Raw genomic sequence first — 52,967 nt, 5'->3', positions numbered from 1 at the left:
GAACCGCAACATCCTGCGGAACTCCGAAGGCGTTCTCATCGCCATGGGCCGTAACATGTCCGTTACGATCCTTGATGAGCGCGGCGCGGAACGTTCCTCGCAGCGTGTCGCTTACGGTTCGAAGATCTTCGTGGATGATGGCGACAAGGTTAAGCGTGGTCAGCGTCTTGCAGAGTGGGACCCCTACACCCGTCCGATGATGACGGAAGTGGAAGGTACCGTTCACTTCGAAGACCTCGTCGACGGTCTTTCCGTTCTGGAAGCGACCGACGAATCCACCGGCATCACCAAGCGTCAGGTCATTGACTGGCGTTCGACGCCGCGCGGTTCGGACTTGAAGCCCGCGATCGTCATCAAGGACGCTTCCGGCGCGGTCGCGAAGCTTGCCCGTGGTGGCGAAGCCCGCTTCCAGCTCTCCGTCGACGCCATTCTGTCGGTCGAGCCGGGTTCGAAGGTCTCCCAGGGTGACGTGCTTGCACGTTCGCCGCTGGAAAGCGCCAAGACGAAGGACATCACCGGTGGTCTGCCGCGCGTTGCCGAACTGTTCGAAGCCCGTCGTCCGAAGGATCACGCCATCATCGCCGAGATCGATGGTACGATCCGCCTCGGCCGCGACTACAAGAACAAGCGTCGCGTGATGATCGAGCCTGCGGAAGATGGCGTCGAGCCGGTCGAATACCTGATCCCGAAGGGCAAGCCCTTCCATCTTCAGGAAGGCGACTACATCGAGAAGGGCGAGTACATTCTCGACGGCAACCCGGCACCGCACGACATTCTGGCGATCAAGGGCGTGGAGGCTCTGGCTTCCTACCTCGTGAACGAAATTCAGGAAGTCTACCGTCTGCAGGGCGTTGTGATCAACGACAAGCACATCGAAGTGATCGTTCGCCAGATGCTGCAGAAGGTTGAAATCACCGATGCCGGCGATAGCCAGTACATCGTTGGTGACAACGTCGATCGCATCGAGCTCGACGACAACAACGACCGCCTGATCGAAGAAGGCAAGAAGCCTGCCTATGGCGAGCCGGTTCTGCTCGGCATCACCAAGGCTTCGCTGCAGACGCCGTCCTTCATCTCGGCCGCATCGTTCCAGGAAACCACCAAGGTTCTCACGGAAGCTGCGATTGCTGGCAAGACGGACACGCTGCAGGGCCTCAAGGAAAACGTCATCGTCGGCCGCCTCATCCCGGCTGGTACTGGCGGCACCATGACGCAGATCCGCCGCATCGCCACCTCGCGCGACGACCTCATCCTCGAGGAACGCCGCAAGGGTACGGGTGCAGGTTCTGCGAACCAGATGCTGCAGGACATGACGGATCAGGTTCCGGCTGCGGAATAAGGTCAGGGCAGGGGCTTTACGAAGCCCCGCCGAAGTTCAGTAACGAAAACGCCCGGAGTGATCCGGGCGTTTTTTTGTTTGGCGGGTGGGAGAGCTGATCTGATCTTTCAGATCATCAGTGCCGGCGTGTTCTCAGCCCTGTCCGCCGATGGTGTAGCGCGTCAGAACGGAAAGGCGGCGGACGAGATCGGTCTGGCCGGTACTGCCGGTTTTGGCATAGATCGACTTGGCGTTGCTGCGCACCGTTTCATGAGAGATGCGCAATTGCTTTGCCACGGCGGGAAGGGAAAGCCCCTTCATGATTTCCAGCGCAACACGGGCTTCGCCCTTGGTGAGGTCATAAAGCCCCTTCAGCAGCGGCGTGGCGTCGAAGACCGTGTCTGAGGGCTGGGATATCAATACGATGGCCGAGCCGTTCGGGGAAAGGTCCAGCGCGTCCTTTCGTAGCGGTATGACGTGCAGTATGCATGCCCTGTCTTCGGTCGGCAGGGGGAAGGAACCGACGCTATGTCCTGCAAGTGCACTGTAAAGCAGCCGGTTGACCCTTTCATCGGAAATCAGAATCCTGTCACGGGCGCGTGTGGAGATACATTTCTGAAGTGAAAGAAACAGGTCATTGGCGGAGAGAATGCGTCCGCTTGCCTGAAGCACCGCCGCCGGCGCGCCGACGGCGTTGAGGCCAAGCGTCATCGCATCGGCTTTCTGACGCTGCAGCCGGGTCGCCAGCGTGAGACTGCGAGCGATATGCGGTCTCAGTCCGCCGAGCGCCGCCATCGTCTCCGGTCCGATGATACCGCTGTCGAGCTTGCGTTCAAAAATCACCGTCATTTCTGGATGATCGGGTGGAGCGACCTGGGTCGCCACACCATATCCGAGTCCGCGCGGCATCAGGAAGTCACGCACGATCGGCAGCCCGGCCCATTCATCGTGGGTGAAAACATCGAAATCATGCACAAAGGAAAACTGTCCCTCGCGGACGGCGCGGGTGAGCCGGTCATTGCGATGATTCCAGCCGCCCTCCATGAAGGCCTGCATCAGTTCCTGGAAATTCGGCGTGAAGAGCCAGGCCTCTTCCTCGCCCTTGCCCCAGGTGAGCGCCCCGCCCCAGAAATCCAGCCGGTGGCCGATTGCGGCTATGACCTTTGCCCAACGGTTGGGGAAGAGTGCCGCTTCATAGATGTCATCAAGGATGTCTGCCGACGATATATTATTCAACCCGCCACCGAAATATTGCGCCGGGACCACTTTAAGCTGATGTTTTCGTGTTGTTCAATAGATGATGTAATTAATACTATTGTATGTAAAGTATATATTCTATGAGTGACTTAATATATTGACAAGTCTTCCATAGGGATCGCGCAGAAACAGGCGGCGGACGCCCCAGGGCTCGGAGACGGGGCCGTATTCGATCGGCAGTTCCGCCTTCAGGATTTTGGCGTGAACCTCGTCGAAATTGTCGATCTCGATGGAGAGATCCGGAACGGCTGTGCCGGAGCCTCCTTCGCTGGCGAAGCTGATCTGCACCATGGCTTCCAGAGGACTTGCATAGGTGACGATCCAGCCGTGGTCCATGGCGACGCTCATGCCAAGAATATCGCGGTAAAAGACACCCGCTTTTGTCAGGTCGGGTGTCGCTATATTGGCGACGATGCGTATGACCGTCATCTGGCCGGCTCTCAGGCGAAGCGGATGATGGCGACTTCGCCTTCCAATGCGCCCTGATAGGCGGAAGCATGCGGCTCCTCATCCGGCACTTCGGTCAGCATGCCGATCTGGTCGAGATCGGCTTCGATGAAACCTTCCTCGGAAAGCGCGTTCAGCGTTTCACGGACGGCGGTGTCATCATCCGGCGCGCGCAGGATGACGTGGATGTCGATGCCCTCGGAATTGTCGTTCTCGTAAGCCTTGCCGATGACGATGAAGACCATCGGCTCGTCGCGTCCATTGTCGTTGTCGGGGAGGGTGCTCATGACGCGGTTCCTTGATGTGTCGTTGTGAGTACGCGGGTCGGCCGGATTCGGTCTTGCGCGCGGCGGGTGAAGTCTTTGGTCCGCCTGAGGGAATCAATAGACGGATTTTATGAAAAGCCAAAGGCCGGAGGTCAAAATCGCTGTTGGCGACGATGACTTATGTTAGAAGCGGGGAGAAATGGCCCGTGCGCGGGCTTTGTGGCCGCGGGTGCCCCCGCAAAATGTGGATTCACCCTTGACGAAAGCTGGCTAAAACAGTAGTACGCCCGCCATCGGAGCCTCTGTGGGTGCTGGCCGTTCGGTAACCTTTTTCCCGAACATCATCTCAAACGGGTCTCCATTGCACGTAGAAGACACGAATGTTGCACGCAAGACGCCTCATCCGGTGTCCTCTGCTCTTGGTGGTCCATCCGTGAAAACGGATCGGGCCACGTTTTGCGCATGAGGATATATGCGTGCATCGTCGCCGGCAACGGCATAGCCGCCACCCGTGAGGGTGGCTAAAGTAGTTTTTGCAAGGGATGGTTATATGCCTACCGTAAACCAGCTGATCCGCAAGCCTCGCCAGGCACAGGTAAAGCGCAACAAGGTTCCTGCTCTTCAGGAAAACCCGCAGAAGCGTGGCGTTTGCACCCGCGTTTACACGACGACCCCGAAGAAGCCGAACTCGGCTCTGCGTAAGGTTGCCAAGATCCGCCTCACCAACGGCTTCGAAGTCATCGGCTACATTCCGGGCGAAGGTCACAACCTTCAGGAACACTCCGTGGTCATGATCCGCGGCGGCCGCGTAAAGGACTTGCCGGGCGTGCGTTACCACATCATCCGCGGTGTTCTCGATACCCAGGGCGTCAAGAACCGCAAGCAGCGCCGCTCCAAGTACGGTGCGAAGCGTCCGAAGTAATTCGGGTTTAACAAATTCCGGCGCTGCGCGAGGTTCTCCGCGTGGTTTAGCGTCAATAACATTGAGAGACAAAGAATATGTCCCGTCGCCATAGTGCAGAAAAGCGTGAGATCAACCCGGACCCGAAGTTCGGCGATCTGGTCGTCACCAAGTTCATGAACGCCATCATGCTTCACGGCAAGAAGTCGGTCGCAGAAAGCATCGTTTACGGCGCATTCGACGTCGTTCAGGGCAAGACGAAGCAGGAGCCGCTCGGCGTGTTCCACTCCGCCCTCGACAACGTTGCTCCGCACGTTGAAGTGCGTTCGCGCCGCGTCGGTGGTGCCACGTATCAGGTTCCCGTCGACGTTCGCCCCGAGCGCCGTCAGGCCCTCGCCATCCGCTGGCTGATCACGGCTGCCCGCAAGCGCAACGAAACGACCATGGTCGATCGCCTTTCCGGCGAACTCATGGACGCTGCGAACAACCGCGGTTCCGCTGTCAAGAAGCGCGAAGACACGCACAAGATGGCTGACGCCAACCGCGCATTCTCGCATTACCGCTGGTAATCTTAACCGGTCGCATATCGAAAGGCAGTCCATTATGGCTCGCGAATATAAAATCGAAGACTACCGCAATTTCGGTATCATGGCGCATATCGACGCCGGCAAGACGACGACCACCGAGCGTATCCTTTATTACACCGGTAAGTCGCACAAGATCGGCGAAGTTCACGATGGCGCTGCCACCATGGACTGGATGGAGCAGGAGCAGGAGCGTGGTATCACCATCACCTCCGCAGCCACCACGACCTTCTGGAAGGGTCGCGACGGCAAGATGCGCCGCTTCAACATCATCGACACCCCCGGCCACGTCGACTTCACCATTGAAGTCGAGCGTTCGCTGCGCGTTCTCGACGGCGCCATCGCGCTGCTCGACGCCAACGCCGGTGTTGAGCCGCAGACGGAAACCGTCTGGCGCCAGGCCGAGAAGTATCATGTTCCGCGCATGATCTTCTGCAACAAGATGGACAAGACCGGTGCTGACTTCTACCGCTCGGTAGAAATGATCAAGACCCGTCTCGGCGCCATCGCCGTTGTCATGCAGCTGCCGATCGGCGCTGAGACCGAGTTCAAGGGCGTTATCGACCTGATCGAGATGAACGCACTCATCTGGCGCGACGAATCGCTCGGCGCTCAGTGGGACGTCGTCGAAATCCCTGATGATATGAAGGCCAAGGCTGACGAATATCGCGAAAAGCTGATCGAGACCGTTGTCGAGATCGACGAAGAAGCGATGGAAGACTACCTGAACGGCATCATGCCCGACAACGACAAGATCCGTGCGCTCGTTCGCCGCGGCACCATCGACGTGAAGTTCCACCCGATGTTCTGCGGTACCGCGTTCAAGAACAAGGGCGTTCAGCCGCTTCTCGACGCCGTCGTCGACTACCTGCCTTCTCCGCTGGACATTCCGGCGATCAAGGGTATCGACTTCAAGACCGAAGCCGAAATCGAACGTCATGCCGACGACAGCGAGCCGCTTTCCATGCTCGCGTTCAAGATCATGAACGACCCCTTCGTCGGTTCGCTGACCTTCGCACGTATCTACTCGGGCAAGCTCGAAAAGGGTACGTCTGTCATCAACACGGTCAAGGACAAGCGCGAGCGCGTCGGCCGTATGCTGCAGATGCACTCCAACAGCCGTGAAGACATCGAAGAAGCCTTTGCAGGCGACATCGTTGCTCTGGCTGGCCTCAAGGAAACCACCACTGGCGATACGCTCTGCGATCCGCTGAAGCCGGTTATCCTCGAGCGCATGGAATTCCCCGAGCCGGTCATCCAGATCGCGATCGAGCCGAAGACCAAGGGCGACCAGGAAAAGATGGGCCTCGCGCTCAACCGTCTGGCTGCTGAAGATCCTTCGTTCCGCGTCAAGACGGATGAAGAATCCGGTCAGACGATCATCGCGGGCATGGGCGAACTTCACCTCGACATTCTCGTTGACCGTATGCGTCGCGAGTTCAAGGTTGAAGCCACCGTCGGCGCTCCGCAGGTTGCCTATCGCGAAACCATCACGCGTCAGCACGAAGAAGACTACACGCACAAGAAGCAGTCCGGTGGTACCGGTCAGTTCGCTCGCGTGAAGATCATCTTCGAACCGAACCCCGAAGGCGAAGACTTCAAGTTCGAATCCAAGATCGTCGGCGGTGCTGTTCCGAAGGAATACATCCCGGGCGTTCAGAAGGGTATCGAAAGCGTCCTGTCTTCCGGTCCGCTCGCTGGCTTCCCGATGCTCGGCGTCAAGGCGACCCTGATCGACGGTGCATTCCACGACGTTGACTCGTCGGTTCTCGCCTTCGAAATCGCATCGCGTGCCTGCTTCCGTGAAGCAGCGAAGAAGGCTGGTGCACAGCTTCTCGAGCCGATGATGAAGGTCGAAGTCGTTACGCCGGAAGATTACGTCGGTGACGTTATCGGTGACCTCAATTCCCGCCGTGGTCAGATCCAGGGTCAGGAAAGCCGTGGTATCGCCGTTGTCATCAACGCGCATGTTCCGCTCGCGAACATGTTCAAGTACGTCGACAACCTGCGCTCCATGTCGCAGGGCCGCGCTCAGTACTCGATGACGTTCGATCACTATTCGCCGGTTCCGTCGAACGTGGCGCAGGAAATCCAGGCTAAGTACTCCGGTCAGAAGTGATCGGGGTACGCCCCACCGAATTTTGAAGATTATTCCCGTCAAGGGACAAGAATGGAGAGCCACTAATGGCAAAGAGCAAGTTTGAGCGCAATAAGCCGCACGTCAACATTGGCACGATCGGTCACGTTGACCATGGCAAGACGTCGCTGACCGCCGCGATCACGAAGTTCTTCGGCGAGTTCAAGGCGTATGACCAGATCGACGCCGCGCCTGAAGAAAAGGCACGTGGTATCACGATTTCGACGGCCCACGTTGAGTATGAGACGCCTGCCCGTCACTACGCGCACGTTGACTGCCCCGGCCACGCCGACTACGTGAAGAACATGATCACCGGTGCTGCCCAGATGGACGGCGCGATCCTGGTTTGCTCGGCTGCTGACGGCCCGATGCCGCAGACCCGCGAGCACATCCTGCTTGCCCGTCAGGTTGGCGTTCCGGCAATCGTCGTGTTCCTCAACAAGGTCGACCAGGTTGACGACGCCGAGCTTCTCGAGCTCGTCGAGCTGGAAGTTCGCGAACTTCTGTCGTCCTACGACTTCCCGGGCGACGATATCCCGATCATCAAGGGTTCGGCTCTTGCCGCTCTTGAAGATTCTGACAAGAAGATCGGTGAAGACGCGATCCGCGAGCTGATGGCCGCTGTTGACGCCTACATCCCGACGCCTGAGCGTCCGATCGACCAGCCGTTCCTGATGCCGATCGAAGACGTGTTCTCGATCTCTGGCCGTGGTACGGTTGTGACGGGTCGCGTTGAGCGCGGTATCGTCAAGGTTGGTGAAGAAGTCGAAATCGTCGGCATTCGTCCGACCTCGAAGACGACGGTTACCGGCGTTGAAATGTTCCGCAAGCTGCTCGACCAGGGCCAGGCCGGCGACAACATCGGTGCGCTGGTTCGCGGCGTTACCCGTGACGGCGTTGAGCGTGGTCAGATCCTGTGCAAGCCGGGTTCGGTCAAGCCGCACAAGAAGTTCATGGCAGAAGCCTACATCCTGACGAAGGAAGAAGGCGGCCGTCATACGCCGTTCTTCACGAACTACCGTCCGCAGTTCTACTTCCGCACGACGGACGTGACGGGTATCGTTTCGCTGCCGGAAGGCACGGAAATGGTTATGCCTGGCGACAACGTCACGGTTGAAGTCGAGCTGATCGTTCCGATCGCGATGGAAGAAAAGCTGCGCTTCGCTATCCGCGAAGGCGGCCGTACCGTCGGCGCCGGCATCGTGGCTTCGATCGTCGAGTAATTTCGACTGTTGAAATTCTGACTGTCGGCGGTGTGAATAACACCGCCGCCGGACTTTTCATAAAAAGCCTGGCGGCGTTGCATTTTTAGTGCTTGAAAAATTCGGTGAAAGCGCGTAAACGCGCACTCACAATCACCGCTGGATTCGCAAGCGATTGCGAAGCGCGGTGTTTTTTAGCAATACAGACTACCGAAATGATTGGGGTGCGACGCGCATCTCTCTCGATTTTTGAAAATCTGCGGCGCCACGATCAATAGAAGTTCATGTGTTTCCGCGTGCGGAAACGAATAACAAAGAACAAGGACAAGACGAATGAACGGCCAGAATATCCGTATCCGCCTCAAGGCGTTCGATCACCGGATCCTCGATGCCTCTACCCGTGAAATCGTGTCGACCGCAAAGCGCACCGGCGCCAGCGTTCGCGGCCCGGTTCCGCTCCCCACCCGCATCGAAAAGTTTACCGTCAACCGCTCTCCCCACGTTGATAAGAAGAGCCGTGAACAGTTCGAAATGCGGACGCACAAGCGTCTTCTCGATATCGTTGACCCCACCCCGCAGACTGTCGATGCTCTGATGAAGCTCGACCTCGCTGCTGGCGTTGACGTGGAAATCAAGCTCTAAGACCCGGCCCGATCCATCCAAGGTGAGGGCTGAAATAACAAGGAAGGTACGTGGAGCAATCCAACGACTTCCAAACCGGAGACCGGAAACATCGTGAGATGTCGAAGGGCACTCCTTAACAAAGGCCAGAGAGGGTTTTCCCTTCAAGGCTCGCAAGAGGATGAACCAATGCGTTCAGGTGTGATTGCACAGAAAGTGGGTATGACACGCGTCTATAATGACGCAGGTGAACATATCCCTGTAACAGTATTGCGACTGGATAACGTACAAGTCGTTGCCCAGCGCACGGAAGACAAGAATGGCTATACCGCAGTTCAGCTCGGTGCCGGCCAGTCCAAGGTCAAGAACACGACGAAGGCGCTTCGCGGTCATTTTGCCGCTGCCAATGTCGAACCGAAAGCTAAGCTCGTCGAGTTCCGGGTTTCCCCCGAGAACCTGATCGACATCGGTGCAACACTGACCGCAAATCATTTTCAGTCCGGCCAGCTGGTCGACGTCACTGGAACCACGATCGGTAAGGGCTTTGCCGGTGCTATGAAGCGTCACAACTTCGGTGGTGGCCGCGCTTCGCACGGTAACTCCGTATCGCACCGTGCACACGGTTCGACCGGTAACAACCAGGATCCGGGCCGCGTCTGGAAGGGCAAGCGCATGGCTGGTCATATGGGCCAGACGCGCGTTACGACCCAGAACCTCGAAGTCGTTTCGACCGATGAAGACCGTGGCCTCATCCTCGTGAAGGGTGCAGTTCCCGGCTCGAAGGGTTCCTGGATCATCGTCCGCGACGCCGTCAAGTCGGCTGCGAAGTAAGGGAGCCTTATCATGGAATTGAACGTCAAGACCCTCGAGGGAAAAGACGCCGGCAAGGTTTCTCTGTCGGATGAGATCTTCGGCCTCGACCCCCGCCAGGACATCCTGGCCCGCATGGTTCGCTGGCAGCTTGCAAAGAAGCAGCAGGGAACCCACAAGTCCAAGAACCGGTCGGAAGTTTCCCGCACCGGCGCGAAGATGTACAAGCAGAAGGGTACGGGCCGCGCTCGTCACCATTCGGCTCGCGCACCGCAGTTCCGCGGCGGCGGCAAGGCCCACGGCCCGGTCGTTCGCAGCCACGCCCACGACCTTCCCAAGAAGGTTCGCGCGCTTGCTCTGCGTCACGCTTTGTCTGCAAAGCTGAAGGCTGAAGAACTGATCATCGTCGATCAGCTCGTTGCGTCCGAAGCAAAGACCAAGGCTCTGCTGGGCAGCTTCGCTTCGCTTGGCCTGACCAACGCTCTCGTTATCGGTGGCGCTGAACTTGATGGCAACTTCAAGCTCGCAGCCCAGAACATCCCGAATGTGGACGTTCTGCCGGTACAGGGCATCAATGTTTACGACATCCTGCGCCGTGGCAAGCTGGTGCTTTCCAAGGCTGCTGTAGAGGCTCTGGAGGAGCGGTTCAAATGACGGATCTTCGCCACTACGATGTGATCGTATCTCCTTCGATCACGGAAAAGTCGACGCTGGTATCCGAACAGAACCAGGTCGTATTCAACGTCGCCAAGAGCGCTTCCAAGCCTGAAATCAAGGCTGCCGTGGAAGCTCTCTTCGGTGTCAAAGTCACGGCTGTGAACACGCTTATCCGCAAGGGTAAGACCCGTCGTTTCCGTGGGTTCGCCGGTAAGCTTAAGGACGTCAAGAAAGCCGTCGTTACGCTCGCCGAAGGTCAATCCATCGACGTGTCCACCGGACTCTAAAGGTTAGGCCCAAGCGGGCAAAGACCCAAAAGGGAACAAGAATATGGCATTGAAAAGTTTCAATCCGACCACGCCGAGCCAGCGCCAGCTGGTTATCGTGGACCGCGCTTCGCTCTACAAGGGCAAGCCGGTAAAGGCTCTCACCCAGGGCCTCAGCTCCAAGGGTGGCCGCAACAACCAGGGCCGGATCACCGTCCGTTTCCAGGGTGGCGGTCACAAGCGGACCTATCGTCTGGTGGATTTCAAGCGTCGCAAGTTCGACGTTGAAGGCACCGTTGAGCGTCTGGAATACGACCCCAACCGCACCGCGTTCATCGCGCTGGTTACGTATACCGACGGCGAACAGGCTTACATTCTCGCGCCACAGCGTCTCGCTGCCGGTGACAAGGTGATCGCCTCCGACAAGGCAGTGGACGTGAAGCCCGGCAACACCATGCCGCTTCAGTACATTCCGGTCGGTTCGATCATCCACAACGTCGAGATGAAGCCGGGCAAGGGCGGTCAGATCGCTCGCTCCGCCGGTACGTATGTCCAGCTCGTCGGCCGCGATGCCGGTATGGCCATCCTGCGTCTCAACTCGGGCGAACAGCGTCTGGTGCATGGCTCGTGCCTCGCATCGATCGGCGCTGTTTCGAACTCGGATCACGGCAACATCAACGATGGCAAGGCTGGTCGTTCGCGTTGGCGTGGCAAGCGTCCGCACGTTCGCGGCGTCGTCATGAACCCGGTCGACCACCCGCACGGTGGTGGTGAAGGTCGCACGTCGGGTGGTCGCCACCCGGTTACTCCGTGGGGCAAGCCCACGAAGGGCAAGCGCACCCGTTCGAACAAGTCGACCGACAAGTTCATCATGCGCTCGCGCCATCAGCGTAAGAAGTAAGAGAGGTAGTCACTAATGGCTCGTTCAGTATGGAAAGGTCCGTTTGTTGACGGCTATCTTCTCACCAAGGCTGAGAAGGTGCGCGAGAGCGGACGTAACGAAGTAATCAAGATCTGGAGCCGTCGCTCCACGATCCTGCCGCAGTTCGTCGGTCTGACCTTCGGCGTTTATAACGGCAGCAAGCATGTGCCCGTCTCCGTCAACGAAGACATGGTCGGACACAAGTTCGGTGAATTCTCTCCGACCCGTACCTATTACGGTCACGGCGCGGACAAGAAGGCAAAGAGGAAGTAATCATGGCGAAGGCTAAGACCGAACGCCGGCTGAAGGACAATGAGGCTCAGGCCATTGCCCGTACGCTCCGCGTCAGCCCCCAGAAACTGAACCTGGTTGCCGCTCTTATCCGTGGCAAGAAGGTTGATCGCGCTCTCGCCGAGCTCGAATTCTCCCGCAAGCGCATCGCAGGCACCGTCAAGAAGACGCTCGAATCTGCGATTGCCAATGCGGAAAACAACCATGACCTCGACGTCGACGCTCTCGTCGTCGCCGAGGCCTATGTTGGCAAGTCCATCACCATGAAGCGTTTCCACGCCCGTGGCCGTGGTCGTGCATCTCGCATTGAAAAGCCGTTCTCTCACCTCACGATCGTTGTTCGTGAAGTTGAGGAAAAAGGGGAGGCCGCATAATGGGTCAGAAAATCAATCCGATCGGCTTCCGCCTCGGCATCAACCGTACCTGGGATAGCCGTTGGTACGCTGACACTGCCGAATACGGCAAGCTTCTGCATGAAGACCTGAAGATCCGGGCTTACCTGATCAAGGAACTCAAGCAGGCCGGTATCGCCAAGGTGGTCATCGAGCGTCCGCACAAGAAGTGCCGCGTCACGATCCACTCGGCTCGTCCGGGTCTGATCATCGGCAAGAAGGGCGCGGACATCGAGAAGCTTCGCAAGAAGCTTTCCGAGATGACCGACTCCGAAACGCACCTCAACATCGTTGAAGTGCGCAAGCCGGAAATCGACGCGACGCTGGTTGCCCAGTCGATCGCTCAGCAGCTCGAGCGCCGCGTGGCTTTCCGCCGTGCGATGAAGCGTGCTGTTCAGTCCGCAATGCGTCTTGGCGCCGAAGGCATCAAGATCACCTGCGGCGGCCGTCTCGGCGGTGCTGAAATCGCTCGTACCGAATGGTACCGCGAAGGCCGCGTTCCGCTGCACACGCTGCGTGCGGACATCGATTACGGCACGGCAGAAGCTGAAACCGCATTCGGCATCTGCGGCATCAAGGTCTGGATCTTCAAGGGCGAAATCCTTGAGCACGATCCGATGGCTTCTGAGCGTCGCGGTCTCGAAGGCGACGCACAGGGCCCTGCAAGCCGTGAGCGTGGCGATCGTCCCGATCGTCGTCGCGAAAACGCTTGATTGACGCTGGCGAAAGATAAGCTCGGAGAAGTAAGAAAATGTTGCAGCCAAAGCGTACTAAGTACCGTAAGCAGTTCAAGGGACGCATCAAGGGCGTCGCCAAGGGCGGCTTTGACCTGGCATTCGGTGAATTCGGCTTGAAGTCGCAGGAACCGAACCGCGTGAACGCACGCGAGATCGAAGCGGCCCGCCGCGCGATCACGCGTTACATGAAGCGCGCAGGTCGTGTGTGGATCCGCGTATTCCCTGACGTTCCGGTTACGGCAAAGCCGACCGAAGTTCGTATGGGTAAGGGCAAGGGTTCGGTCGATTACTGGGCATGCAAGGTCAAGCCCGGTCGTATGATGTTCGAGATCGACGGTGTGTCCGAGGAGATCGCCCGTGAGGCGCTTCGTCTCGGCGCTGCCAAGCTCTCGGTCAAGACGCGCTTCGTACAGCGCATCGCAGAGTAAGGAGCAAGGCACATGAAAGCCGATGAAGTTCGCGGCCTCAGCGCCGACCAGCTCAAGGACAAGCTCGCCGATCTGAAGAAGGAGCAGTTCAACCTGCGCTTCCAGAAGGCAACTGGTCAGCTGGAGAAGTCCTCGCGCATCAACGAAGTCCGCAAGGACATCGCCCGCGTTAAAACCATTGCCCGCCAGAAGGCGGCAGAAGCCAAGGCCTAAGGAAAAATAATATGCCGAAACGCATTCTGCAGGGCGTCGTAGTGTCCGACAAGAACGAGAAGACTGTCGTTGTCCGCGTTGAGCGTCGATTCGCTCACCCGCTGCTTCAGAAGACCGTTCGCCGTTCGAAGAAGTACAAGGCGCACGACGAAAACAATCAGTATAAGGTCGGCGATGTCGTTTCCATCGAGGAATGCGCACCGATCTCCAAGGACAAGCGCTGGACGGTTGTATCCGCCCAGGCTTAATTTCATCAGAATCGCGCCAGGTCTCTTGTACTTGGCGCGAAATCCTGTATGAAGCACCGCAAGGACGCTCGTGAATCGAGCGTCTTTTGCTTTGATGCGCACGGAAGGTCCCTTGGGAAACCACCCTGTCACGACATTTCCGCGCAAAAAAAGAGATATTCATAAGCTGGGGCAGGGGGCTCGCTCGGGAGAGTTTGCCCAACCGTTCCGGTAACAACAAGAAGGCGACCTGACATGATTCAGATGCAAACAAACCTCGACGTGGCGGATAATTCCGGCGCACGTCGTGTCATGTGCATCAAGGTGCTGGGCGGCTCGAAGCGCAAATATGCTTCTGTTGGCGACATCATTGTCGTTTCCATCAAGGAAGCTATTCCGCGCGGCCGCGTCAAGAAGGGCGACGTGATGAAGGCGGTTGTCGTTCGCACCGCCAAGGACATCCGCCGCGCTGACGGCAGCGTCATCCGTTTCGATAACAACGCAGCCGTTCTTATCGACAACAAGAAAGAGCCCATCGGCACCCGTATCTTCGGACCGGTTCCGCGCGAACTTCGCGCCAAGAACCACATGAAGATCATCTCGCTGGCTCCGGAAGTACTATAAGGAGCAATGGCGATGCAGAAAATTCGTAAAGGCGACAAGGTTGTCGTATTGACCGGTAAGGACAAGGGCCGTACCGGCGAAGTAATCCAGGTGATGCCGAAGGAAGACCGTGCCGTTGTGCGTGGCGTAAACATGGTGAAGCGTCACCAGCGCCAGACCCAGGCCCAGGAAGCCGGCATCATCAACAAGGAAGCATCCTTGCACATCTCCAACATCGCCATCGTCGACAAGGATGGCAAGCCGACCCGCGTTGGCTTCTCGGTTGTGGATGGCAAGAAGGTCCGCGTGGCCAAGCGTTCGGGAGAAGTGATCGATGGCTGATAAGTACGAGCCGCGTCTCAAGACGGAATACGTTTCCCGTATCCGTGGCGCCATGCAGGAGAAGTTCTCCTACGCCAACGTGATGATGATCCCGAAGCTTGAAAAGATCGTGATCAACATGGGTGTTGGCGAAGCGACTGCCGATTCCAAGAAGCCCACCATTGCTGCCGGCGATCTGGCTGCAATTGCTGGCCAGAAGCCGGTCGTTACCCGCGCTCGCAACTCGATCGCAGGTTTCAAGGTACGCGAAGGCATGCCGATCGGTGCGAAGGTTACCCTTCGTGGCGCCCGCATGTACGAATTCCTTGATCGTCTGGTCAACATCGCGCTGCCGCGCGTTCGCGACTTCCGGGGTCTGAACCCCAAGAGCTTTGACGGCCGTGGCAACTTCGCCATGGGCATCAAGGAACACATTGTGTTCCCTGAGATCAACTACGATAAGGTTGATCAGATGTGGGGCATGGACATCATCGTTTGCACGACGGCGACGTCGGACGACGAAGCTCGGGCTCTGCTTACAGAGTTCAACTTCCCGTTCCGTCACTAACCGTAACGACGAGCGTAGAAAAGGAACTCCGATATGGCGAAAACAAGCGCAGTTGAAAAGAACAAGCGCCGCCGCAAGTCGGTCGCCCAGCAGGCCACCAAGCGCGCTGCACTGAAGGCGATCGTGATGAACCAGTCCCTTCCGATCGAAGACCGGTTCAAGGCCACTCTGAAGCTCGCTTCGCTGCCGCGTGACGGCTCGAAGACGCGTATCCGCAACCGCTGCGAAGTAACGGGCCGTCCGCGCGCGTTCTATCGCAAGCTCAAGATGTCGCGTATCGCGCTTCGTGAGCTGGGCAATTCCGGCAAGGTGCCGGGCATTGTCAAGTCGAGCTGGTAAGGAGACGGGCACATGACCATGACTGATCCTTTGGGTGATATGCTCACCCGCATCCGCAATGGTGCTGCTCGCCGCAAGTCGTCGGTAAGCACGCCCGCTTCCAGCCTGCGCGCACGCGTTCTCGACGTGCTGCAGTCTGAGGGCTACATTCGCGGTTATTCCAAGGTCGATTTCGAAAACGGCAAGTCCGAATTCACCATCGAGCTGAAGTACTACGAAGGCGCATCCGTGATCCGTGAGATCGGCCGCGTTTCCAAGCCGGGCCGCCGGGTTTATGTCTCGGTAAAGTCCATTCCGCAGGTCGCGAACGGCCTCGGCATCACCATCCTTTCGACTCCGAAGGGCGTGATGGCCGATCACCAGGCTCGCGAACAGAACGTTGGTGGCGAGGTTCTTTGCTCGGTCTTCTAAGGCCGGGTAGAGATCTCCATAACGAACAGACAGGATTGAATAATGTCTCGTATCGGTAAAAAGCCCGTTCCGGTTCCCGCAGGTGTGACGGCCAATGTCGACGGCCAGAAGGTCACTGCGAAGGGCCCGAAGGGTGAACTGTTTTTCGTCGCAAACGATGAAATCCAGCTGAAGCTCGAAGATAACGGCGTTTCCGTAACGCCCGCTAACGGCACCAAGGAAGCTCGTTCTAAGTGGGGCATGTCCCGCACGATGATCGAGAACATCTTCAAGGGTGTTAAGGACGGCTATGAGCGCAAGCTCGAAATCAACGGCGTTGGTTACCGTGCCGCCATGCAGGGCAAGAACCTGCAGCTGGCTCTCGGCTTCTCCCACGACGTTGTTTACGAGCCTCCGGTCGGCATCACCATTGCCGTTCCGAAGCCGACGGAAATCATCGTTTCCGGCATCAACAAGCAGCAGGTTGGCCAGGTTGCCGCGGAAATCCGCGAATACCGTGGTCCCGAGCCCTACAAGGGCAAGGGCGTGAAGTACGCTGAAGAGCGTATCGTCCGCAAAGAAGGCAAGAAGAAGTAAGGATCACGCGAAATGGCTAGCAGGAAAGAAGCACTTGCACGTCGCGCGAGCCGTGTGCGCCGCCAGATCAAGGCGGTTGCCAATGGCCGCCCGCGCCTGTCGGTTCATCGCTCGTCGAAGAACATCTACGCCCAGATCATCGATGATGTTGCTGGCAAGACGCTTGCGTCTGCCTCCACGCTCGAAGCCGATCTGCGCGGCTCGCTCAAGACCGGCGCCGACGTTGCAGCAGCAGCTGTCGTAGGCAAGCTCGTCGCCGAGCGCGCCGTCAAGGCTGGCGTCAAGGATGTCGTATTCGACCGTGGCGCGTTCATCTATCATGGCCGCATCAAGGCCGTGGCTGAAGCTGCCCGCGAAGGCGGTCTGAACTTCTGATTTTTTTCCGCCCGGACAACGATCCGGGCGGAATTTCACCGGGCCATGCGGGTCTCCTCAAAGAGGCCGGTGGTCTTTTCGTTTGCCGTTCCACCCGTAAAAGAAAAAGGACAAGGACAATGGCACAGGATAAAAGAGGTTCTCGCGAAGATCGCCAGAACCGCGAAGAACGCGATAGCGAATTCGTCGACAAGCTGGTCGCGATCAACCGCGTTGCAAAGGTTGTTAAGGGTGGCCGTCGCTTCGGCTTCGCCGCTCTCGTCGTCGTTGGCGACCAGAAGGGCCGCGTCGGCTTCGGTCACGGCAAGGCTCGCGAAGTTCCGGAAGCCATCCGTAAGGCTACCGAGAGCGCCAAGCGCGATCTGATCTTCGTTCCGCTGCGCGATGGCCGCACGCTGCATCACGACGTCAATGGCCGTCACGGCGCAGGCAAGGTTCTGCTGCGTTCGGCCAAGGCCGGTACCGGTATCATCGCCGGTGGTCCGATGCGCGCCGTTTTCGAAACCCTGGGTGTTCACGACGTTGTTGCCAAGTCGACCGGTTCTTCGAACCCGTACAACATGGTTCGCGCAACGTTCGACGCTCTGAAGCATCAGGTTCATCCGAAGGACATCGCTGCACAGCGCGGTCTCAAGTATGCAACGCTTCAGGCTCGCCGTGCCGCCTCCGGCAACGCTTCTGAAGAATAAGGAGCTGGATCATGGCCAAGAAGACTACTGAAGCCAAGAAGACTGTTACGGTCGAACAGATCGGCAGCCCTATTCGCCGCCCGGCAATCCAGCGTCAGACGCTGGTCGGTCTGGGTCTCAACAAGATGCATCGTCAGCGTACCCTGGAAGATACTCCTGCGGTTCGCGGCATGATCCGTGCGGTCCAGCATCTCGTTCGCGTCGTTGACGAGAAGTGAGACGGAGTAACCTATCATGAAACTCAATGAAATCAGAGACAACGAAGGCGCCTCCAAGGACCGTATCCGCGTAGGTCGCGGTATCGGTTCCGGCAAGGGCAAGACCGGTGGTCGCGGTGTGAAGGGTCAGAAGGCTCGTTCGGGCGTCGCCATCAACGGTTTTGAAGGCGGTCAGATGCCAATCTACCGTCGTCTGCCGAAGCGCGGTTTCAACAACATCTTCGCTTCCGAATATGTTGTCGTATCGCTCGGCCGCATTCAGACCGCCATCGACGCCAAGAAGCTCGACGCTTCCGCAACGATCGATGCTGCCGCTCTCAAGGCTGCCGGCGTTATCCGTCGCGCCAAGGACGGCGTTCGCATTCTCGCGGACGGCGAACTGAAGGCCAAGGTCGCTTTCGAAGTTGCCGGTGCTTCCAAGCCCGCAATCGAAAAGATCGAAAAGGCTGGCGGCTCGATCAAGCTTCTCGCAGTTGCAGCAGAAGCCTCCGAGTAATATATAGACTTCAGACGCCCGGAGCATCGTCGCTCCGGGCGTTTGCGCTCCCTGGCCACTGGTGCTTTCGATCTAAATCGATTTATACAGGCATCAAGGCAAACTCTTCGCGGTTCGGCTTTCAAGCGGTCCGCATGCGGCATAAAGTGCTGCAGGGAGAGCCTCACAGTTCTTGAACTTCCATAGGGGAGGGGATAGGACATAAAAAAACAGGGTGAGGCATGATGGCGGCGCAAAGCCGTGTTCGTCCGAAGCCCGGTTTTTGAACCGGTATCTTTTAGACCTTTCCGCATTGGCCGGTTTTCTGGCCGGCAAGGGTCGTTCGGAGAAATTTATGGCTTCAGCAGCGGAACAACTGGCTTCGAACCTGAATTTTTCGACCTTCGCTAAGGCGGAGGATCTGAAAAAGCGTCTCTGGTTTACTCTTGCCGCACTTCTCGTCTACCGTCTCGGCACCCATATTCCGCTTCCGGGTCTGAACCCCGAAGCCTATGCGCAGGCCTTCCGTGGCCAGGCCAACGGTATTCTCGGTCTTTTCAACATGTTTGCGGGTGGCGCCGTCGAGCGCATGGCGATCTTCGCCCTCGGCATCATGCCTTACATCTCCGCTTCGATCATCGTGCAGCTCATGACCTCGGTCGTGCCGTCGCTCGAAGCGTTGAAGAAGGAAGGCGAAGCCGGCCGCAAGATCATCAACCAGTACACGCGCTACGGCACGGTGCTGCTCGGCACGCTGCAGGCCTATGGCATCGCGGTCGGCCTTGAGAGCGGTGCTGGCCTTGTGGTCGATCCGGGCTGGTTCTTCCGCGTCTCCACCGTCATCACGCTGCTTGGCGGCACGATGTTCCTGATGTGGCTGGGTGAACAGATCACCTCGCGCGGTATCGGCAACGGTATTTCGCTGATCATCTTCGCAGGCATTGCCGCAGGTCTGCCCAAGGCGCTTGCCGGCACGCTGGAACTCGGCCGTACCGGCGCGCTGTCGACCACGCTCATCCTCATGGTCGTCGTTGTGGCCATCGGCGTCATCGCGCTGATTGTTTTTGTGGAGCGCGCCCAGCGTCGCCTGCTGATACAATATCCGAAGCGACAGGTCGGTAACCGCATGTTCCAGGGCGATACGTCGCACCTGCCGCTGAAGCTCAACACGGCCGGCGTCATTCCAGCGATCTTCGCATCCTCGCTGCTGCTTCTGCCCGCGACGGCTGCCGGTTTCGCCGGAAACACCAACCTGCCGTCCTGGGCAACGTCCATCATCGCGTCGCTGCAGCATGGCCAACCGCTGTTCATGGCGCTGTATGGCCTGCTGATCGCGTTCTTCGCGTTTTTCTACACGGCTATCGTCTTCAATCCGAAGGACACGGCCGATAACCTCAAGAAGCACGGCGGCTTCATTCCGGGGATTCGTCCGGGTGAGCGCACCGCGGAGTACATTGATTACGTCCTGACCCGCATCACGGTGGTCGGCGCGATTTATCTGGTCTTCGTGTGTATCCTTCCTGAGACACTTATCGCACGTACGGGCATTCCGTTAGCCCTTGGTGGTACTTCGCTTTTGATCGTTGTCAGTGTAACTCTTGATACCGTTGCGCAGATCCAGGGTCACCTGATCGCGCAGCAGTATGAAGGTCTGATCAAGAAGTCGAAGTTGCGTGGAGGAAAGAGGGGACGATGAGACTGATATTTTTGGGTCCGCCGGGTGCGGGCAAGGGAACCCAGGCCAAGCGCCTGACTGACAAATACGGGATCCCGCAGCTTTCCACCGGTGACATGCTTCGCGCTGCGGTCAGCGCGGGCACCGAAATCGGCAAACGCGCCAAGGCCGTCATGGATGCCGGCGGGCTTGTTTCCGACGATATCGTCAATCAGATCGTTTCCGAACGCATCGAAGCGCCTGACTGTGCCAAGGGCTTTATTCTCGACGGCTATCCGCGCACCGTTCCGCAGGCCAAGGCGCTTGCCGACAACATGCGCAAGAAGAATCTTGCCCTTGATGCCGTTATTGAACTGAAGGTGGACGAAGAGGCGCTGATTCGCCGAATCGAAAACCGCGTCGCGGAAACCGTCGCCGCCGGCGGCACGGTTCGCTCCGACGACAATCCGGAAGCCTTCCGCAAGCGGCTGACGGAATATCGCGAAAAGACCGCACCGCTGTCGAACTATTACAGCGAACAGGGCGAGCTTGTGACGCTCGACGGCATGGCTGACGTCGATGCCGTTACTGAAGCCATCGAACGCGTTCTGGAGAAGGCCTCGGCCTGATGGCCGGTGCGGGTGGTTAAGCCTTATTGGTTTTGTCCGATATCCCGCTCTTCTGGTTGAGCAGATCCTTTGGATCGCAAAAGAATCTTGGCGGAGCCGGTTGCTTTTTTGCGCTGATTCCGTTAAACACCGCGCCAACTCGCGACATCCCAAGCGACTGGCGCGGATTTCCCTTAGGGAAGGGAGATCCGGGTTCGGTCGTTTTGACTTGTCACGGACATCAATTTTGAACTGGCGGTCGTGTCGGCCGCTCGAATGGAATCACCACTTGCCGGATGGCAACTGGAACCAAGGAGAAGAGACGTGGCACGTATCGCTGGCGTCAACATCCCGACCGCGAAGCGCGTTGTTATTGCGCTGACCTACATTCACGGGATCGGTCCGAAATTCGCGCAGGAAATCATGGAGAAGGTCGGTCTTCCGGCTGACAAGCGCGTTCACCAGCTGACGGATGCTGAAGTTCTTCAGATCCGCGAAGCAATCGACCGCGATTATCAGGTTGAGGGCGATCTTCGCCGCGAGACCTCGATGAACATCAAGCGTCTGATGGACCTTGGCTGCTACCGCGGCCTGCGTCACCGTCGTGGCCTTCCGGTCCGCGGTCAGCGCACGCACACCAACGCCCGCACCCGCAAGGGTCCGGCGAAGGCTATCGCTGGTAAGAAGAAGTAATTTTCCGGTTCTCCGGAATGGGGAGGCTGGTGCAGTCCGCGCCAGCCTTTCTGAGTTTGGCGTGAAGCTCCAGTGGAGCTGATCGCCGGTGTAGCCGCTGGTGTTACGGCGGTGAAGAGATCAATGAAAGGTATAAAATGGCCAAGGAAGCCGCACGTATTCGCCGTCGCGAACGTAAAAACATCACGTCGGGCGTTGCGCATGTCAACTCGACCTTCAACAACACGATGATCACCATCACCGACGCACAGGGCAATGCCATTGCCTGGTCGTCCGCTGGTGCCAAGGGCTTCAAGGGTTCGCGTAAGTCGACCCCGTTTGCTGCCCAGATCGCTGCTGAAGATTGCGCGAAAAAGGCTCAGGAACACGGCATGAAGTCGCTTGAAGTTGAAGTTTGCGGTCCGGGTTCCGGCCGTGAATCGGCACTTCGCGCTCTGCAGGCTGCCGGTTTCATGATCACTTCCATTCGCGACGTGACGCCGATCCCGCACAATGGTTGCCGTCCGCGCAAGAAGCGCCGCGTCTGACGCGACCGTGGTTCGGAAATTCCGCCTTACCTCAGGTCTGGCGGAATTTTCGTGTATCTGGCGTGTGCGCGTCGATTTCGATCGACGGACTTGCGCTCAAGAACCCACTGATGAACCACTGAATTAGGTTCCTCTCGGTGTTTTCATGCTCGGTCCGTCACGATTGGATGGTGGCGGCGAACGGAAGGTTTAAAGATGATTCAGAAGAACTGGCAGGAACTTATCAAGCCGAACAAGGTCGAGTTCACCTCGTCCAGCCGCACCAAGGCAACGCTCGTTGCCGAGCCGCTGGAGCGTGGTTTCGGTCTTACCCTCGGCAACGCGCTGCGTCGCGTTCTGTTGTCTTCTCTGCGTGGCGCCGCTGTAACGGCCGTGCAGATCGACGGTGTCCTGCACGAATTCTCCTCCATCCCCGGCGTTCGGGAAGATGTGACGGATATCGTGCTCAACATCAAGGAAATCGCCATCAAGATGGATGGTGACGATTCCAAGCGCATGGTCGTGCGCAAGCAGGGTCCGGGTGCCGTAACTGCTGGTGACATCCAGACGGTTGGCGACATCGAGATCCTGAACCCCGACCACGTGATCTGCACGCTTGATGATGGCGCTGAAATCCGCATGGAATTCACCGTCAACAACGGCAAGGGTTACGTACCGGCTGAGCGCAACCGCGCGGAAGATGCCCCGATCGGCCTCATTCCGGTGGACAGCCTCTATTCTCCGGTCAAGAAAGTGTCCTACAAGGTGGAAAACACCCGCGAAGGCCAGGTTCTCGACTATGACAAGCTGATCATGACGATCGAGACCAACGGTTCGGTTTCCGGCGAAGACGCCGTTGCCTTCGCCGCTCGCATTCTTCAGGACCAGCTCGGCGTCTTCGTCAACTTCGACGAGCCGCAGAAGGAAGCAGAAGAAGAATCGGTTACCGAACTTGCGTTCAACCCGGCGCTTCTCAAGAAGGTGGACGAGCTCGAGCTGTCCGTTCGTTCGGCAAACTGCCTGAAGAACGACAACATCGTTTATATCGGCGACCTGATCCAGAAGACCGAAGCCGAAATGCTTCGCACGCCGAACTTCGGTCGCAAGTCGCTGAACGAAATCAAGGAAGTTCTCGCTTCCATGGGTCTGCACCTCGGTATGGAAGTACCGGCATGGCCGCCAGAGAACATCGAAGATCTCGCCAAGCGTTACGAAGACCAGTACTAACAATCAAAAAGGCAGACCCTTTAAAGACTGCCTTTCCCCGTCAAACAGCAGATAAGTCATCTGCATGTGCCAGGAAACGGCAGGCCTTAGAGAAGGAACCTGCGAAGAAGGAGAATAGCAATGCGCCACGGAAATTCAGGCCGCAAGCTCAATAGAACCGCCAGCCACCGCAAGGCAATGTTTGCCAACATGGCTGCTTCGCTCATCACCCATGAGCAGATCGTCACCACGCTTCCGAAGGCGAAGGAAATTCGCCCGATCGTTGAGCGCCTCGTCACCCTCGGCAAGCGCGGCGACCTGCACGCTCGCCGTCAGGCGATCTCGCAGATCAAGGATCAGGACGCTGTTCGCAAGCTGTTCGACGCGATCGCTTCGCGTTACGCAACCCGCAATGGCGGCTACCTGCGTATCATGAAGGCCGGCTACCGCCAGGGCGACAACGCGGCTCTCGCCGTCGTTGAATTCGTCGAGCGCGACGTTGACGCCAAGGGCGCAGCCGACAAGGCTCGCGTTGCCGCTGAAGCTGCTGCTGCCGAAGCCGCATAAGGTCTGACGCCGTTTCAGGCGTCGTGAGTTAAAAAGCCGGGCGAGAGATCGCCCGGCTTTTTGCGTTCAGATCTTAACCGACACAATGATTAAGGTTTTGCAGTCGCGGCGAAAGGTTGGGGAGGGTATCGTTAAATCCATACCCCAGGGATGCTACTACTCGTATCCACCAACCATCATTAAACCCTCATCAGGCGCGATTAGGGTTATCGAGTTTGTTCGCTGGACTTGAAAATAGCCACTGCTGGCTGATGCTCGCTCAAAGAGCGTCTGCAGCTTCTGGTCTTGGATGCAATCCAAACTACTTGCAAAATCAGCGATCCATCGATCCATGGCGTAGGTCGCCCCCAGTACCGGCGCCTCAGCCCAGGGCTCGGATGTTGCTTTGTTTAGAGAAAGCAATCCGTTCCGACGGACCTCATCCATGAAAACGGAGTCGAGCTTGTAAATGGCGACAGCGCATTCAAACCATCTGGTATTGTAATAGATCGTCTCGCCAGCGGGGATGCCGTCTGGGATATCGCTGCGCAAACGATCAGGTGAATCTACACCACAACCGGCCAAAGCGATTATTAGGAATGCGAATATAGGGCCGCCAGTTTTCTTGTTGGATTTCAGGCCTACGCGCTCAGTTGTGAAACTTGCGCGACTTGAAGATGCCTTGGAGTAATTCATCTTTCTCAGTCCGGAATGTGAATGCGGGCCTTGATGTGCTTGAGATGTGCGACGATCGTAAAAGTCATGATGACCAGCAGCGACCATGAACTCCACTTTCCGATGTGGACGACGGACCAGGCGCCGAGTTGATCGGGGTATTTCCAGATGCCGAAGAAGGTGGAGATGTTTTCCGCCAGCCAGACGAAAAAGCCAATCAGGATGAAGGCGAGGAGCAACGGCATCTTTCGGTCCCGGTCATAGGGACGAAAGATCACCGTTGCGCGGGAATAGAGGCCGATGGCGCAGGCGACGATGTACCAGCGGTAATCGCCGATGAAGTGATGGGTGAAGAAGTTGGCGTAGATGGCGATGCCGATCAGGGTCGCCATCCAGTAGGTGGGATAGTGGCGAATGCGCACATCCAGCAGCCGCCACGCCTGAATGATGTAACTGCCGACGGCGGCATACATGAAACCGGAGAACAGCGGCACGCCGAGGACTTTGCTATAGGCGAAATCCGGATAGGACCAGGACTGGATTGCGCTCGATGTCTTGAACACTTCCAGTGCGAAGCCGACGATATGGAACAGCAGGATGGCCTTGGCCTCGTCAAGCGTTTCGAGCCTGCTCCAGATCATGAAGAACTGGATGGCGAGCGCAATGATCAGCAGCACGTCATAGCGGGGAATGCCGAGCACGCCGCCATGCGGTACCACGAAGATGGAGACGAAGAACAAGCCCGCAAACATGCAGGCCCGGGCTTCCTTGATGCCGAAATACAGAAACTCGACGATAAAACGCCTGATGCCCTTGAGTTCGCCCCAGGGATAGGTATCGCAGAGCAGATTGTCCAGGACGGAGAGGCGGCTTGCGGCCGGGCTTGTTGATGTGCTCATTTCCGTCCCCGATCTCACTTCGTCACCTTTCATACGAAAACCCGAAGGAAGCCGTATGGGCCTGCCGCGCGTATCCCCATCTTATTTCACCCGCATCCGGCTTCTGGCGGCGGCGATGGCGGTGATCGTCTGCGGCCTTTGCCTGCGCAGGTTCGGTTACGACGTGGGACTGCCGTTCGTGGCGGTGAAATATGGCGGATCCGTGCTCTGGGGAGCGATGATCTATCTGCTGCTGGCAGCCTTCTTCCCATCCCGCTGGCATGGTTATGAGGTTCACATCGCCATTCTTGCCGTCATTCTCGTGGAGCTCATCCGGCTTGTTCATTTCCCGGCGCTGGATGCGTTTCGTGCTACGACGGCCGGCGCTTTGCTGCTCGGCCGTGTTTTTTCGCTGTGGAATATAGGCTGTTACATTGCAGGGATCGGGGCCGCCGCCATCATGGCCGGACGGGTCTTGCGCGTTTCGCTCTCTTCATCGACATGATCGAGGGCCTTACCAGTCGATAACCGAGCAGGATCACCATGGTGCTGATATAAAACACCGGCTCCAGCGTGATCGACTTCCGCGCCAGCACGAAATGCAGCACGCCGACGATGAGGACGAGATAGGCGAGTTTATGCAGCGTGTTCCAGCGGCTGCCGAGCTTGCGGATGGACCAGCGGTTGGAGGTGAGCGCCAGCGGAATGAGCATGAGAAGCCCGGCCATGCCGAGCATGATATAGGGCCGCTTCAGAATATCGCCGGCGATGGAGCCGAGGATCAGGCCGCGATCCAGCACCAGATAGACGGTGAAATGCGCCAGCACGTAATAAAAGGCGATCAGCCCCAGCGCCCGGCGATAGGCGATGAGGTTGATGTTGAAGAGATCGCGCAGCGGCGTCACCAGAAGGCCGAGGCACAGGAAGCGCAGCGCCCAGATGCCGAGCAGGTGCTCGAAATCCTTGACCGGATTAAAGCCGAGGCCGCCGGTTGCGGCGAGATAGAAATACCAGAGGCCCGGACAGAGGCCGATGACATAAAGCGACCAGATGGCCGCCGGCTGGTAACGCTTCGGCAGCGACGGAAGGGGCAGGGCGAAGGCCATGGTCAGTAATTCGCTTTCAGATCCATGCCGGTATAAAGGCTCGCGACCTCGTCATAACCGTTGAACATCAGGGTAGGGCGGTTCTGGGTGCCGAAAAAGCCGCCTTCGCCGATGCGCTGCTCCGTTGCCTGGCTCCAGCGCGGATGGTCGACATGCGGATTGACGTTGGAATAGAATCCATATTCGCGGGCATTGGAATTTTTCCAGGTCGTTTCCGGCTGTTGTTCGACGAGCGAAATGCGGACGATGGATTTGATGCCCTTGAAGCCGTATTTCCACGGCACGACGAGGCGGATCGGCGCGCCGTTCTGGTTCGGCAGCGTCTCGCCGTAGAGGCCGAGGGCGAGGATGGTGAGCGGATGGCGCGCTTCATCAAGGCGAAGCCCCTCGACATAGGGCCAGGAGAGAGGCTGGAACAGGCCGCTTTGACCCGGCATTTCGTCTGGCCGCACCACGGTTTCGAAAGCGACATATTTCGCGCTGCCAAGCGGCTCCACCTTGTCGAGAAGGGTGGCGAGCGGGAAGCCGATCCACGGAATGACCATCGACCAGCCCTCGACGCAGCGCATGCGGTAAGTGCGCTCTTCGAGAGGATATTTCATTAGCTCTTCAATGCCGAATTCCTGTGGTTTGGAGACGAGGCCATCCACCTTCACCGTCCAGGGGGTGGGCTTGAACTTGCCGGAATTTTCCTTCGGGTCGGATTTTCCGACACCGAATTCGTAGAAATTATTGTAGCTGGTGACGGCATCAAGCGGAGTGAGCTTCTCATCCAGCTTGTAGGCGCCGGGGTTCGCCGCAAGCGGTGCGGCGATCGCCTCAGGGCCAGCCAGTCCGATTGCCGCGAGCCCGGCCGCTGTTCCAAGGAAACCGCGTCTGGAGAGATAGATGTTCTTTGGCGTGATTTCTGTTGCCGCGATGACGGGCGGACGATAGGCGGGCATTGCAACCTCCACAAAAGCCGGGTGTATCGGCAATAAATCGACTATGATAGCCAATACGACCGCTGCACAGATATGTTTCAGCGCCGTGCGGAAAAACAACGGCCGCACGGTAAAAATCGCGCATTTGTGATGAGATGTCGCCCGAACGGCCATGTGGAGAAAGAGCGTACCGTACCGAACCGTACTGTTTTGCCTGAAGGTGACAGTGACAGGGCTTGCGGTTTGCGCTAGAAAAACCGCAAAATAGGGCAGGAGCTGTTTTGACCGCGCTGCGGCAATGCGCTCGTCGCCAAGAGATCGAGGAAAACACCATGCCAGCCTATCGCTCCAGAACGACAACCCACGGCCGCAACATGGCGGGCGCGCGCGGCCTTTGGCGCGCCACCGGCATGAAGGACAGCGATTTCGGCAAGCCGATCATCGCGGTGGTCAATTCCTTCACGCAATTCGTGCCGGGCCACGTGCATCTGAAGGATCTCGGCCAGCTGGTCGCCCGCGAAATCGAGGCGGCCGGAGGCGTTGCCAAGGAATTCAACACTATCGCGGTCGATGACGGTATCGCCATGGGCCATGACGGCATGCTCTATTCGCTGCCGTCGCGCGAGATCATCGCGGATTCGGTGGAGTATATGGTCAATGCCCATTGCGCCGATGCGATGGTGTGCATTTCCAACTGCGACAAGATCACGCCCGGCATGCTGAATGCGGCGATGCGCCTCAACATTCCCGCCGTCTTCGTCTCCGGTGGTCCGATGGAAGCGGGCAAGGTCGTCCTGCACGGCAAGACCGTTGCGCTCGATCTGGTCGATGCCATGGTGGCTGCCGCCGATGACAAGATTTCCGATGAGGACGTCAAGATCATCGAGCGTTCCGCCTGCCCGACCTGCGGTTCCTGTTCCGGCATGTTCACGGCCAATTCCATGAACTGTCTGACCGAGGCGCTGGGCCTGTCCTTGCCCGGTAACGGCTCGACGCTCGCCACCCATTCGGATCGCAAGCGGCTTTTCGTCGAGGCTGGCCATCTGATCGTCGATCTGGCGCGCCGTTATTACGAGCAGGAGGATGAAACCGTCCTGCCGCGCACCATTGCCAACAAGGCGGCATTCGAAAACGCCATGTCGCTGGATATCGCCATGGGCGGTTCCACCAACACGGTGCTGCATATTCTGGCGGCCGCGCATGAGGGCGGCGTCGATTTCGGCATGGAAGACATCGACCGTCTTTCCCGCAAGGTTCCCTGCCTTTCCAAGGTCGCGCCTGCCAAGCAGGACGTGCATATGGAAGACGTTCACCGCGCCGGCGGCATCATGCGTATTCTGGGTGAGCTGGAACGCGGTGGGCTCATCAATCGTGATACCTATACCGTTCATGAGGCGACGCTGGGCGACGCCATCGACCGCTGGGACATCACCCGCACCAACAGCGAGACGGTGCGGCAGTTCTTCAAGGCAGCGCCGGGCGGCGTGCCGACGCAGGTGGCCTTCAGCCAGTCCTCGCGCTGGGATGATCTGGATACGGATAGCGACAACGGCGTCATTCGTTCGGTTGAGAAGCCTTTCTCCAAGGATGGCGGTCTGGCCGTGCTTTACGGCAATATCGCGCTTGATGGCTGCATCGTGAAGACGGCGGGTGTCGACGAATCCATCCTGAAATTCACCGGCCCGGCAGTGGTTTATGAAAGTCAGGATGCGGCGGTGAAGGGCATTCTCGGCAACGAGGTCAAGGCGGGCGACGTTGTCGTCATCCGTTACGAAGGGCCGAAGGGCGGTCCGGGCATGCAGGAAATGCTCTATCCGACCAGCTACCTGAAATCCAAGGGCCTCGGCAAAGCCTGCGCGCTGATCACCGATGGTCGTTTCTCCGGCGGTACTTCGGGCCTCTCCATCGGTCACGCCTCGCCGGAAGCGGCGCAGGGCGGCGCCATCGGCCTCGTGCGTCAGGGCGATCTCATCGAGATCGACATTCCGAACCGTACGATCAACCTGAAGGTCACCGATGCGGAGCTGGCTTCGCGCCGCGCGGAGCAAGAAGAGCTTGGCTGGAAGCCGGAAGCGCCACGCAAGCGCAATGTCACTACGGCGCTGAAGGCCTATGCGGCCTTTGCCTCGAGCGCCGACAAGGGCGCAGTGCGGATTTTGCCGGAGTAATTTCCGGATTTGCGAGATGATAAAGCCGCCGTTGATAAACGGCGGCTTTTTTGTGCCGTTCATTCTTTATCGAGCCGATAAGGTCGAAGCGGCACGATTTCTCCCCTTTGCCTGCAAAAGGCATTTGCACGGCCGGTTGCAACAAAGCCCAGCTTGTGCATCAGACGGTGCGACGCCCTGTTATCAAACAGGGGATTGGCATGCAGGGTTCTGATGCCCATGTGCTGAAAGGCATAATCGATGACGAGGCGTCCGGCTTCTTCTCCATAGCCTTTGCCCCAGACACGGCGATCAAGCCAAAGGCCGAATTCGCCCGAAAGGCCGATGAGACCGACCAGCCTGCCATCATCCACCGCCCATACCGGCAGCCGACGCTCAGCAATGCGCCTGATCAGACGCCGTGCATCGTCGGGTTCGAAAGGGTAGGCCGTGCGCAGCAGATTGCGCAAAATGAGCGGATCGTTCGTCAACCGGGCGAGTGGCGGCGAGTCCGTCATTTTAAATGGCCGCAGGACAAGGCGTGATGATTTCAGTTGTGACATCGTTTCCCGTCTTTTGCATTTGCGGCAGGGCAATAGTCCTCAAGATCACAAACTGATTCAAGCGCTTCGCATCTCGATTCCGGAATTCATGCCAACGCCCTGTTTTCATGGAGATTCTGCGAGATCATCAAATTGGGGCGTGGAAATTCGGTGATTTAAGTAGGGTCACATTGGAGTGATTGGCAGCGTTTCCTCTTTTCATCGCCGTATGGCTTCCTAGTTCAGTGACATGAAAAGACGAACCGCACTTGCCCTTATCGCGTCCCTGCCTATAGCCCCGCTTGCCCGCGCGCAAAGCAGTGGCGATGGCATTCGTTTCGACCCGTTGCTACGGGAGGCGGATGCGCTTTCCAGCCTCAAGGCCGTCATCGTCAGCATCGATGGCGGGGAGGTCGCGAGCCGCGCCTATCATGGTGCCAGCCTGAACGGTTCAACCAATATCAAGTCGGCATCGAAATCGGTTATTTCGGCGTTGGTCGGCATGGCGATCGACCGCAAGATACTGTCGGGCGCCGATCAGCCAATCGCAACCGTTCTACGCAGCGATTTTCTGCAGAACCCAGACCCACGGCTGGAAAGGGTTACCATCGGCAACCTGCTGTCCATGCAATCCGGCCTGGAACGCATGTCGGGCCCGAACTATGGCCGCTGGGTCGCCAGCCGCAACTGGGTGAGAATGGCGCTGGGTTCCGGTTTTGCCGGAGAACCGGGCGGCGGCATGCTTTATTCGACCGGCTCCACCCATCTGCTTTCGGCGATCCTGACAAAAGCTTCCGGCCGTTCGACGCTGTCGCTCGCTCGCGACTGGTTCCGGCCGCTCGAGGGATTTTCCATTGGCGGCTGGGAGCGAGATCCGCAGGGCATCTATCTCGGCGGCAACCAGATGGCGATGACGGCGCGGTCGCTCCTGGCCTTTGGCGAGCTTTACCGGCTGGGCGGGGTGACGCCCGGCGGCGAGCGGCTGATCTCGCAAGACTGGATCGACCAATCCTGGCAGCAGCGTACCAATTCCGTCTTTAACGGCGATGGTTATGGCTATTGCTGGTTCATCAAGGAGATGGCGGGGTCGACAGTCTATTATGCCTGGGGGTACGGCGGGCAGATGCTTTACATCGTACCGGCCAAACGGCTTTCCGTGGTGATGACCTCACGCGAGGATGCGCCGTCGGCCAGAACCGGTTATCGCGACCAGCTGCATGGGCTGATGGAGAGCATCATCCGGGCGGTATAACCTCATGCGCAAAACGCCGAGCTAGGCGGCCAGACGGCGTTTTAGCTGAAGGCCATTGCGGAAGCTTTTTGCGAGAAGGGTGATATTGAGCGCTCCGGCGCAAAGTTCCAGCGCCTGAACGGCGTAGAAGACCCCGCCGTAATCGTTTGAGAGGGCGAAATGCCGAAGCACAAGCGCGCAGGGGATGAGGATCAGCAACCCGTTCAGTGCGATGAGCGGCATACGTTTCTTCTTGGCTGCGACCAGCGGATGTTTCCATTTGGCGCCCATGCGAAAGCCGCTGAAACCCGTGACCGCAAGCGCGGGTGCAAGCACCAGGAACCCCCAGGGAATGGCGAGCTTGACGGTACGGATCGCTTCGCTGGAACCGGAGATTTCGGTGGCCGCGGTGGATAACCAAAAGGCGAATATGATCGCCAACGCCAGCGTGCCGGCGACGGGATGAAGGGTTCTCATCGATATAGTCCTTTAGAAGATCGGTTCAGCCTTGCGGCGGATCGGCGTCCAGCCCGGCGAAAAGCCGGTTCAGGCAGTCTATGGCGTTACTCAGTTGCTCCGCCTGCATATCCGTCGCTAAACGGCCGGCGAGTTCATTCCATTGCTGCATGGTGGCGGCATAGGCATTCTCGCCCTTTTCGGTAAGGCGAATGAGCTTGGCCCGCTTGTGGTGCGGATTGTTTTCGAAGCAGACAATGTCCTGTCGCTCCATCTCATCGATGAGGCGTTGCACACCCTGCCGGGTCTGGCCCATGTTCCGTGCGATCTGCGCCACGGTCAAAGGCTGGCCGGCAAGCACCACAGCTCCCAGAACCTGCCAGCGTGCACTGGACAGGCCGAAGGGTGCAGACAGGGCGTCGCCCGCGGCGATCAACGCGCCATTGGTTCGAAAGATGGCCACCGCCAGGGCGGAAAGAATGTGCGCGTTGTCCGTTTTCATGACAACATATTGCCATTTTGACAATATGTTGTCAATATCGGATTTGCGTTACAGCGGCCGATTGATGCTCTGGAAGGCTTCGCTCAGACGTTTCATGCGTTCCTCATAGGCGCCGGTGAGGCAGGCAATGTCCGCTGCGCATTCCTGGCGTTTCTTCAGCCACTTGCTCTGCTCGTCGCGCAGCGTGTCACGGGCGCCCATGGCCATCAGCTGGGTGAGGATGTCGAAGGTGGTGGCCATCTTCACATCCTGGTCGTTGAGGGCACGGTTGTCGCAGATTGCCTTTTCGTCTGCCGCGAGATCAGGCTTGGTGCAATCGAAGCTCGCCGCGCTGGCCAGCGAAATGAAGGAGGGGGCGAAGAGGATGCCGCAGGCAAGGAGGGTCGGTTTCAGATGCATGGATCGTCTCTTTTTGAGGACAGTCTGGTGCCGGTGAAACCGAAAAGGGGTGCTGTTGGTTCCAATGGGGTCAGCCGATCCATGCCTGGAAAAGACTGGTCATCATCTTGCCGCTCTTTGCTTTACAGGCTTTGGCGTTATAACTCCATCATACTGATGACGATGAGGAATCACATGCGAAGCGTGTTGAAGTATCTGTCCACCGGCCTTCTCGCCGCGCTCATTCTCCTGCCGGTCGGCGTGCGGGCGCAGGACAAGGCCGTACCGTCGAGCCAGACGGAAATGCAGCTTTCCTTCGCGCCGCTGGTCAAGCGTACCGCGGGCGCCGTGGTGAACGTCTATGCGGAGCGTGTCGTGCAGCGGCGTCTGTCGCCCTTTGCCGGCGATCCTTTCTTCGAGCAGTTCTTCGGTCAGCAGATGCCGAACCGCACGGAAAAACAGTCATCGCTCGGATCGGGCGTGATCGTCACCGCCGGCGGCCTCGTGGTGACCAACAATCACGTCATCGACGGTGCTGATGACATCAAGGTGGCGCTGGCGGATGGGCGCGAATTTTCCTCCAAGGTTCTGCTGAAGGATGACCGGGTCGATCTCGCCGTTCTGCAGATCGATGCCAAGGAGCAGTTTCCGGTGCTGTCGCTCGGCAATTCTGACGCCATCGAGGTCGGCGATCTCGTTCTTGCCATCGGCAACCCCTTCGGTGTCGGTCAGACGGTGACGAGCGGCATCGTTTCGGGTCTGGCGCGCAATCAGGTAACGCAGGGCGATTTCGGCTTCTTCATCCAGACGGACGCCTCCATCAACCCGGGCAATTCCGGCGGTGCGCTGACGAACATGGCGGGTGAGTTGATCGGCATCAATACCGCCATCTTTTCCAAGGGCGGTGGTTCGAACGGCATCGGTTTTGCCATCCCCGCCAATCTGGTCCGAGTTTTCGTGGCTGCCGCCGAGCGCGGGGATGCGAGTTTCCAGCGACCTTACATTGGCGCAACCTTCGATCCTGTAACCTCCGATGTCGCCGAAGCGCTCGGCCTGCATCGCGCCCGCGGGGCGCTCGTCGTCAGCGTCGTCAAGGACGGCCCGGCAGAGAAGGCTGGCATCGAACCGGGTCAGGTCGTCACCGCCGTCAACGGCTTTGAGGTGGAACATCCGGATGCGCTGGGCTATCGCCTGACGACCGCCGGCATCGGCAAATCCGCCGAATTGACTGTGATGGACAAGGGCAAAGAAAAGAAGGTGACCATCGCGCTCGATACCGCGCCGGAAACCGCCCCGCGTGACGAGCGGCTGATCGAAGGCCGAAATCCCTTCGCCGGCGCGACGGTCGCCAATCTTTCGCCAAAGCTTGCCGATGAATTGCGCATGCCTTCACAGGTGACCGGCGTTGTCATCACCGATGTGAAGCGCGGCTCGCCGGCCTATCGTGTCGGCTTCCAGCCGAAGGACGTCATCCTGTCGCTGAACGGCGCGGATATCGCCTCCACGGCGGCGGTCGAGAAGGCGCTGGACGACAATCCCGGCTTCTGGCGGGTGGAAATCCTGCGCGACGGGCAGCGCATCCGGCAGTTCCTGCGATGAGTGACGACCTCTTCGCCCCGCAAGTGCCTGTCGAGGTCGCCAACCGGCGGCCTCTTGCCGATCGTCTGCGTCCGAAAACGCTGGGGGAGGTGAGCGGGCAGCCGCATCTGACGGGCGAGGAGGGCGTTCTGCGCCGCATGATCGATAGCGGTTCGCTGGGGTCGATGATCTTCTGGGGGCCGCCCGGAACCGGCAAGACGACGGTTGCCCGCCTGCTTTCCGGCGAGGCTGGTCTGGCTTTCGAGCAGATATCGGCGATTTTTTCCGGTGTCGCCGATCTCAAGAAGGTTTTCGAAGCGGCGCGCACGCGGCGGATGAATGGGCGGCAGACACTGCTTTTCGTCGACGAGATTCATCGCTTCAATCGCGCCCAGCAGGACAGCTTTCTGCCGGTCATGGAGGATGGCACCATCATTCTGGTGGGCGCCACCACCGAGAACCCGTCCTTTGAACTCAATGCCGCTCTTTTGTCGCGTGCGCGTGTCCTGACCTTCAGCTCGCATGACGAGGACAGCCTCAGCGAACTTCTGAAGCGCGCCGAGGAGGCGGAGGGCAAGCCCCTGCCGCTAACGGAGGAGGCACGTGCGAGCCTGATCCGCATGGCCGATGGCGACGGCCGCGCCGTGCTGACGCTTGCCGAAGAGGTTTGGCGTGCCGCGCGCAAGGATGAGACTTTCGATACCGAAGGGCTGACGCGCATCGTGCAGCGCCGCGCCCCGGTTTACGACAAGAGCCAGGACGGCCACTACAATCTCATTTCAGCGCTGCATAAATCGGTGCGTGGTTCGGACCCCGATGCGGCACTTTATTACCTCGCCCGCATGTTCGATGCCGGCGAAGACCCGCTTTATCTGGGGCGGCGGCTGGTGCGTATGGCGGTTGAGGATATCGGCCTTGCCGATCCGCAGGCGCTTGCCGTCTGCAATGCCGCCAAGGACGCTTATGACTATCTCGGCTCACCGGAAGGCGAGCTGGCGCTGGCGCAGGCCTGCGTGTATCTGGCCACCGCGCCGAAATCGAATGCCGTTTACACCGCCTTCAAATCGGCGATGCGGGCGGCAAAGGAAAACGGTTCGCTGGTGCCGCCGAAGCATATATTGAACGCGCCGACCAAGCTGATGAAGGGTGAGGGCTACGGCGACGGTTACCGTTACGACCATGACGAACCGGATGCTTTTTCAGGTCAGGACTATTTCCCGGAGAAAATGGGTCGAACGACGTTTTACGATCCGCCGGACAGGGGTTTCGAGCGGGAAATCCGCAAGCGCCTCGACTGGTGGGCGAAGCTGCGCCGCGAGCGCGGATCGCGTTAGTGCTTTTGTGCAGTTTCGGACGGAGGCCGCCACGCATTTTCCAGAACTGCTTGATGCGCCGTTCTTCATAAAGAGAATCAGGTGCTTGGCAAAGTGAGTCGCAAAGCTGCGCCATCCATTTGTTTTTAAATGGAAATCATGAAGCTTTGCGGTGTTGCACGGCCTGCGCCGGCGCTGGCAGCATCTTGACCGAGGATTCCGCCAGGCCGCTATGCCCTTCCGCATCGATTACCAGATGCCAGTGCATTGTCTCGGGAATGCTGATGCGGATCGGTGATTTTTTCGCGACGCCACCGAGATATTTGAAGTCGAGCAATTCGGTAAAACGCTGGAAATTCGCGCCCGTCATCAGCCGCACATTGTTGACGGCCGACAGGGATATTTCAATGGTCGTCCCAGCCCGCAATTCCTTCAGGTCGTAATGCGTAAAGCGGAAATTCGGCCGTGCCATCGCGCGCCTCCCAATACCGTATATTTTGGCAGACAAGGATAGGCCGCCAGGGTTAACGAGCCCTTTAAAGTCGCAGGGCTGTTGTCGGATTTCGGGTTGCCGTGCCGATCTTGGCAGCCTGCGAAGAGTATTCGGTGGGGCTCAGGAAGCGGTTATGGAATAATACTAACGTATAATATGCGTATTTAATGATAATAAATTTTTCAACCTTAACATCGGCTGGTCGAAGTGCCGTCAGCGGCGTTGGGGGGAATATGAAAAACGTTACGATATCTATGCGCCTTTATGCGCTCGTTGCATTGTTTCTGGCAATATTGATCGCGGCGCTGACGTTCAGCCTCTTCGAAACCTTCCGTGAAATGGAGCGCGAGCGCAAAGCCGGTCTCGCCTCCATGAACGAAACGGCCGTTGCTATTCTCGAACAATATTATCGTCTGGAACAGAGCGGCGCCCTGACCCGGGAGGCAGCGCAGCAGCAGGCCAAGACCACGATCGCGGCGATGCGTTATGGCAATGGCAGCGGCTACTTCTGGATCAACGACATGCATCCCAAAATGGTGATGCATCCGATCAAGCCCGAGATGAATGGCACCGATCTCACCGCCAACAAGGATCCGAACGGCAAGGCGCTGTTCGTCGAATTCGTGAATACGGTGAAGGCGGGCGGTCAGGGTTTTGTTGATTATTACTGGCCGAAGCCCGGCGCGCCGGATCCCGTCGAGAAGTTCTCCCATGTCGCCGGTTTCGCGCCCTGGGGATGGATCGTCGGCACCGGGGTTTATGTCGATGATCTCGAGGCGGTTTTCTGGAACGATGCCTATTTCAACATCGGGCTGTGTGTTTTGTCGGGCCTGCTGGTGATTGGCGTGGCCGCCGCCGTCGTGCGCAGCGTGACGCGGCCGATCGATCTCATCCGCCAGAGCATGAAGCGTATCGCTGACGGGGACGGTGCGGCTGAAATCCAGTTCGCAGACCGTCGCAACGAAATCGGCGCGATTGCGAAAACACTGCTGGTGCTGCGAGACAGCGTCAATGAACGCAGCGCCCTGCAGGCCCGCGAGGCGGATCAGCAGCGGGCGCTGGAAGAGGCTCGGCACGGCAATGAGATGGTCCTGCGTTCCGCATCAGAGCGCCAGGCCCATGCCATGAATGCGCTCGGCAACTCGCTGGAAGCGCTCGCCAATGGTGATCTGACCGTCGAGCTTGCCGATATCGGCGCCGAATATGAAAAGCTGCGCACGGACTTCAACCGGGCCGTCGGCGCGCTACATGGCGCCATCGAGGCGATTGCCAGAACCGGCGATGTCGTGAATGACAGCGCTGCCGATATCAGCGGGGCAACCGGCAATCTCTCGCGCCGGACAGAACAGCAGGCGGCGGCGCTGGAGGAGACGGCAGCGGCTCTCGACGAGATCACGGCCACGGTGCGCACCGCCTCGGAGCGCGCCAATGAGGCGCGGCAGATGGTGCAGGACACGAAAAGCAGCGCCGGACGCTCCGGTGAGATCGTGCGCAACGCCGTCGATGCCATGGGCCGTATCGAGGACTCGTCCAAACGTATCGGGCAGATCATTTCCGTCATCGACGAAATCGCTTTCCAGACCAACCTTCTGGCGCTGAATGCCGGCGTGGAGGCCGCTCGAGCTGGCGAAGCGGGGCGTGGTTTCGCCGTGGTGGCGCAGGAGGTGCGCGAACTTGCGCAACGTTCCGCCAATGCCGCCAAGGAGATCAAGACCCTTATCAACCGCTCTGCGGAAGAGGTGGGCGGCGGTGTCGCGCTCGTGCGCTCCACGGGCGATGCGCTGGACGAGATCGTGGAACTGGTCAACCGCGTCGAAGGCCACGTCAACTCCATCGCCACGGCGGCGCGGGAACAGGCGACGGGCCTGCAGGAGATCAATACCTCCGTCAACCACATGGATCAGATGACGCAGCAGAATGCCGCCATGGTGGAAGAGACGACGGCAGCCAGCCAGACGCTTGCCGAGGAGAGCCACCAGTTGCGCTCACTGTTGTCACGCTTCGAACTCGGAAACGGGGCAGGGCGCGCGGTCTCGCTGGCGGCGTGATTTTCGTCATACGGGGCTGATCGGGGCATTTCCTACCGTCATTCCGGCCTTGAGCCGGAATCCAGCCCACGCGTCTGCGTGGCGAAACGACTCTTTTCAGCCCAAGGACTTGGGCTGGCTGGATGCCGGCTCAAGGCCGGCATGACGGAGGATGAGAGCGTCGCTTAAATAAGCTAGGCCGTGCAGATGAATGCCGAGGCCGATAGGGCGCAGCCTGACTGCGCCCTTTCTTTTTTGAATGCCATAGTCGACCATTCGTTATTTCCCGCAACCAATAAGGTTTCGTTTACCTCATTTCTTTAAAATTTATCCTGTATTGCCGCGAGTAGCGGCCGCTGAAGGTACAGGTTCTCGTATGGCGTATGTTTCCCTTCCGCGTCGTCTTGTGACGTTGCTGATGATTTCCACGGTTATGGTGTCGTGTTCGGCGGAGGGTCTCGTGCCGCCGGCCGAGGTTGATGGCACCACGCGTGTCAGCGCCATCCGGTCATCGCGGCAGCAGGGCTACAGCGCACCATCAGGCGCGGTCTATCAGGCCGAGCGGGTCGGGCAGTCCACCGATTATCCAGCGGCCGTGTCGCAGCCGATGCCGGAGCCTTACGCTTCGCAGGACCCCCTGCTGCAATCGCCGCAGGGCGGGCAGGGTTACTCAACGCTTGATACCCAGCATCAGGCGCGCATGGCGGCAAGCGGCCACAGCGTGCCGACCCAGACCATGCAAAGCCAGACCATGCAAAATCAGACCATGCAAGGCCAGGCCATGCCCAACCAGCAGGTCGCCTCCAGCCAGATCGCCGAAGGCGAGGGTGGGGTGAACATGGATTCCATGCTGGGCGTGGAGCCGGTGCGCGGGCTCGCGGAAGAGCAGGATGCCGATATTGCCGAGGGCGTTTCGGAGCAGCCGGTGGTGGATGGTATCGGCACCGACAACCCGGTCGCCGTCGCTCCGCCGCGCCGGCAGCAGAGCGCCGGGCAATCGCGGCTGATACCGCCGCCGCCCGTTGGCGCGTCTTCCCGCCGCCAGCCGGTGGAGGAGGTGGCCATGTTGATGCCAAACGACCCCGTGGCGCGGGGTGGGCCGCAAAGCGACCGCTCCATGCCACCCGGCGTCATGCCGTCCTCTGAAGTCGCCTGCCGCTCCGAACTACGCCGCCTCGGCGTCGCTTTCCGCGACGTCGCCCGCATTGCCGATGGTCCGACCTGCGGTATCGACTATCCGATTGAACTCAGTGGTCTGGCAAGCGGCGTCGCGATCCGCCCGGCGGTGAAGCTCAATTGCCAGGTCACGCTTGCCTTCGCCAAATGGGTGAAGTTCGAACTCGTGCCATCCTCGCGCTTCCGTTATCTCTCGGGCGTCGGCCGCATCACGCCGATGGGCGGTTATTCCTGCCGCAAGATGAATTCGCGCTCCAGCAATCCCTGGTCCGAACATGCGCGCGGCAACGCCATCGACATCGGCACCATCACGCTGAAGAATGGCAAGGAGATCGATGTTCGCAGCAAGAGCTTCTTCGCTTTCCGCGAGAAAGCGCTGCTGAAGGCGGTGCGGTCCGATAGCTGCAAATATTTCTCGACCGTTCTCGGGCCGGGCAGCGATCCCAATCACTGGAACCACTTTCACTTCGACCTGCGCACCCGCAAGTCAGGTTACAGGCATTGCGATTAAATCGAACTGCCGGGCAGATTTGAAAGTTGTCGAGGTTCGCGACAAAGTTTGAAATCTCTCCTGCGTCATGCTCGGGCTTGTCCCGAGCATCTGCTACCGATTGATTTTATTCGACGTGATTAGATCCTCGGCGCAGGGCCGAGGATGACGCCGAGAGAATGGTAACCCTTCCCCTCCGTCACCGATTTCAAAGGGGATGCGGGTTGTCCGGAATTTAAACCAGACAGTAAAGAGTGGACTTGTCCTGAGCATGGTGGCGCAAAAAAAGACCGGCCCGAAGGCCGGTGAAGAAGACTGCCTTATCGGGGGGATATCGGCGTCTTTGCAAGGGCATGCAATGGGACATGGTCCCAAGAAGCGGTCCATCCGGCGCGGGATAGGCGGCAAAAGACATCGCGCCGTACTGACCTGCGGCCAACATGGCTTGCCGCCCGTCTCTGATACGCTATGAGGGTCACATGTTTGTGACAACGGACCCCGGGAGCCCGCCTTCATGCCCCCTGTTTCAGAGATAATGGTCTTTGCCGCGGCGCTTGCGGCGGCTGGCGTGATCGCCGGTCTTCTGGCGGGGCTGTTCGGCATCGGCGGCGGTGCGGTGCTGGTGCCCGTCTTCTACCAGGTCTTCGGCCTGCTGGATGTGCCGGAGGCGGTGCGCATGCATCTGTCGCTCGGCACGTCGCTTGCCATCATCGTGCCGACATCGATCCGTTCGTTTCTGACACATCGCCAGAAAGGCGCCGTCGATATCGATCTGCTGAAGGGCTGGATCGTCGCCGTGCCGCTCGGCACCATCCTCGCATCTGTCGTGGCCGCCCATGCCTCCAGCGTCGCGCTCCGGCTGATCTTCGCCTTCATCGCGCTCGCGCTCGCCTTCCGGATGATCTTCAACCGGGCGAGCTGGCATCTTGGTTCAGACCTGCCGAATAATCCGGGCCGTTTTCTGGTGGGCACGGGCATCGGGCTTTTTTCCGGCCTGATGGGCGTTGGCGGCGGGGTGATGAACAATACCTTCATGACGCTCTACGGACGCACCATCCATCAGGCGGTTGCCACGTCTTCCGGTGTCGGTGTGCTGATTTCGCTGCCGGGTCTGTTGGGTTACATCTGGGCCGGCTGGGGCGATGCGGGCCTGCCGCCATTTTCCACCGGCTTCATCAACTGGGTCGCCGTGGTGCTCTTGATCCCCATCACGCTTGTGGTCGCGCCCTACGGCGCGCGGCTGGCGCATGCGCTCAGCAAGAAGCAGCTGGAACGGGCCTTCGGCGTGTTTCTGGTCTTCGTTGCAGCGCAGTTTTTCTATAGTGTCTACGGCTGATTTTCCTTCTCCGTGGAACGCAGTGTTCAGGCTCTCGGGCTGGCATTTGCACGTTTCACGGCCTATATGGCGTGCATCTTACTCGGTTTTTCGAAAGATTCGCGATGAATGCCATTGTTTCGATACGGAATCTGACCAAATCCTACGCAAATGGCTTTCAGGCGCTGAAAGGTGTCAGCCTCGATATTAGAGAGGGTGAAATCCTTGCCCTTCTCGGGCCGAACGGTGCCGGCAAGACCACGCTGATCTCCATCGTCTGCGGTCTCGTCAATCCGGGCGAGGGTTCGGTGTTTGTCGGCGGGCATGACGTGGTGAAGGATTTTCGCCAGACCCGCGCCCTGATCGGCCTTGTGCCGCAGGAGTTGACGACCGACCAGTTCGAGACGGTGTGGAACACCGTCAGCTTCTCGCGCGGCCTGCATGGGCAGAAGAAGAACCCTGAGCTGATCGAGAGCGTTCTGAAGTCCCTGTCGCTCTGGAGCAAGAAGGACAATATGCTGCGGGAGCTTTCCGGTGGCATGAAGCGGCGTGTGCTGATCGCCAAGGCGCTGGCGCATGAGCCCAAGGTTCTGTTCCTGGACGAACCCACAGCCGGCGTCGATGTGGCCTTGCGCCGCGACATGTGGAATGTCGTTTCCGATCTGCGCGCCAAGGGCGTCACCATCATTCTGACCACGCATTATATCGAGGAGGCGGAAGAGATCGCCGACCGTGTGGGCGTGATCAATGGTGGCGAATTGCTGCTGGTGGAAGAAAAGACGGCGCTGATGAAGAAGCTCGGCCGCAAGCAGCTTTTCCTCGAACTTGCCCAACCCGTGGAGAAACTGCCCGATAGTCTTGCGCCTTTCGGCCTGACGCTTTCGGACGACCGTTGCACAGTCACCTATGAAATCGAGGATAATGGCGAGCAGGGACGTATCGCCGATCTTCTCGGCGCTCTTTCCGCCGCCAACATCCATTTCAAGGATATTTCAACGCGGCAGAGTTCGCTTGAGGATATCTTCGTTTCGCTGGTGGGAGGCCAGAAATGAATTTCGAAGCCATCAAGGCCATCTATCTGTTCGAAATGGCGCGCACCCGCCGCACCCTGTTGCAGAGCGTGGTATCGCCGGTCATTTCCACGTCGCTTTATTTCATCGTGTTTGGAACCGCGATCGGGTCGCGGATTCAGGAGGTTGGAGGGGTTTCCTACGGCGCGTTCATAACGCCCGGCCTCATCATGCTGACGCTTTTGACGCAATGTATCGCCAACGGCTCCTTCGGCATCTATTTTCCGAAATTCACCGGCACGGTCTACGAAATTCTCTCGGCGCCCGTGTCGATGACGGAAATTGTCGCCGGTTATGTCGGGGCGGCGGCGACCAAGGGCCTGATGATCGGCACGATCATCCTGATAACGGCATCCTTCTTCGTGGATATCACCATTGCCCATCCGTTCATGATGATCCTGTTCTTTGTGCTGACAGCGGTAAGTTTCAGCCTGTTCGGTTTCATCATCGGCATCTGGGCGACGAATTTCGAACAGCTGAACCTCATCCCCATGCTGGTGGTGCCGCCTTTGACCTTCCTCGGTGGCAGCTTTTATTCCATCGACATGCTGCCGCCCTTCTGGCAGACGGTCAGTCATTTCAATCCGGTGCTGTATCTCATCAGCGGTTTCCGCTGGAGCTTCTACGAGATCGCCGACGTCAATCCCGTCATCAGCCTTGCGATGATCACGCTGTTCCTCGCAATCTGCCTCGGCGTCGTCAGCTGGATGTTCAAGACCGGTTACCGGCTGCGGAACTGAGGTTTCAGCGCGCCACGAATCGGTGAGTGCTCCTCACACGCAACGTCATCCTCGGGCTTGACCCGAGGATGACGTCCAGTTTTAGGCATACGCCCGGTCTGTGCCGGGCGTTTTTCGTATTCGCAACGCAAGCAACAGCTCACGCAACCTGCTTCTGCGCCACTTCCTCGACAATCTCGCCCTTGAGATAAGAAACAAGGTCCTTGATCGTGACGACGAGCAGGCCGTGGCGTTCGGCGAAGACTTCGAGCTGGGGCAGGCGGGCCATGGTGCCGTCGTCATTGGCAACTTCGCAGATGGTGCCGGACGGAAATTTCCCGGCGAGGCGGCAGAGGTCCACGGCGGCTTCCGTGTGGCCGGTGCGGCCGAGAACACCTTGCGGATTGGCGCGCAGCGGGAAGATGTGGCCGGGACGGGCGAAGTCTTCCGGGCGCGAACCCTCCGACACCAGCGCACGCACCGTCGTTGCCCGGTCCGCCGCCGAAATGCCGGTGGTCGTGCCGGGAATATAGTCCACCGAAACGGTGAAGGCGGTCTTGAGGGATTCGGTGTTGCGCGACACCATCAGCGGAATGTCGAGCGCGTCAAGACGCTCGCCCGGCATGGCGACGCAGATCAATCCGCGCGCATGGTTCATCATGAAAGCGATCTGCTGGGGTGTGATGCTGTCGGAAGCGGCGATGATATCGCCTTCGTTTTCGCGATCCTCGTCGTCGACGACAATCACCATCTCGCCACGGGATATGGCCTCGATGGCGTCTTCAATTCTAGCAATGGTCATTTTCTTTCTGGCCTTTCAAGGGTTATGCCGTTTTGCGGCATTTTCGCGCTTCGAGAAGCGCCAAATATCCCTTGGGCGAACAATGCAATGCGAAGCCCGCAGCGCGCGGGTGTCCTATGCCTTGTCCTCTTCCATCCGGACTATACCGTCGGCTCCGGCCTCTCACCGGATCTGCTGACCTTCCGGCTTGGAGACCGGAAGCGCTCGCGGGCTCCGGGAAAATCCCGATACCGCCGGTGGGGAATTGCGCCCCGCCCTGAGAACATTGCCAACATAAATTATCAATCGAGAGGGAATCAAGGGGCAATGAACTGCCAAATCCGGGAAACGTAGAAAGAATATCTCCCGCGACGGTCAATTCGGCATTTAAATTTTGCGCTGCGGTAGCGGCAGACGTAAACTCTGTTCTAGGGATTCGAAATCGAAAATTTTGTTTAAATATTATTCGCATCATAATATAGATGGATATTGTCAGCCTATTTTTCGATTTATCTCCTAACTTCTCTATTTTTTACATTGTTTCGACTAAATATTATTTATTTGGTTTGTTTTTTATATTTTCGTATTTGTGAAGAGAATTGATCGATGCCAGAATTATCGAAAATATTCGACACGCCGCAATTGTTTGCCGCACTCATGGCTGCATTAGCAGCGTTCACGATTTGGATGCTCACTCAGCTAGTGGCGATGGGGGCGGGATTCTGGAAGAGGGCCAAGGAAAAGGAGAAATTCATTCGATCACTATATGCTGAAATCGATTTCAATACTGCAGACATGGCGATCTTTCTCGATGCCCCTATTTCTTATGTAACCTTCAGGGAACGGGTCAAACAAAACAACGATTTTGTTCCGCATATAACGGATGCTCGCCACACTCACATCTATATGAAGAACATAGATTCCATATCCGCCACTGGGCGTGAATATGTCGGCGATGTCGTATATTTTTACGGCGTCCTCGACAAAATCCGCGCAAAGATCGATGGCATATATTTGAAGAGCTTCACGAATATCTCACTGGAAGGTCGCGAGGCTGCCATTCGAAGCCTTTATGAGCACGCGGAAGAAGCAAAGAAAACTGGAGAGACGCTTCTGCGAACTATGGAACGGAAATACAAAAGATACCAACTCAAGCGGAAGGTTCGTTCGCTGGGAGTGTCGAAAAAACAAAAAGCGCCAAAACCATGATTTGACGCTTCGCTTTTGAAAAGTGTTCGGTGCTCAGATCAGAGTAGGATGGGATCGGGGCCAATCATGTCAACAGCTCCTGCGTTAGACCTGACGTTCTTATCTCATGCTGCCATTGGTCTGTCAAATGCTTGCCGAGTGGCAGACGTTTCTCTGACACATATGTCACTGTACAATTGAAGCCTTGTGATCGCGCGGCAAGGCCTCTTGCGCCGTGGGTTTTACCGATCCCTCAATCTCAGCTCATCGGTCTGCATTTGCAGTGATCCAAGCGTCGACAGGAAGCTCATGCCGAGCAGGCTTTGGCCCAATTGCCCATCCTGCGCCACAAGGGCCGGGATGTTGCGCCGCATGATGGGGCCGATGCCGATTTCCGACAGGGTGACGGGAGCCGCCGCCGTGCGGCCGTTCGCCGTCATGACCGGCACGGTGTAACGCAGGCTCGCCGTATCGATGCCGATTTCGGCCGCATCCGCATTTGCAAGCACCACGGAGCTTGCGCCGGTATCGACGAGCATGTGGATGGTCTTGCCGTCGACGCTAACATTAGCCTCGAAATGGCCGCTCATCGATTTGTGCAGGACGATCTCCTGTTCGCCGCCGGATGTCGTTACCACAACGGCGCGGCCCGGCATCAGCCCGCCCAGCAACCGGTCGCCGAAGGATTGCAGGTCGTAGCGGTAAAGATAGACCGAGACGAGGCCGAGGATGATGACGAGCCATACGGCAAGCTGCCGCATGACGGTGCCGAAGCTGCCGCGTCTTCCCGCCAGAATGCCGACGGACAGGAGCCCGGCAATCGGCAGGAAATAGATCATCTGTCCGAATTTGTCGTTGTCGATGCCGAAGGTGCGGCCGCTGTCGTGATTGACGAGAAGCAGGCCGAGACCGACGGCCAGCAGGAGGAGAACGATGGTCAGCCTGTTCATGCGGTGCGCGTCTCCTTGGCGGCGTCCTTGCCTGCTTTTGCCAGTCTTTCCGGAAGCGTCTGCATGATCTTCCGGCGTTTCTCGTCGCTATAGCTCGCCCAGCCGCCGATCTCCTCCAGCGTGCGGCCGCAGCCGATACAGAGGCTGTTGGTCGCATCAAGGGAGCAGATGTGAATGCAGGGTGTTTCCATGGTGATCTATATCAGGCCGTCATGCTGCGAGGGCAAGGGCGATGAGAATCACGATCTCCGTGATCTGCTGGCAGGCGCCGATGGTATCACCGGTGTGGCCATCGATCTTGCTGACACAGAGCCTGCCGAAAAGCGCCGCCGCCAGGCAGGCTGCGGCGACCACGATCACGATCGACACAAAGGGCAGGGCGTGCAGCGTGAAGAGCACGAACAGCAGGAGGCCGGTCGCCAGCGCGATGTTGCGCTCGCTTGTCCCGGGCTGCCCGGCGGCAGCGGCGATGCCGGAGGATTTTGCAGCGGGCAGCGCCTGCCAGTGCCACACCATGAGGGCACGGCTCATCACCAGCGCGGCAATCAGGCAGCCGGCGGCGGTTTTGGCGGGCAGCGTCTCGATCAATGATGCGAGTGCCGTTGCGCGCAGCGCAAAGGACAGGATCATGGCGATCGTGCCATAGCTGCCGATGCGGCTGTCCTTCATGATGTCAAGCGTTCGCGCCTTTTCCTTGCCGCTGCCGAAACCGTCAGCCATGTCGGCCAGCCCGTCTTCGTGCAGCGCGCCGGTGATGAGCGCGATAAGGGCGACGGCGAGCCAGCCCGTGAGCTGAGGCGAGGCGTCGAAGGTAGCGAGAAGGATGAGGAGGAAAGCGGCAGGCAGGGCGATCAACAGGCCGGCGGCGGGAAAAGCGCGGGCGGTGCGGCGCATGGAGATATCGTCAGCACTATTAAAGAAGCGCGAGGGGACCGGCAGGCGGCTGAGAAAGGCAAGGGAATGCATGACATCTGTTATAAAATCTCCGGCCTTCATGCTCTCTCCGCTGCAGTCCTTGCATTTCCGGTTGTTCCGCGGCGCATCCGCGATTATGAGAGGCGCAACAAAGACCGATTTGCCGGAAAACACAAGTTTCCGGACGCATGAGCCGATGCGAAAGCCAACCCGGCTACGAAAGAGACTGATATCATGAGCATGAGCGGATTGCCCTTCGATGATTTCCGCGCGCTGCTGCGCGAGCTTCCCGGCCCGGACACGCATGCGCTTGTGGCGGCCAAGGAGCGCAATGCGCAATTGACCAAGCCTGCTGGCTCGCTCGGCCGTCTGGAAGAAATCGCCATGTGGCTTGCCGCATGGTCCGGTCGTTCGCCTGCCGTCACCCGTCCGCTGGTAGCGATCTTCGCTGGCAATCATGGCGTTACGCGTCACGGGGTCACGCCCTATCCGACTTCGGTCACGCAGCAGATGGTGGAGAATTTCGCGGCAGGGGGTGCGGCGATCAACCAGATCTGCGTCTCCAACGATCTCGGTCTCAAGATATTCGACCTGGCGCTTGACTACCCGACCGGCGATATCACCTGCGAGCCGGCCCTTTCGGAGCGCGATTGCGCCGCGACCATGGCTTTTGGCATGGAGGCGATTGCCGGCGGTACCGATCTTCTCTGCGTCGGCGAAATGGGCATCGGAAACACCACCATCGCGGCGGCGATCAATCTGGCGCTTTACGGCGGTACGGCGGAAGAGTGGACCGGTCCCGGCACCGGCTCGGAAGGCGATGTCATGGCACGCAAGATCGCGGCGGTGAAAGCTGCCGTGGAGTTCCACAGGGATCATCTGTCAGACCCTCTGGAAATCATGCGCCGCCTTGGCGGACGCGAGATCGCGGCGATTGCAGGGGCCATCCTTGCCGCCCGCGTGCAGCGTATTCCCGTGTTGATCGACGGCTATGTGGCGACGGCCGCCGCCGCGCTCCTGAAGGCGGCCAATTCTTCGGCGCTCGACCATTGCCTGATCGGCCATGTGTCCGGCGAGCCCGGCCATCTGGCCGCCGTTGAAAAGCTTGGCAAGACGCCGCTTCTGGCGCTTGGCATGCGGCTTGGCGAAGGCACGGGTGCCGCTCTGGCCGCCGGCATCGTCAAGGCTGCCGCCGCCTGCCATTCCGGCATGGCGACCTTTGAAGCGGCGGGTGTGGAAACCCGCATCAGCCATTGAGGTCACAGATGGACGCGACGCCGCAGGAAAAGCAATCCGAGCCCGCCTTCCGCAAGGAAAAGGGCTGGCGGCATCTTTTTGCCGCCGCGCGCTACTCCGTGCAGGGGCTGGGGCGGCTGTGGCAGGAAGCGGCTTTTCGGCATGAAGTTCTCGCCTTCGGCGTCGGGCTTGCCCTGCTTCTGGTCGTCGGTGCGCCCTTTGCGCATCTTCTTGTCTTCACGGTGCTGATGCTGCTTCTGTTTGCGGTCGAGGCGCTGAATACCGCAATTGAGGAGCTGGTGGATCGCATCTCACCGGAAATCTCCTCGGTCGGACGGCATGCCAAGGATCTCGGCTCCTTCGCCGTCTTCTGCCTTTTGACGGCGAACGGATTTTTCGTGCTTTATTCGCTGGTGACGACGCTGTTCTTCTGAGGCGTCTCAGGCGAAGGATCGCCGGCGCGGCTGGACCGCGTGGGTCTCTTCCACGGCTGGCAGGCTTTGCAGCACGCGTTTTGCCGGCAGGATCGCGATGCCTTCGGTGCCTTCGCGCAATTTCGACTTCAATATGAACTGGCCGTCATGCTTGGCGAGGATGGCCTGAACGATGGGCAGGCCAAGTCCGGTTCCCTGTTCGGCGCTCTTGATCGCAATCGATCCCTGGCCGAAGGCCGACAGGACGATGGGGATTTCGTCCTCGGGAATGCCGGGGCCGTTATCCCTGATCGAGACATATTGCCCGCCACCCGCCGTCCAGCCGGCTTTGACGAAAATCTCACCACCCTGGGGTGTGAATTTCACGGCGTTGGACAGAAGGTTCAGGATCACCTGACGGATCGATTTTTCATCGGCCCAGACCTGCGGCAGGCTGCTTTCGAACTGCTGCGAGATTCTGATATTCTTGGCGCGGGCGCGAAGCTGGATCATGCCGATGCAATCCTCGGCGATTTCCAGCATCGAGATGGATTCCTCGTTGAGGTCGTAACGCCCGGCCTCGATGCGTGACAGGTCGAGGATTTCGTTGATCAGATCCAGAAGATGCTGGCCGGAGCGATGAATGTCGCCGGAATATTCCTTGTAAAGCGGGTTATTGAGGGGGCCGAGCACTTCCGAGGCCATGACTTCGGAGAAGCCGAGAATGGCGTTGAGCGGGGTCCTGAGCTCGTGCGACATGGAGGCGAGAAAGCGCGATTTTGCCAGATTTGCTTCTTCTGCACGCCGCCGGGCCTCGTCCGAGACCGAGTTGGCGACTTCGAGTTCGGCGATCAGGTCGTCCTTTTCGGTCTGCGACGAGAGCAGCTTGACGCTGGTCTGGTAAAGCCGGCTGGTGATGCGGTGACAGAAAAGGATCGCCATGCCGAACATCAGGGCAAGGCCCACATCGAAGGGATCGCGCGATATGGCCGATGTGACGCAGAGAGCGGCCAGCACCGGCAGGAAGGTCATGAATGTCGCCCGCCGCAGCATGAAATTGGCCATGGCTGTCAGCGATAGGGCGATCAACAGCGTCGCGCCCTTGAAGAAGAGTACGAGCGTTGGATCGTTGCGTGCCGGTTCGGCGAGCGCGAACATGGCCCAGGCGCAGCCGATGAGGATTTGCATGCTGAGGAAGAGATTGCGCCAATGCTGGAGATTTTCCGCCGTGATCCCCTGTTTTGCCGCCTTTTTGGCCAGCAGCAGGGATATGGCATGAACACTCAGCGCGATGAGCGACCAGAGGATCAGACCTATATCAAGGGTGATGTACAAGCCGATGATGGAGGCGAGCACGATGAAAAGCGGCATGATCATCGCGCCCTGAAGGGCTTCGGCGATGTGCATGGTCAGCATTTCGCGTTCATAGGCGTCACTTCCGCCAGCGCCCTGTTGCAGGCGTTCGCGTGTCGTCTTTACCGTGTCGAAAACAGCCTTGTTGCGGTGTTTTTTCGACCGGTCGACGATGATCTTGTCCGTGGACGTGCTGACGCTTTTACTCATTGTTACAACGTGGGGTGACATGAACCCTTGCAGGCTACGCGCAAAATCTTAAGAAGATGCTGCCGTGAAAGGATTTGTTTGCCATTTCTGACAAGGGTTTGTTGTTACATGGGACGAAATGGAGGCAGGCGCCGGGGTTTTTCAGCGTTCCGCGACGGCGGGCTTTTTCTTGCCACGGTTTTTCTTGGCATTCTGATTGCCGCCAAGCTCGATCAGATCAACAGCGAAACCCATAGCGGCCGTTTCTTCGTGATCGATGGCGATACGCTCGCAAAGGGCGGAGAAAGGTTCCGGCTGCTTGGCATCGATGCGCCGGAGCTCTCGCAAACATGTGAGCGCGGCGGCGAAAGCTGGCCGTGCGGCGAGGAGGCGCGCCGTATTCTGCAAGGGCTGAGCGCGGGTGCGGATTTTTCCTGTTCCGGCAGTTCTAAGGATCGTTATGGGCGGCTTCTGGTTTATTGCTCCGCTGGCGGCAAGGATGTGTCTGCGGCAATGGTGGCGGCGGGCTTCGCGGTTGCTTCCGGCTATTTTCAGTTCTCCGGCGAGCAGGCGGCCGCACGCCGCGAGGCGCGTGGTATCTGGGCGGGTGAATTCGAAAAACCGTCGCAATGGCGGCGGGAACACCGGGCGGCGGATATCGAGACGCCCGCTGCCGGCTTTCTGACCATCATCCGTCATCTTCTGGGGTGGAAAAATGGCTGAGACAGGTCGGTCTGCACCCATGGGCGACGACGGGCTTAACGGGCTGCGCGACGGGGTCGCCCGCTGCCGCATCTGTCGCGACACGCCGCTAAAAGGGGCGGCCGATCGCTTGCCGCACGAACCCCGGCCGGTGGTGGTGATATCGAGGAAAGCGCGGATCCTGATAGCCGGGCAGGCGCCGGGGTTGCGCGTGCATGAAACGGGTCTGCCCTTCAACGATGCTTCCGGCGACAGGCTTCGCCAATGGCTTGATGTGGACCGGGAGACTTTCTACGACCCGGATCGTTTTGCCATCGTGCCGATGGGGTTCTGTTTTCCCGGTTACGACGACAGGGGCAGCGATCTGCCGCCACGGCGAGAATGTGCGCCGCAATGGCGTGAGCGGGTAATGGCGGCAATGCCGCAGGTGGAGCTGATCCTTGCCATCGGTCAATATGCGCAGGCCTTCCACCTTGGTGACAGACGGCGAAAAACCATGACCGAGACGGTGCGCGACTGGCGCAGCTATTTTTACTCAAATTCAGGCCCGGCCATCTTCGCGCTGCCGCATCCGAGCTGGCGCAATACCGGCTGGCTGAAAAAGAACCCGTGGTTCACACAGGAGCTGTTGCCGGTTCTTCGCCAACATGTGGAAATGCGGCTTTAGTGAAACAATTTTCTGTTTTTCTCTAAAAATTAGTGTATTGAAAGGAAATTAATTCAGGAGGGTAGACGCATTGGATCGCCTAGACCGTAAGATTTTGCGCATTCTGCAAGAGGATTCCACGCTGGCCGTTGCCGATCTGGCGAAAAAGGTCGGCCTTTCCACGACGCCCTGTTGGCGGCGCATCCAGAAGATGGAGGAGGACGGTGTCATTCGTCGGCGCGTGGCGCTGCTCGATCCGGTCAAGGTCAATACCAAGGTCACCGTTTTTGTCTCCATCCGCACGGCCTCCCATTCCATCGAATGGCTGAAGCGTTTTTCGGAGGTGGTTTCCGAGTTTCCCGAAGTTGTCGAGTTCTACCGCATGAGCGGCGATGTCGATTATCTGCTGCGCGTCGTCGTGCCCGATATTGCGGCCTATGACGCCTTCTACAAGCGGATGATCGCCAAGATCGAAATTCGCGACGTATCCTCCGCCTTCGCGATGGAGCAGATCAAATATACGACCGAGCTGCCGCTCGACTATATGCTTCTCGACAATCCGAAGTCGGGCGAGGAGTGATCCCAGGCTGATCAGGCTTGATCAATGCCCTTTCCGGCGGCCGGGAAGGGCATTTTTCGTTCTGCGATTTGGCTTGCCCGGACGCCTGAGCGCGTTATCTGACCGCCGCCCAAACGGGGGCATGGCCTAGGGCGCTTCGATGCGGTGCGACAATCTTATTTCGCCTGCACCGGCAAATTCGCACATTCAATTCTCTCCGCGCCGTCTCCGCGCAAAGCGGGATTTTGATAAAATCTCTCGAATATCTACGCTTTTACTGTCGAAGGATGGAATAGCGAGGGATATCCATATGCTTACACGACGCGGAACATTGGGACTGATTGCAGGTGCGACCGGGGCGGCCTTTCTGCCGCATATCCGGCGGGCGAGTGCCGCCACCACCACATTGCGGATCGGCTGGCAGAAAAATGGCGTGATCGCGCTCGCGAAAAGCCAGGGCGCGCTGGAAGCGCTGCTGAAGGATCGCGGTATCGAGGTCAAATGGTCGGAATTCTCCTCCGGCCCGCCGCTTCTCGAAGCGCTTGGCGCAGGTGCGCTGGATATTGGCCCGACGGGAGATGTGCCGCCGCTCTTTGCGCAGGCAGCCGGTGGCAATCTTCGCTATGTGGGCACCTACAAGGCGGCGGCCGGCGGATCGGCAATCCTTGTGCAGAAGGATTCGCCGCTGAAGACGCTGGAGGACCTCAAGGGGAAGAAAGTCGCCTTCAAGCGTGGCTCCAGCGCCCATAATGTCATTGTGAAAGCATTGCGGAAGGCGGGGTTGACGCTGAATGACATTACGCCCGTCGATCTTGCCCCGCCGGATGCGGCGGCTGCCTTCCGCAGCGGCAGCATCGATGCCTGGTCGATCTGGGACCCTTATTTCGCCGTGGCGGAAAAGGAACCGACAACACGGGTTCTTGCGACCGCCGACGGTATTGTCGACCCGTGGAGCTACTTTTTGGCCAATGGCGACTTCGTCGAAAGCAATCCCGATCTCGTGCCGCTGATCCTCAAGGAACTGGCGAATGTGGGTACGAAGGCGCAGGCCAATATCGACGAGACGGCAAAATCGCTGGCGGCCATCACAGGCGTTCCCTTTGATGTCACCAAGGTCTCGCTGACGCGTCCCGGGGCCAATCTCGGGCGGGTTTCGCTGGTTCCGGATGAGGCCATTGCCTATCAGCAGGCGCTTGCGGATGAGTTCTACGATCTGAAGATCGTGCCGAAGAAACTCAAGGTGGCGGATATCGTCTGGCGACCGAAGGCGAGCTGAGCGGGCCGGAAAAGGTGAGTCTCTTCAACCCGCTGGCGGGTGTTGCTGAGAGGTTGATTCAGGTGGGAGCCATGTGGGTTACATGGAGGGCGAGCGTATGCCGCATATTTCTTCTCCCCGAGGGGGAGAAGGTCGCGGCAGCGGGATGAGGGGGCGAGGGTTCGGTCTATCGCCGGCGTTGCCTGCTCTCTCCGCGCGCGACGACGACGACGACGACGACGACGACGTACGTACGTACGTACGTACGTACGTACGTACGTACGTACGTACGTACGT

Annotated in this window: 67 protein-coding genes and 1 riboswitch (1 of these 68 only partly in view); of the genes, 49 read left to right on the top strand and 18 right to left on the bottom strand. The window is 58.7% G+C overall.

Annotated elements, in window-relative coordinates; translation table 11 throughout:
• Positions 1–1,339 carry the end of a DNA-directed RNA polymerase subunit beta' gene (gene rpoC / locus AGR13A_RS09505; RefSeq protein ID WP_035224054.1) on the top strand. It extends 2,870 nt beyond the left edge of the window, so the window shows 1,339 of its 4,209 coding nt (coding positions 2,871–4,209); its start codon lies beyond the left edge, outside the window; the stop codon is at positions 1,337–1,339.
• Positions 1,340–1,471: 132 nt separating this feature from the next.
• Here rpoC and AGR13A_RS09500 read toward each other — a convergent pair whose 3' ends face one another.
• From AGR13A_RS09500 to AGR13A_RS09490, 3 genes are all read right to left on the bottom strand, one after another.
• Entirely contained in the window at positions 1,472–2,554 is a 1,083-nt protein-coding gene (locus AGR13A_RS09500) for a helix-turn-helix transcriptional regulator (RefSeq protein ID WP_080836720.1), read from the bottom strand.
• Between the two features lie 99 nt (positions 2,555–2,653).
• Entirely contained in the window at positions 2,654–3,004 is a 351-nt protein-coding gene (locus AGR13A_RS09495) for a VOC family protein (protein ID WP_080834951.1), read from the bottom strand.
• An 11-nt stretch (positions 3,005–3,015) separates the two neighbouring features.
• Positions 3,016–3,309, bottom strand: coding sequence for a hypothetical protein (locus tag AGR13A_RS09490; RefSeq protein WP_035224059.1), 294 nt, complete (start codon positions 3,307–3,309; stop codon positions 3,016–3,018).
• Positions 3,310–3,838: 529 nt separating this feature from the next.
• On the opposite strand from AGR13A_RS09490, the gene rpsL reads away from it, so the two are divergent.
• From rpsL to rplQ, 31 genes are all read left to right on the top strand, one after another.
• Positions 3,839–4,210: a 30S ribosomal protein S12 gene (rpsL, locus tag AGR13A_RS09485; RefSeq protein WP_003507760.1), complete on the top strand. Its 372-nt coding sequence runs from the start codon at positions 3,839–3,841 to the stop codon at positions 4,208–4,210.
• Between the two features lie 77 nt (positions 4,211–4,287).
• The gene (gene rpsG / locus AGR13A_RS09480) at positions 4,288–4,758 is read left to right on the top strand and encodes a 30S ribosomal protein S7 (protein WP_003507761.1); all 471 of its coding nucleotides are present in this window, start codon (positions 4,288–4,290) and stop codon (positions 4,756–4,758) included.
• Between the two features lie 34 nt (positions 4,759–4,792).
• On the top strand, positions 4,793–6,892 hold the full coding sequence (gene fusA / locus AGR13A_RS09475) for an elongation factor G (RefSeq protein ID WP_080834948.1): 2,100 nt from the start codon (positions 4,793–4,795) through the stop codon (positions 6,890–6,892).
• 65 nt (positions 6,893–6,957) lie between these two features.
• On the top strand, positions 6,958–8,133 hold the full coding sequence (tuf, locus tag AGR13A_RS09470) for an elongation factor Tu (RefSeq protein WP_003507684.1): 1,176 nt from the start codon (positions 6,958–6,960) through the stop codon (positions 8,131–8,133).
• A 312-nt stretch (positions 8,134–8,445) separates the two neighbouring features.
• Positions 8,446–8,754, top strand: a complete 309-nt coding sequence (gene rpsJ / locus AGR13A_RS09465; RefSeq protein ID WP_003507767.1) for a 30S ribosomal protein S10 — start codon at positions 8,446–8,448, stop codon at positions 8,752–8,754.
• A 168-nt stretch (positions 8,755–8,922) separates the two neighbouring features.
• Complete coding sequence (rplC, locus tag AGR13A_RS09460) at positions 8,923–9,564, top strand: 50S ribosomal protein L3 (protein ID WP_003507769.1); 642 nt, start codon at positions 8,923–8,925, stop codon at positions 9,562–9,564.
• A gap of 12 nt (positions 9,565–9,576) precedes the next feature.
• A complete protein-coding gene (gene rplD, locus AGR13A_RS09455) occupies positions 9,577–10,197 on the top strand; it encodes a 50S ribosomal protein L4 (RefSeq protein WP_003495173.1) in 621 nt (206 codons plus the stop codon).
• The gene (locus tag AGR13A_RS09450) at positions 10,194–10,487 is read left to right on the top strand and encodes a 50S ribosomal protein L23 (RefSeq protein WP_003495178.1); all 294 of its coding nucleotides are present in this window, start codon (positions 10,194–10,196) and stop codon (positions 10,485–10,487) included. Before rplD ends, AGR13A_RS09450 begins: the two co-directional genes overlap by 4 nt.
• A 43-nt stretch (positions 10,488–10,530) precedes the next feature.
• Positions 10,531–11,367 (top strand): 50S ribosomal protein L2, encoded by an 837-nt coding sequence (rplB, locus tag AGR13A_RS09445; protein WP_003507771.1) that lies wholly within the window; start codon positions 10,531–10,533, stop codon positions 11,365–11,367.
• A gap of 15 nt (positions 11,368–11,382) precedes the next feature.
• Complete coding sequence (gene rpsS / locus AGR13A_RS09440; RefSeq protein ID WP_003507772.1) at positions 11,383–11,661, top strand: 30S ribosomal protein S19; 279 nt, start codon at positions 11,383–11,385, stop codon at positions 11,659–11,661.
• 2 nt (positions 11,662–11,663) lie between these two features.
• Positions 11,664–12,053 carry a 50S ribosomal protein L22 gene (rplV, locus tag AGR13A_RS09435; protein ID WP_003495184.1) on the top strand — a complete coding sequence of 130 codons (390 nt, stop codon included), beginning with the start codon at positions 11,664–11,666 and terminating at the stop codon, positions 12,051–12,053.
• Positions 12,053–12,784 carry a 30S ribosomal protein S3 gene (rpsC, locus tag AGR13A_RS09430; protein ID WP_035224065.1) on the top strand — a complete coding sequence of 244 codons (732 nt, stop codon included), beginning with the start codon at positions 12,053–12,055 and terminating at the stop codon, positions 12,782–12,784. Before rplV ends, rpsC begins: the two co-directional genes overlap by 1 nt.
• 38 nt (positions 12,785–12,822) lie before the next feature.
• Positions 12,823–13,236, top strand: coding sequence for a 50S ribosomal protein L16 (gene rplP, locus AGR13A_RS09425; protein WP_003495190.1), 414 nt, complete (start codon positions 12,823–12,825; stop codon positions 13,234–13,236).
• Positions 13,237–13,248: 12 nt separating this feature from the next.
• Entirely contained in the window at positions 13,249–13,449 is a 201-nt protein-coding gene (gene rpmC / locus AGR13A_RS09420; RefSeq protein ID WP_003495193.1) for a 50S ribosomal protein L29, read from the top strand.
• An 11-nt stretch (positions 13,450–13,460) separates the two neighbouring features.
• Complete coding sequence (gene rpsQ / locus AGR13A_RS09415; RefSeq protein ID WP_003495195.1) at positions 13,461–13,697, top strand: 30S ribosomal protein S17; 237 nt, start codon at positions 13,461–13,463, stop codon at positions 13,695–13,697.
• A 234-nt stretch (positions 13,698–13,931) separates the two neighbouring features.
• Positions 13,932–14,300, top strand: coding sequence for a 50S ribosomal protein L14 (gene rplN / locus AGR13A_RS09410; protein WP_003495199.1), 369 nt, complete (start codon positions 13,932–13,934; stop codon positions 14,298–14,300).
• Between the two features lie 12 nt (positions 14,301–14,312).
• The gene (gene rplX / locus AGR13A_RS09405; RefSeq protein WP_003495200.1) at positions 14,313–14,621 is read left to right on the top strand and encodes a 50S ribosomal protein L24; all 309 of its coding nucleotides are present in this window, start codon (positions 14,313–14,315) and stop codon (positions 14,619–14,621) included.
• Positions 14,614–15,168 (top strand): 50S ribosomal protein L5, encoded by a 555-nt coding sequence (gene rplE, locus AGR13A_RS09400; RefSeq protein ID WP_003495201.1) that lies wholly within the window; start codon positions 14,614–14,616, stop codon positions 15,166–15,168. Before rplX ends, rplE begins: the two co-directional genes overlap by 8 nt.
• A 33-nt stretch (positions 15,169–15,201) precedes the next feature.
• Positions 15,202–15,507 carry a 30S ribosomal protein S14 gene (gene rpsN / locus AGR13A_RS09395; protein WP_003495202.1) on the top strand — a complete coding sequence of 102 codons (306 nt, stop codon included), beginning with the start codon at positions 15,202–15,204 and terminating at the stop codon, positions 15,505–15,507.
• Positions 15,508–15,519: 12 nt separating this feature from the next.
• Complete coding sequence (gene rpsH / locus AGR13A_RS09390; protein WP_004442588.1) at positions 15,520–15,918, top strand: 30S ribosomal protein S8; 399 nt, start codon at positions 15,520–15,522, stop codon at positions 15,916–15,918.
• A gap of 42 nt (positions 15,919–15,960) precedes the next feature.
• Positions 15,961–16,494 carry a 50S ribosomal protein L6 gene (gene rplF / locus AGR13A_RS09385; RefSeq protein WP_035224066.1) on the top strand — a complete coding sequence of 178 codons (534 nt, stop codon included), beginning with the start codon at positions 15,961–15,963 and terminating at the stop codon, positions 16,492–16,494.
• A gap of 12 nt (positions 16,495–16,506) precedes the next feature.
• Positions 16,507–16,869, top strand: a complete 363-nt coding sequence (gene rplR, locus AGR13A_RS09380; protein WP_035224069.1) for a 50S ribosomal protein L18 — start codon at positions 16,507–16,509, stop codon at positions 16,867–16,869.
• A 119-nt stretch (positions 16,870–16,988) separates the two neighbouring features.
• Positions 16,989–17,558, top strand: coding sequence for a 30S ribosomal protein S5 (gene rpsE, locus AGR13A_RS09375; RefSeq protein ID WP_035224070.1), 570 nt, complete (start codon positions 16,989–16,991; stop codon positions 17,556–17,558).
• Positions 17,559–17,569: 11 nt separating this feature from the next.
• Positions 17,570–17,776 carry a 50S ribosomal protein L30 gene (rpmD, locus tag AGR13A_RS09370; RefSeq protein WP_003495212.1) on the top strand — a complete coding sequence of 69 codons (207 nt, stop codon included), beginning with the start codon at positions 17,570–17,572 and terminating at the stop codon, positions 17,774–17,776.
• A gap of 16 nt (positions 17,777–17,792) precedes the next feature.
• On the top strand, positions 17,793–18,272 hold the full coding sequence (rplO, locus tag AGR13A_RS09365; protein WP_035224073.1) for a 50S ribosomal protein L15: 480 nt from the start codon (positions 17,793–17,795) through the stop codon (positions 18,270–18,272).
• 334 nt (positions 18,273–18,606) lie between these two features.
• Positions 18,607–19,947, top strand: a complete 1,341-nt coding sequence (gene secY / locus AGR13A_RS09360) for a preprotein translocase subunit SecY (RefSeq protein WP_035224075.1) — start codon at positions 18,607–18,609, stop codon at positions 19,945–19,947.
• The gene (locus tag AGR13A_RS09355) at positions 19,944–20,534 is read left to right on the top strand and encodes an adenylate kinase (RefSeq protein ID WP_035224078.1); all 591 of its coding nucleotides are present in this window, start codon (positions 19,944–19,946) and stop codon (positions 20,532–20,534) included. The genes secY and AGR13A_RS09355 overlap by 4 nt, the downstream gene beginning before the upstream one ends.
• A 303-nt stretch (positions 20,535–20,837) precedes the next feature.
• Complete coding sequence (gene rpsM / locus AGR13A_RS09350) at positions 20,838–21,206, top strand: 30S ribosomal protein S13 (RefSeq protein ID WP_035224081.1); 369 nt, start codon at positions 20,838–20,840, stop codon at positions 21,204–21,206.
• A 137-nt stretch (positions 21,207–21,343) separates the two neighbouring features.
• Entirely contained in the window at positions 21,344–21,733 is a 390-nt protein-coding gene (rpsK, locus tag AGR13A_RS09345; protein ID WP_003521013.1) for a 30S ribosomal protein S11, read from the top strand.
• 195 nt (positions 21,734–21,928) lie between these two features.
• A complete protein-coding gene (locus AGR13A_RS09340; protein WP_003495228.1) occupies positions 21,929–22,939 on the top strand; it encodes a DNA-directed RNA polymerase subunit alpha in 1,011 nt (336 codons plus the stop codon).
• 120 nt (positions 22,940–23,059) lie between these two features.
• The gene (gene rplQ / locus AGR13A_RS09335) at positions 23,060–23,485 is read left to right on the top strand and encodes a 50S ribosomal protein L17 (RefSeq protein ID WP_006313985.1); all 426 of its coding nucleotides are present in this window, start codon (positions 23,060–23,062) and stop codon (positions 23,483–23,485) included.
• Between the two features lie 156 nt (positions 23,486–23,641).
• Here rplQ and AGR13A_RS09330 read toward each other — a convergent pair whose 3' ends face one another.
• Complete coding sequence (locus tag AGR13A_RS09330) at positions 23,642–24,160, bottom strand: hypothetical protein (protein WP_080834946.1); 519 nt, start codon at positions 24,158–24,160, stop codon at positions 23,642–23,644.
• Between the two features lie 5 nt (positions 24,161–24,165).
• On the bottom strand, positions 24,166–25,038 hold the full coding sequence (locus tag AGR13A_RS09325) for a DUF817 domain-containing protein (RefSeq protein ID WP_080834944.1): 873 nt from the start codon (positions 25,036–25,038) through the stop codon (positions 24,166–24,168).
• Positions 25,039–25,093: 55 nt separating this feature from the next.
• Between AGR13A_RS09325 and AGR13A_RS09320 the strand changes: the two genes are divergently transcribed.
• Positions 25,094–25,522: a ribosomal maturation YjgA family protein gene (locus tag AGR13A_RS09320; protein ID WP_080834942.1), complete on the top strand. Its 429-nt coding sequence runs from the start codon at positions 25,094–25,096 to the stop codon at positions 25,520–25,522.
• Here the strand turns inward: AGR13A_RS09320 and msrQ are convergent.
• Positions 25,476–26,123 (bottom strand): protein-methionine-sulfoxide reductase heme-binding subunit MsrQ, encoded by a 648-nt coding sequence (gene msrQ / locus AGR13A_RS09315; RefSeq protein WP_080834940.1) that lies wholly within the window; start codon positions 26,121–26,123, stop codon positions 25,476–25,478. The genes AGR13A_RS09320 and msrQ overlap by 47 nt on opposite strands.
• A gap of 2 nt (positions 26,124–26,125) precedes the next feature.
• Positions 26,126–27,067 (bottom strand): protein-methionine-sulfoxide reductase catalytic subunit MsrP, encoded by a 942-nt coding sequence (gene msrP / locus AGR13A_RS09310; RefSeq protein WP_080834938.1) that lies wholly within the window; start codon positions 27,065–27,067, stop codon positions 26,126–26,128.
• A 311-nt stretch (positions 27,068–27,378) separates the two neighbouring features.
• Here msrP and ilvD point away from each other — a divergent pair, with 311 nt between their 5' ends.
• A complete protein-coding gene (ilvD, locus tag AGR13A_RS09305; RefSeq protein WP_035224095.1) occupies positions 27,379–29,214 on the top strand; it encodes a dihydroxy-acid dehydratase in 1,836 nt (611 codons plus the stop codon).
• Positions 29,215–29,273: 59 nt separating this feature from the next.
• On the opposite strand, the gene AGR13A_RS09300 is transcribed toward ilvD, so the two are convergent.
• Positions 29,274–29,756: a GNAT family N-acetyltransferase gene (locus AGR13A_RS09300; protein ID WP_080834936.1), complete on the bottom strand. Its 483-nt coding sequence runs from the start codon at positions 29,754–29,756 to the stop codon at positions 29,274–29,276.
• A gap of 229 nt (positions 29,757–29,985) precedes the next feature.
• On the opposite strand from AGR13A_RS09300, the gene AGR13A_RS09295 reads away from it, so the two are divergent.
• Positions 29,986–30,987, top strand: a complete 1,002-nt coding sequence (locus tag AGR13A_RS09295) for a serine hydrolase domain-containing protein (RefSeq protein WP_080834934.1) — start codon at positions 29,986–29,988, stop codon at positions 30,985–30,987.
• A 21-nt stretch (positions 30,988–31,008) separates the two neighbouring features.
• Here the strand turns inward: AGR13A_RS09295 and AGR13A_RS09290 are convergent, their stop codons facing one another.
• Genes AGR13A_RS09290 through AGR13A_RS09280 form a run of 3 tightly spaced genes read right to left on the bottom strand, consistent with a single transcriptional unit; the run spans position 31,009 to position 32,323 of the window.
• Entirely contained in the window at positions 31,009–31,443 is a 435-nt protein-coding gene (locus tag AGR13A_RS09290) for a hypothetical protein (RefSeq protein ID WP_080834932.1), read from the bottom strand.
• Between the two features lie 25 nt (positions 31,444–31,468).
• Positions 31,469–31,924, bottom strand: a complete 456-nt coding sequence (locus AGR13A_RS09285; RefSeq protein WP_080834930.1) for a MarR family winged helix-turn-helix transcriptional regulator — start codon at positions 31,922–31,924, stop codon at positions 31,469–31,471.
• A 48-nt stretch (positions 31,925–31,972) separates the two neighbouring features.
• Positions 31,973–32,323, bottom strand: a complete 351-nt coding sequence (locus AGR13A_RS09280) for a lysozyme inhibitor LprI family protein (protein ID WP_080834928.1) — start codon at positions 32,321–32,323, stop codon at positions 31,973–31,975.
• Between the two features lie 174 nt (positions 32,324–32,497).
• Here AGR13A_RS09280 and AGR13A_RS09275 point away from each other — a divergent pair, with 174 nt between their 5' ends.
• Both AGR13A_RS09275 and AGR13A_RS09270 read left to right on the top strand, forming a co-directional pair.
• Positions 32,498–33,901: a DegQ family serine endoprotease gene (locus AGR13A_RS09275; RefSeq protein ID WP_080834926.1), complete on the top strand. Its 1,404-nt coding sequence runs from the start codon at positions 32,498–32,500 to the stop codon at positions 33,899–33,901.
• Positions 33,898–35,214: a replication-associated recombination protein A gene (locus tag AGR13A_RS09270; protein ID WP_080834924.1), complete on the top strand. Its 1,317-nt coding sequence runs from the start codon at positions 33,898–33,900 to the stop codon at positions 35,212–35,214. Before AGR13A_RS09275 ends, AGR13A_RS09270 begins: the two co-directional genes overlap by 4 nt.
• Positions 35,215–35,350: 136 nt before the next feature.
• Here AGR13A_RS09270 and AGR13A_RS09265 read toward each other — a convergent pair whose 3' ends face one another.
• Entirely contained in the window at positions 35,351–35,665 is a 315-nt protein-coding gene (locus tag AGR13A_RS09265; RefSeq protein ID WP_080834921.1) for a DUF1883 domain-containing protein, read from the bottom strand.
• Positions 35,666–35,919: 254 nt separating this feature from the next.
• Here AGR13A_RS09265 and AGR13A_RS09260 point away from each other — a divergent pair, with 254 nt between their 5' ends.
• Positions 35,920–37,734, top strand: coding sequence for a methyl-accepting chemotaxis protein (locus tag AGR13A_RS09260; RefSeq protein ID WP_080834919.1), 1,815 nt, complete (start codon positions 35,920–35,922; stop codon positions 37,732–37,734).
• 96 nt (positions 37,735–37,830) lie between these two features.
• Here the strand turns inward: AGR13A_RS09260 and AGR13A_RS24915 are convergent, their stop codons facing one another.
• Positions 37,831–37,989, bottom strand: coding sequence for a hypothetical protein (locus tag AGR13A_RS24915; protein WP_158001523.1), 159 nt, complete (start codon positions 37,987–37,989; stop codon positions 37,831–37,833).
• Positions 37,990–38,089: 100 nt separating this feature from the next.
• On the opposite strand from AGR13A_RS24915, the gene AGR13A_RS24585 reads away from it, so the two are divergent.
• From AGR13A_RS24585 to AGR13A_RS09235, 4 genes are all read left to right on the top strand, one after another.
• Positions 38,090–39,400 carry an extensin-like domain-containing protein gene (locus AGR13A_RS24585; RefSeq protein ID WP_139786040.1) on the top strand — a complete coding sequence of 437 codons (1,311 nt, stop codon included), beginning with the start codon at positions 38,090–38,092 and terminating at the stop codon, positions 39,398–39,400.
• A gap of 493 nt (positions 39,401–39,893) precedes the next feature.
• A complete protein-coding gene (locus AGR13A_RS09245; protein WP_080834917.1) occupies positions 39,894–40,715 on the top strand; it encodes a sulfite exporter TauE/SafE family protein in 822 nt (273 codons plus the stop codon).
• Positions 40,716–40,819: 104 nt separating this feature from the next.
• Positions 40,820–41,746 (top strand): ABC transporter ATP-binding protein, encoded by a 927-nt coding sequence (locus AGR13A_RS09240; protein WP_080834915.1) that lies wholly within the window; start codon positions 40,820–40,822, stop codon positions 41,744–41,746.
• Positions 41,743–42,504 carry an ABC transporter permease gene (locus tag AGR13A_RS09235; RefSeq protein WP_035224119.1) on the top strand — a complete coding sequence of 254 codons (762 nt, stop codon included), beginning with the start codon at positions 41,743–41,745 and terminating at the stop codon, positions 42,502–42,504. Before AGR13A_RS09240 ends, AGR13A_RS09235 begins: the two co-directional genes overlap by 4 nt.
• Before the next feature lie 139 nt (positions 42,505–42,643).
• Here AGR13A_RS09235 and ribB read toward each other — a convergent pair whose 3' ends face one another.
• Positions 42,644–43,285: a 3,4-dihydroxy-2-butanone-4-phosphate synthase gene (gene ribB / locus AGR13A_RS09230; RefSeq protein ID WP_080834913.1), complete on the bottom strand. Its 642-nt coding sequence runs from the start codon at positions 43,283–43,285 to the stop codon at positions 42,644–42,646.
• 119 nt (positions 43,286–43,404) lie between these two features.
• Positions 43,405–43,553: riboswitch (FMN riboswitch) on the bottom strand.
• A gap of 317 nt (positions 43,554–43,870) precedes the next feature.
• Between ribB and AGR13A_RS09225 the strand changes: the two genes are divergently transcribed.
• The gene (locus AGR13A_RS09225; protein ID WP_080834911.1) at positions 43,871–44,473 is read left to right on the top strand and encodes a hypothetical protein; all 603 of its coding nucleotides are present in this window, start codon (positions 43,871–43,873) and stop codon (positions 44,471–44,473) included.
• A gap of 221 nt (positions 44,474–44,694) precedes the next feature.
• On the opposite strand, the gene AGR13A_RS09220 is transcribed toward AGR13A_RS09225, so the two are convergent.
• Genes AGR13A_RS09220 through AGR13A_RS09210 form a run of 3 tightly spaced genes read right to left on the bottom strand, consistent with a single transcriptional unit; the run spans position 44,695 to position 46,398 of the window.
• A complete protein-coding gene (locus AGR13A_RS09220; RefSeq protein ID WP_080834909.1) occupies positions 44,695–45,402 on the bottom strand; it encodes a TIGR02281 family clan AA aspartic protease in 708 nt (235 codons plus the stop codon).
• Complete coding sequence (locus AGR13A_RS09215; RefSeq protein WP_080834906.1) at positions 45,399–45,593, bottom strand: DUF1289 domain-containing protein; 195 nt, start codon at positions 45,591–45,593, stop codon at positions 45,399–45,401. Before AGR13A_RS09215 ends, AGR13A_RS09220 begins: the two co-directional genes overlap by 4 nt.
• A 19-nt stretch (positions 45,594–45,612) precedes the next feature.
• On the bottom strand, positions 45,613–46,398 hold the full coding sequence (locus tag AGR13A_RS09210) for an adenosylcobinamide-GDP ribazoletransferase (RefSeq protein ID WP_080836716.1): 786 nt from the start codon (positions 46,396–46,398) through the stop codon (positions 45,613–45,615).
• A 153-nt stretch (positions 46,399–46,551) separates the two neighbouring features.
• Here AGR13A_RS09210 and cobT point away from each other — a divergent pair, with 153 nt between their 5' ends.
• Both cobT and AGR13A_RS09200 read left to right on the top strand, forming a co-directional pair.
• Positions 46,552–47,574, top strand: coding sequence for a nicotinate-nucleotide--dimethylbenzimidazole phosphoribosyltransferase (gene cobT, locus AGR13A_RS09205; protein WP_080834904.1), 1,023 nt, complete (start codon positions 46,552–46,554; stop codon positions 47,572–47,574).
• Positions 47,575–47,582: 8 nt separating this feature from the next.
• Positions 47,583–47,987, top strand: coding sequence for a diacylglycerol kinase (locus tag AGR13A_RS09200; protein ID WP_035224133.1), 405 nt, complete (start codon positions 47,583–47,585; stop codon positions 47,985–47,987).
• 6 nt (positions 47,988–47,993) lie between these two features.
• Here the strand turns inward: AGR13A_RS09200 and pdhS2 are convergent, their stop codons facing one another.
• Positions 47,994–49,529 (bottom strand): two-component system sensor histidine kinase PdhS2, encoded by a 1,536-nt coding sequence (gene pdhS2, locus AGR13A_RS09195; RefSeq protein WP_080834902.1) that lies wholly within the window; start codon positions 49,527–49,529, stop codon positions 47,994–47,996.
• A gap of 108 nt (positions 49,530–49,637) precedes the next feature.
• Here pdhS2 and AGR13A_RS09190 point away from each other — a divergent pair, with 108 nt between their 5' ends.
• The 4 genes from AGR13A_RS09190 to AGR13A_RS09175 all read left to right on the top strand — a co-directional run bounded on the left by AGR13A_RS09190 (position 49,638) and on the right by AGR13A_RS09175 (position 52,691).
• Positions 49,638–50,231, top strand: coding sequence for a thermonuclease family protein (locus AGR13A_RS09190; RefSeq protein WP_080834900.1), 594 nt, complete (start codon positions 49,638–49,640; stop codon positions 50,229–50,231).
• Complete coding sequence (locus tag AGR13A_RS09185; protein WP_308400192.1) at positions 50,224–50,877, top strand: uracil-DNA glycosylase family protein; 654 nt, start codon at positions 50,224–50,226, stop codon at positions 50,875–50,877. The genes AGR13A_RS09190 and AGR13A_RS09185 overlap by 8 nt, the downstream gene beginning before the upstream one ends.
• Before the next feature lie 70 nt (positions 50,878–50,947).
• Entirely contained in the window at positions 50,948–51,436 is a 489-nt protein-coding gene (locus tag AGR13A_RS09180) for an Lrp/AsnC family transcriptional regulator (RefSeq protein ID WP_003507846.1), read from the top strand.
• Positions 51,437–51,725: 289 nt separating this feature from the next.
• Positions 51,726–52,691: an aliphatic sulfonate ABC transporter substrate-binding protein gene (locus tag AGR13A_RS09175; RefSeq protein WP_080834896.1), complete on the top strand. Its 966-nt coding sequence runs from the start codon at positions 51,726–51,728 to the stop codon at positions 52,689–52,691.
• The last annotated feature ends 276 nt before the right edge of the window (positions 52,692–52,967 follow it).

Source organism: Agrobacterium genomosp. 13 str. CFBP 6927, from assembly GCA_900012615.1.
In the GTDB taxonomy this organism is placed as follows: Bacteria; Pseudomonadota; Alphaproteobacteria; order Rhizobiales; family Rhizobiaceae; genus Agrobacterium.
Note: the sequence above shows the minus strand (reverse complement) of the source record. Positions and strands in the feature narration are given on the sequence as shown.

Bases quoted from the DNA above. Each gene is read 5' to 3' on its own strand.
- AGR13A_RS09355 (WP_035224078.1), top strand. From the start codon at position 19,944: ATGAGACTGATATTTTTGGGTCCGCCGGGTGCGGGCAAGGGAACCCAG.
- rplR (WP_035224069.1), top strand. From the start codon at position 16,507: ATGGCTAGCAGGAAAGAAGCACTTGCACGTCGCGCGAGCCGTGTGCGC.
- AGR13A_RS09235 (WP_035224119.1), top strand. From the start codon at position 41,743: ATGAATTTCGAAGCCATCAAGGCCATCTATCTGTTCGAAATGGCGCGC.
- rplC (WP_003507769.1), top strand. From the start codon at position 8,923: ATGCGTTCAGGTGTGATTGCACAGAAAGTGGGTATGACACGCGTCTAT.
- ilvD (WP_035224095.1), top strand. From the start codon at position 27,379: ATGCCAGCCTATCGCTCCAGAACGACAACCCACGGCCGCAACATGGCG.
- rplQ (WP_006313985.1), top strand. From the start codon at position 23,060: ATGCGCCACGGAAATTCAGGCCGCAAGCTCAATAGAACCGCCAGCCAC.
- rplD (WP_003495173.1), top strand. From the start codon at position 9,577: ATGGAATTGAACGTCAAGACCCTCGAGGGAAAAGACGCCGGCAAGGTT.
- AGR13A_RS24915 (WP_158001523.1), bottom strand. From the start codon at position 37,989: ATGGTCGACTATGGCATTCAAAAAAGAAAGGGCGCAGTCAGGCTGCGC.
- rpsG (WP_003507761.1), top strand. From the start codon at position 4,288: ATGTCCCGTCGCCATAGTGCAGAAAAGCGTGAGATCAACCCGGACCCG.
- AGR13A_RS09325 (WP_080834944.1), bottom strand. From the start codon at position 25,038: ATGAGCACATCAACAAGCCCGGCCGCAAGCCGCCTCTCCGTCCTGGAC.
- AGR13A_RS09450 (WP_003495178.1), top strand. From the start codon at position 10,194: ATGACGGATCTTCGCCACTACGATGTGATCGTATCTCCTTCGATCACG.
- tuf (WP_003507684.1), top strand. From the start codon at position 6,958: ATGGCAAAGAGCAAGTTTGAGCGCAATAAGCCGCACGTCAACATTGGC.
- rplE (WP_003495201.1), top strand. From the start codon at position 14,614: ATGGCTGATAAGTACGAGCCGCGTCTCAAGACGGAATACGTTTCCCGT.
- rpsH (WP_004442588.1), top strand. From the start codon at position 15,520: ATGACCATGACTGATCCTTTGGGTGATATGCTCACCCGCATCCGCAAT.
- rpsQ (WP_003495195.1), top strand. From the start codon at position 13,461: ATGCCGAAACGCATTCTGCAGGGCGTCGTAGTGTCCGACAAGAACGAG.
- AGR13A_RS09275 (WP_080834926.1), top strand. From the start codon at position 32,498: ATGCGAAGCGTGTTGAAGTATCTGTCCACCGGCCTTCTCGCCGCGCTC.
- AGR13A_RS09320 (WP_080834942.1), top strand. From the start codon at position 25,094: ATGGGCCTGCCGCGCGTATCCCCATCTTATTTCACCCGCATCCGGCTT.
- AGR13A_RS09300 (WP_080834936.1), bottom strand. From the start codon at position 29,756: ATGTCACAACTGAAATCATCACGCCTTGTCCTGCGGCCATTTAAAATG.
- AGR13A_RS09280 (WP_080834928.1), bottom strand. From the start codon at position 32,323: ATGCATCTGAAACCGACCCTCCTTGCCTGCGGCATCCTCTTCGCCCCC.
- rpsC (WP_035224065.1), top strand. From the start codon at position 12,053: ATGGGTCAGAAAATCAATCCGATCGGCTTCCGCCTCGGCATCAACCGT.
- ribB (WP_080834913.1), bottom strand. From the start codon at position 43,285: ATGACCATTGCTAGAATTGAAGACGCCATCGAGGCCATATCCCGTGGC.
- rpsE (WP_035224070.1), top strand. From the start codon at position 16,989: ATGGCACAGGATAAAAGAGGTTCTCGCGAAGATCGCCAGAACCGCGAA.
- AGR13A_RS09260 (WP_080834919.1), top strand. From the start codon at position 35,920: ATGAAAAACGTTACGATATCTATGCGCCTTTATGCGCTCGTTGCATTG.
- rplP (WP_003495190.1), top strand. From the start codon at position 12,823: ATGTTGCAGCCAAAGCGTACTAAGTACCGTAAGCAGTTCAAGGGACGC.
- AGR13A_RS09190 (WP_080834900.1), top strand. From the start codon at position 49,638: ATGGGACGAAATGGAGGCAGGCGCCGGGGTTTTTCAGCGTTCCGCGAC.
- rpsS (WP_003507772.1), top strand. From the start codon at position 11,383: ATGGCTCGTTCAGTATGGAAAGGTCCGTTTGTTGACGGCTATCTTCTC.
- AGR13A_RS09290 (WP_080834932.1), bottom strand. From the start codon at position 31,443: ATGAGAACCCTTCATCCCGTCGCCGGCACGCTGGCGTTGGCGATCATA.
- AGR13A_RS09495 (WP_080834951.1), bottom strand. From the start codon at position 3,004: ATGACGGTCATACGCATCGTCGCCAATATAGCGACACCCGACCTGACA.
- rplN (WP_003495199.1), top strand. From the start codon at position 13,932: ATGATTCAGATGCAAACAAACCTCGACGTGGCGGATAATTCCGGCGCA.
- rpsJ (WP_003507767.1), top strand. From the start codon at position 8,446: ATGAACGGCCAGAATATCCGTATCCGCCTCAAGGCGTTCGATCACCGG.
- AGR13A_RS09340 (WP_003495228.1), top strand. From the start codon at position 21,929: ATGATTCAGAAGAACTGGCAGGAACTTATCAAGCCGAACAAGGTCGAG.
- rplV (WP_003495184.1), top strand. From the start codon at position 11,664: ATGGCGAAGGCTAAGACCGAACGCCGGCTGAAGGACAATGAGGCTCAG.
- msrP (WP_080834938.1), bottom strand. From the start codon at position 27,067: ATGCCCGCCTATCGTCCGCCCGTCATCGCGGCAACAGAAATCACGCCA.
- rpmC (WP_003495193.1), top strand. From the start codon at position 13,249: ATGAAAGCCGATGAAGTTCGCGGCCTCAGCGCCGACCAGCTCAAGGAC.
- AGR13A_RS24585 (WP_139786040.1), top strand. From the start codon at position 38,090: ATGGCGTATGTTTCCCTTCCGCGTCGTCTTGTGACGTTGCTGATGATT.
- pdhS2 (WP_080834902.1), bottom strand. From the start codon at position 49,529: ATGAGTAAAAGCGTCAGCACGTCCACGGACAAGATCATCGTCGACCGG.
- AGR13A_RS09215 (WP_080834906.1), bottom strand. From the start codon at position 45,593: ATGGAAACACCCTGCATTCACATCTGCTCCCTTGATGCGACCAACAGC.
- rpsN (WP_003495202.1), top strand. From the start codon at position 15,202: ATGGCGAAAACAAGCGCAGTTGAAAAGAACAAGCGCCGCCGCAAGTCG.
- AGR13A_RS09225 (WP_080834911.1), top strand. From the start codon at position 43,871: ATGCCAGAATTATCGAAAATATTCGACACGCCGCAATTGTTTGCCGCA.
- AGR13A_RS09210 (WP_080836716.1), bottom strand. From the start codon at position 46,398: ATGAAGGCCGGAGATTTTATAACAGATGTCATGCATTCCCTTGCCTTT.
- rplX (WP_003495200.1), top strand. From the start codon at position 14,313: ATGCAGAAAATTCGTAAAGGCGACAAGGTTGTCGTATTGACCGGTAAG.
- AGR13A_RS09490 (WP_035224059.1), bottom strand. From the start codon at position 3,309: ATGAGCACCCTCCCCGACAACGACAATGGACGCGACGAGCCGATGGTC.
- AGR13A_RS09265 (WP_080834921.1), bottom strand. From the start codon at position 35,665: ATGGCACGGCCGAATTTCCGCTTTACGCATTACGACCTGAAGGAATTG.
- AGR13A_RS09200 (WP_035224133.1), top strand. From the start codon at position 47,583: ATGGACGCGACGCCGCAGGAAAAGCAATCCGAGCCCGCCTTCCGCAAG.
- rplB (WP_003507771.1), top strand. From the start codon at position 10,531: ATGGCATTGAAAAGTTTCAATCCGACCACGCCGAGCCAGCGCCAGCTG.
- AGR13A_RS09240 (WP_080834915.1), top strand. From the start codon at position 40,820: ATGAATGCCATTGTTTCGATACGGAATCTGACCAAATCCTACGCAAAT.
- AGR13A_RS09220 (WP_080834909.1), bottom strand. From the start codon at position 45,402: ATGAACAGGCTGACCATCGTTCTCCTCCTGCTGGCCGTCGGTCTCGGC.
- fusA (WP_080834948.1), top strand. From the start codon at position 4,793: ATGGCTCGCGAATATAAAATCGAAGACTACCGCAATTTCGGTATCATG.
- AGR13A_RS09295 (WP_080834934.1), top strand. From the start codon at position 29,986: ATGAAAAGACGAACCGCACTTGCCCTTATCGCGTCCCTGCCTATAGCC.
- rpsL (WP_003507760.1), top strand. From the start codon at position 3,839: ATGCCTACCGTAAACCAGCTGATCCGCAAGCCTCGCCAGGCACAGGTA.
- rplF (WP_035224066.1), top strand. From the start codon at position 15,961: ATGTCTCGTATCGGTAAAAAGCCCGTTCCGGTTCCCGCAGGTGTGACG.
- AGR13A_RS09285 (WP_080834930.1), bottom strand. From the start codon at position 31,924: ATGAAAACGGACAACGCGCACATTCTTTCCGCCCTGGCGGTGGCCATC.
- AGR13A_RS09270 (WP_080834924.1), top strand. From the start codon at position 33,898: ATGAGTGACGACCTCTTCGCCCCGCAAGTGCCTGTCGAGGTCGCCAAC.
- AGR13A_RS09330 (WP_080834946.1), bottom strand. From the start codon at position 24,160: ATGAATTACTCCAAGGCATCTTCAAGTCGCGCAAGTTTCACAACTGAG.
- msrQ (WP_080834940.1), bottom strand. From the start codon at position 26,123: ATGGCCTTCGCCCTGCCCCTTCCGTCGCTGCCGAAGCGTTACCAGCCG.
- secY (WP_035224075.1), top strand. From the start codon at position 18,607: ATGGCTTCAGCAGCGGAACAACTGGCTTCGAACCTGAATTTTTCGACC.
- cobT (WP_080834904.1), top strand. From the start codon at position 46,552: ATGAGCATGAGCGGATTGCCCTTCGATGATTTCCGCGCGCTGCTGCGC.
- AGR13A_RS09245 (WP_080834917.1), top strand. From the start codon at position 39,894: ATGCCCCCTGTTTCAGAGATAATGGTCTTTGCCGCGGCGCTTGCGGCG.
- rplO (WP_035224073.1), top strand. From the start codon at position 17,793: ATGAAACTCAATGAAATCAGAGACAACGAAGGCGCCTCCAAGGACCGT.
- AGR13A_RS09175 (WP_080834896.1), top strand. From the start codon at position 51,726: ATGCTTACACGACGCGGAACATTGGGACTGATTGCAGGTGCGACCGGG.
- rpmD (WP_003495212.1), top strand. From the start codon at position 17,570: ATGGCCAAGAAGACTACTGAAGCCAAGAAGACTGTTACGGTCGAACAG.
- rpsK (WP_003521013.1), top strand. From the start codon at position 21,344: ATGGCCAAGGAAGCCGCACGTATTCGCCGTCGCGAACGTAAAAACATC.
- AGR13A_RS09185 (WP_308400192.1), top strand. From the start codon at position 50,224: ATGGCTGAGACAGGTCGGTCTGCACCCATGGGCGACGACGGGCTTAAC.